General features: G+C 41.4%; 49 protein-coding genes (1 of these 49 running past the window's edge). 24 read left to right on the forward strand and 25 right to left on the reverse strand.

The window, feature by feature from the left end; all coding sequences use genetic code 11:
• Positions 1-133: 133 nt before the first annotated feature.
• The 17 genes from EXN75_RS08780 to EXN75_RS08860 all read left to right on the forward strand — a co-directional run bounded on the left by EXN75_RS08780 (position 134) and on the right by EXN75_RS08860 (position 18,302).
• Positions 134-1,126, forward strand: coding sequence for an oligosaccharide flippase family protein (locus EXN75_RS08780; RefSeq protein WP_281279465.1), 993 nt, complete (start codon positions 134-136; stop codon positions 1,124-1,126).
• 2 nt (positions 1,127-1,128) lie between these two features.
• Entirely contained in the window at positions 1,129-1,743 is a 615-nt protein-coding gene (locus tag EXN75_RS18495; protein WP_134843511.1) for an acyltransferase, read from the forward strand.
• Positions 1,743-2,648, forward strand: a complete 906-nt coding sequence (locus EXN75_RS08790) for a glycosyltransferase family 2 protein (protein ID WP_134843512.1) — start codon at positions 1,743-1,745, stop codon at positions 2,646-2,648. Before EXN75_RS18495 ends, EXN75_RS08790 begins: the two co-directional genes overlap by 1 nt.
• 5 nt (positions 2,649-2,653) lie before the next feature.
• Positions 2,654-3,685 (forward strand): glycosyltransferase family 2 protein, encoded by a 1,032-nt coding sequence (locus tag EXN75_RS08795; protein WP_134843513.1) that lies wholly within the window; start codon positions 2,654-2,656, stop codon positions 3,683-3,685.
• An 8-nt stretch (positions 3,686-3,693) separates the two neighbouring features.
• Positions 3,694-4,641 carry a glycosyltransferase family 2 protein gene (locus tag EXN75_RS08800; protein ID WP_134843514.1) on the forward strand — a complete coding sequence of 316 codons (948 nt, stop codon included), beginning with the start codon at positions 3,694-3,696 and terminating at the stop codon, positions 4,639-4,641.
• Positions 4,638-5,810 (forward strand): glycosyltransferase, encoded by a 1,173-nt coding sequence (locus EXN75_RS08805; protein ID WP_134843515.1) that lies wholly within the window; start codon positions 4,638-4,640, stop codon positions 5,808-5,810. The genes EXN75_RS08800 and EXN75_RS08805 overlap by 4 nt, the downstream gene beginning before the upstream one ends.
• Before the next feature lie 3 nt (positions 5,811-5,813).
• A complete protein-coding gene (locus EXN75_RS08810; RefSeq protein ID WP_134843516.1) occupies positions 5,814-6,914 on the forward strand; it encodes an EpsG family protein in 1,101 nt (366 codons plus the stop codon).
• On the forward strand, positions 6,915-8,003 hold the full coding sequence (locus EXN75_RS08815) for a glycosyltransferase family 4 protein (protein WP_134843517.1): 1,089 nt from the start codon (positions 6,915-6,917) through the stop codon (positions 8,001-8,003).
• A gap of 5 nt (positions 8,004-8,008) precedes the next feature.
• A complete protein-coding gene (locus EXN75_RS08820) occupies positions 8,009-8,914 on the forward strand; it encodes an ATP-grasp fold amidoligase family protein (RefSeq protein WP_134843518.1) in 906 nt (301 codons plus the stop codon).
• Positions 8,915-8,945: 31 nt separating this feature from the next.
• Complete coding sequence (locus EXN75_RS08825) at positions 8,946-10,001, forward strand: glycosyltransferase family 4 protein (RefSeq protein WP_134843519.1); 1,056 nt, start codon at positions 8,946-8,948, stop codon at positions 9,999-10,001.
• Positions 10,002-10,050: 49 nt separating this feature from the next.
• Complete coding sequence (locus EXN75_RS08830; protein WP_134843520.1) at positions 10,051-11,124, forward strand: GDP-mannose 4,6-dehydratase; 1,074 nt, start codon at positions 10,051-10,053, stop codon at positions 11,122-11,124.
• A 19-nt stretch (positions 11,125-11,143) separates the two neighbouring features.
• Positions 11,144-11,962: a glycosyltransferase gene (locus EXN75_RS08835; RefSeq protein WP_134843521.1), complete on the forward strand. Its 819-nt coding sequence runs from the start codon at positions 11,144-11,146 to the stop codon at positions 11,960-11,962.
• 105 nt (positions 11,963-12,067) lie between these two features.
• Positions 12,068-13,663: a DUF2079 domain-containing protein gene (locus tag EXN75_RS08840; protein WP_134843522.1), complete on the forward strand. Its 1,596-nt coding sequence runs from the start codon at positions 12,068-12,070 to the stop codon at positions 13,661-13,663.
• A gap of 74 nt (positions 13,664-13,737) precedes the next feature.
• A complete protein-coding gene (locus tag EXN75_RS08845; protein ID WP_246031340.1) occupies positions 13,738-14,856 on the forward strand; it encodes a nucleotidyltransferase family protein in 1,119 nt (372 codons plus the stop codon).
• 57 nt (positions 14,857-14,913) lie between these two features.
• Positions 14,914-16,134: a glycosyltransferase family 4 protein gene (locus EXN75_RS08850; RefSeq protein WP_246031341.1), complete on the forward strand. Its 1,221-nt coding sequence runs from the start codon at positions 14,914-14,916 to the stop codon at positions 16,132-16,134.
• Positions 16,135-16,166: 32 nt separating this feature from the next.
• Complete coding sequence (locus EXN75_RS08855) at positions 16,167-17,636, forward strand: right-handed parallel beta-helix repeat-containing protein (protein ID WP_134843523.1); 1,470 nt, start codon at positions 16,167-16,169, stop codon at positions 17,634-17,636.
• 42 nt (positions 17,637-17,678) lie between these two features.
• Positions 17,679-18,302: a tetratricopeptide repeat protein gene (locus EXN75_RS08860; protein WP_134843524.1), complete on the forward strand. Its 624-nt coding sequence runs from the start codon at positions 17,679-17,681 to the stop codon at positions 18,300-18,302.
• On the opposite strand, the gene cdd is transcribed toward EXN75_RS08860, so the two are convergent.
• From cdd to EXN75_RS08875, 3 genes are all read right to left on the reverse strand, one after another.
• On the reverse strand, positions 18,303-18,782 hold the full coding sequence (gene cdd, locus EXN75_RS08865) for a cytidine deaminase (RefSeq protein WP_134843525.1): 480 nt from the start codon (positions 18,780-18,782) through the stop codon (positions 18,303-18,305).
• 99 nt (positions 18,783-18,881) lie between these two features.
• The gene (locus EXN75_RS08870; RefSeq protein WP_118117140.1) at positions 18,882-20,171 is read right to left on the reverse strand and encodes a M64 family metallopeptidase; all 1,290 of its coding nucleotides are present in this window, start codon (positions 20,169-20,171) and stop codon (positions 18,882-18,884) included.
• Positions 20,172-20,189: 18 nt separating this feature from the next.
• Positions 20,190-21,119: a glucosaminidase domain-containing protein gene (locus tag EXN75_RS08875; RefSeq protein ID WP_134843526.1), complete on the reverse strand. Its 930-nt coding sequence runs from the start codon at positions 21,117-21,119 to the stop codon at positions 20,190-20,192.
• 113 nt (positions 21,120-21,232) lie between these two features.
• Between EXN75_RS08875 and EXN75_RS08880 the strand changes: the two genes are divergently transcribed.
• On the forward strand, positions 21,233-21,610 hold the full coding sequence (locus EXN75_RS08880) for a 2-amino-4-hydroxy-6-hydroxymethyldihydropteridine diphosphokinase (protein WP_134843527.1): 378 nt from the start codon (positions 21,233-21,235) through the stop codon (positions 21,608-21,610).
• Positions 21,611-21,779: 169 nt separating this feature from the next.
• On the opposite strand, the gene nrdG is transcribed toward EXN75_RS08880, so the two are convergent.
• The 4 genes from nrdG to EXN75_RS08900 all read right to left on the reverse strand — a co-directional run bounded on the left by nrdG (position 21,780) and on the right by EXN75_RS08900 (position 27,230).
• Positions 21,780-22,295 (reverse strand): anaerobic ribonucleoside-triphosphate reductase activating protein, encoded by a 516-nt coding sequence (gene nrdG, locus EXN75_RS08885; protein WP_118117143.1) that lies wholly within the window; start codon positions 22,293-22,295, stop codon positions 21,780-21,782.
• A 25-nt stretch (positions 22,296-22,320) separates the two neighbouring features.
• Entirely contained in the window at positions 22,321-24,543 is a 2,223-nt protein-coding gene (locus tag EXN75_RS08890) for an anaerobic ribonucleoside triphosphate reductase (RefSeq protein ID WP_134843528.1), read from the reverse strand.
• Positions 24,544-24,899: 356 nt separating this feature from the next.
• On the reverse strand, positions 24,900-25,733 hold the full coding sequence (gene coaW, locus EXN75_RS08895; RefSeq protein ID WP_134843529.1) for a type II pantothenate kinase: 834 nt from the start codon (positions 25,731-25,733) through the stop codon (positions 24,900-24,902).
• A 27-nt stretch (positions 25,734-25,760) separates the two neighbouring features.
• A complete protein-coding gene (locus EXN75_RS08900; protein WP_134843530.1) occupies positions 25,761-27,230 on the reverse strand; it encodes an SLC13 family permease in 1,470 nt (489 codons plus the stop codon).
• Positions 27,231-27,446: 216 nt separating this feature from the next.
• On the opposite strand from EXN75_RS08900, the gene EXN75_RS08905 reads away from it, so the two are divergent.
• The 4 genes from EXN75_RS08905 to EXN75_RS08915 all read left to right on the forward strand — a co-directional run bounded on the left by EXN75_RS08905 (position 27,447) and on the right by EXN75_RS08915 (position 29,374).
• A complete protein-coding gene (locus EXN75_RS08905) occupies positions 27,447-27,764 on the forward strand; it encodes a hypothetical protein (RefSeq protein ID WP_022110279.1) in 318 nt (105 codons plus the stop codon).
• Positions 27,765-28,430: 666 nt separating this feature from the next.
• Positions 28,431-28,571: a hypothetical protein gene (locus EXN75_RS17675; RefSeq protein WP_167639481.1), complete on the forward strand. Its 141-nt coding sequence runs from the start codon at positions 28,431-28,433 to the stop codon at positions 28,569-28,571.
• Between the two features lie 166 nt (positions 28,572-28,737).
• Positions 28,738-29,019, forward strand: a complete 282-nt coding sequence (locus EXN75_RS08910; RefSeq protein WP_134843531.1) for a hypothetical protein — start codon at positions 28,738-28,740, stop codon at positions 29,017-29,019.
• Position 29,020: 1 nt separating this feature from the next.
• The gene (locus EXN75_RS08915) at positions 29,021-29,374 is read left to right on the forward strand and encodes a type II toxin-antitoxin system RelE/ParE family toxin (protein ID WP_134843532.1); all 354 of its coding nucleotides are present in this window, start codon (positions 29,021-29,023) and stop codon (positions 29,372-29,374) included.
• Between the two features lie 164 nt (positions 29,375-29,538).
• Here EXN75_RS08915 and EXN75_RS08920 read toward each other — a convergent pair whose 3' ends face one another.
• Positions 29,539-29,727 carry a hypothetical protein gene (locus tag EXN75_RS08920; protein WP_134843533.1) on the reverse strand — a complete coding sequence of 63 codons (189 nt, stop codon included), beginning with the start codon at positions 29,725-29,727 and terminating at the stop codon, positions 29,539-29,541.
• A 63-nt stretch (positions 29,728-29,790) separates the two neighbouring features.
• The gene (locus EXN75_RS08925; protein WP_134843534.1) at positions 29,791-33,078 is read right to left on the reverse strand and encodes a metallophosphoesterase family protein; all 3,288 of its coding nucleotides are present in this window, start codon (positions 33,076-33,078) and stop codon (positions 29,791-29,793) included.
• A 434-nt stretch (positions 33,079-33,512) separates the two neighbouring features.
• Here EXN75_RS08925 and EXN75_RS08930 point away from each other — a divergent pair, with 434 nt between their 5' ends.
• Both EXN75_RS08930 and EXN75_RS17680 read left to right on the forward strand, forming a co-directional pair.
• Positions 33,513-36,464, forward strand: coding sequence for a C10 family peptidase (locus EXN75_RS08930; protein ID WP_134843535.1), 2,952 nt, complete (start codon positions 33,513-33,515; stop codon positions 36,462-36,464).
• A gap of 26 nt (positions 36,465-36,490) precedes the next feature.
• Entirely contained in the window at positions 36,491-36,664 is a 174-nt protein-coding gene (locus EXN75_RS17680) for a hypothetical protein (protein ID WP_167639482.1), read from the forward strand.
• Between the two features lie 175 nt (positions 36,665-36,839).
• On the opposite strand, the gene EXN75_RS08935 is transcribed toward EXN75_RS17680, so the two are convergent.
• The 16 genes from EXN75_RS08935 to dnaJ form a co-directional block, all read right to left on the reverse strand.
• On the reverse strand, positions 36,840-38,021 hold the full coding sequence (locus EXN75_RS08935) for an MFS transporter (protein ID WP_134843536.1): 1,182 nt from the start codon (positions 38,019-38,021) through the stop codon (positions 36,840-36,842).
• A gap of 8 nt (positions 38,022-38,029) precedes the next feature.
• A complete protein-coding gene (locus EXN75_RS08940) occupies positions 38,030-38,665 on the reverse strand; it encodes a YhcH/YjgK/YiaL family protein (protein ID WP_408005944.1) in 636 nt (211 codons plus the stop codon).
• A 230-nt stretch (positions 38,666-38,895) separates the two neighbouring features.
• On the reverse strand, positions 38,896-39,339 hold the full coding sequence (gene rpiB, locus EXN75_RS08945; RefSeq protein ID WP_118119112.1) for a ribose 5-phosphate isomerase B: 444 nt from the start codon (positions 39,337-39,339) through the stop codon (positions 38,896-38,898).
• 118 nt (positions 39,340-39,457) lie between these two features.
• Positions 39,458-41,479 (reverse strand): transketolase family protein, encoded by a 2,022-nt coding sequence (locus EXN75_RS08950; protein ID WP_134843538.1) that lies wholly within the window; start codon positions 41,477-41,479, stop codon positions 39,458-39,460.
• 105 nt (positions 41,480-41,584) lie between these two features.
• Entirely contained in the window at positions 41,585-43,156 is a 1,572-nt protein-coding gene (locus EXN75_RS08955) for an alpha-N-arabinofuranosidase (protein WP_134843539.1), read from the reverse strand.
• Positions 43,157-43,313: 157 nt separating this feature from the next.
• Positions 43,314-44,906 carry a xylulokinase gene (locus tag EXN75_RS08960; RefSeq protein ID WP_134843540.1) on the reverse strand — a complete coding sequence of 531 codons (1,593 nt, stop codon included), beginning with the start codon at positions 44,904-44,906 and terminating at the stop codon, positions 43,314-43,316.
• Between the two features lie 91 nt (positions 44,907-44,997).
• Positions 44,998-46,539, reverse strand: a complete 1,542-nt coding sequence (gene araA / locus EXN75_RS08965) for an L-arabinose isomerase (protein WP_118119105.1) — start codon at positions 46,537-46,539, stop codon at positions 44,998-45,000.
• A gap of 76 nt (positions 46,540-46,615) precedes the next feature.
• Positions 46,616-47,317, reverse strand: coding sequence for an L-ribulose-5-phosphate 4-epimerase (locus EXN75_RS08970; protein ID WP_134843541.1), 702 nt, complete (start codon positions 47,315-47,317; stop codon positions 46,616-46,618).
• A gap of 71 nt (positions 47,318-47,388) precedes the next feature.
• Entirely contained in the window at positions 47,389-48,069 is a 681-nt protein-coding gene (locus tag EXN75_RS08975; RefSeq protein WP_134843542.1) for an NUDIX hydrolase, read from the reverse strand.
• 186 nt (positions 48,070-48,255) lie between these two features.
• Complete coding sequence (locus EXN75_RS08980) at positions 48,256-49,980, reverse strand: sodium:solute symporter (RefSeq protein WP_134843543.1); 1,725 nt, start codon at positions 49,978-49,980, stop codon at positions 48,256-48,258.
• A 132-nt stretch (positions 49,981-50,112) separates the two neighbouring features.
• A complete protein-coding gene (locus tag EXN75_RS08985) occupies positions 50,113-51,288 on the reverse strand; it encodes an aldose epimerase family protein (RefSeq protein ID WP_022111247.1) in 1,176 nt (391 codons plus the stop codon).
• A gap of 311 nt (positions 51,289-51,599) precedes the next feature.
• Complete coding sequence (gene galK / locus EXN75_RS08990) at positions 51,600-52,760, reverse strand: galactokinase (RefSeq protein ID WP_134843544.1); 1,161 nt, start codon at positions 52,758-52,760, stop codon at positions 51,600-51,602.
• A gap of 119 nt (positions 52,761-52,879) precedes the next feature.
• On the reverse strand, positions 52,880-54,205 hold the full coding sequence (locus tag EXN75_RS08995; RefSeq protein ID WP_134843545.1) for an MFS transporter: 1,326 nt from the start codon (positions 54,203-54,205) through the stop codon (positions 52,880-52,882).
• 149 nt (positions 54,206-54,354) lie between these two features.
• Positions 54,355-55,440 (reverse strand): aldose epimerase family protein, encoded by a 1,086-nt coding sequence (locus tag EXN75_RS09000; protein ID WP_134843546.1) that lies wholly within the window; start codon positions 55,438-55,440, stop codon positions 54,355-54,357.
• A 120-nt stretch (positions 55,441-55,560) separates the two neighbouring features.
• Positions 55,561-56,835: a bifunctional folylpolyglutamate synthase/dihydrofolate synthase gene (locus EXN75_RS09005; protein ID WP_134843547.1), complete on the reverse strand. Its 1,275-nt coding sequence runs from the start codon at positions 56,833-56,835 to the stop codon at positions 55,561-55,563.
• 100 nt (positions 56,836-56,935) lie between these two features.
• Positions 56,936-57,671, reverse strand: partial view of a molecular chaperone DnaJ gene (gene dnaJ / locus EXN75_RS09010; RefSeq protein WP_134843548.1) — the 3' portion only. It continues 425 nt past the right edge of the window; the window shows 736 of its 1,161 coding nt (coding positions 426-1,161); its start codon lies off the right edge, out of view; its stop codon occupies positions 56,936-56,938.

A 57,671-nucleotide genomic window follows, 5' to 3' on the forward strand; every position in this document is an offset into this window, starting at 1 on the left:
TTTTGCTTGTCTTCTTTTCGCAACACTAAGGTAAGTGAAAATTCTGACATGGCAAAATCCTGGGCAACTTTTTGTTGCTCAGGCACTTATAAATAATGTTAAACTATAGTGTTGCGGAATTAAGGTTATAAACATACTTAGTAATTTTATAGCAAATATAATTGCTGTTATTCTTGCTTTCTGTGGGTGGGGAGTTTGGTCTTTAATTTTTATGTATGTTTCTGTTACTTTGATAGCTGTAATCATGTATTGGAAAAATTCTTCGTGGAGACCTTCATGGACGTTTTCAATTCAGTCCTTCAAATATATATTAAATTTCAGCTATAAGCTACTTTTTGATGGAATAGTTTCTACCACAGTTAGTAATATCAATAATCTTGTTATTGGAAAGGTTTTCTCAGCGACTTCATTGGGATATTACACTAAAGCATCAACATTATCATCTCTTCCTTCATCTATGATAGATAAGACTGTTTTAAGTGTTAGTTATCCTTTGTTAAGCAAAATGCAAGATAATAAAGTTCAGCTGATTAGGAATTATAGGCGTCTGGTAAGAATGACGGCTTTTTTGACTTTTCCTTTATTAGTAACTTTGTCTGCTGTAGCCCGCCCTTTAATTATATTGGTTTATACAGAAAAATGGGCGCTAAGTATTCCATATTTACAAATTTTGTGTTTTTCTTTTATGTTAGCGCCTATTTTGTCTTTGAATAAAAACATATTGGAAACTTTAAATAGAACAGATTTAGTATTTAAGCTAAGAATAATTAATACGATTTGTTTCCTGTGCATTTTTTTTATTTCTATTCATTTTGGTATAAGTGGGTTATGTATAGGTATAGTAATTAGTTCTTTCATTACATATTTCGTAAATACTTATTATGTAGGAAATCTTTTATGCTTAAAAGTCTTATCATTAATAAAGGATATAGTACCATTTTTGATTATTTCTGTTTTGATAGGATTTATAATGTCTCAAATGGTAAGATATATAAGCATAGATTGGATCGCTATTTTGTTGTCGATTATAGTAGGATTTACAATTTATATATTGATAGCATATATTCTCAAGATGAGTGAGTTAAACGAAGTTTACAGGATTATTGAAAACAAAATAAAAAAATAAATATGTTTAGACTATTAATAAAAATATTAGTTGTGTTATATCCATTGAAGTTACACCAAAAATTTCAATGTTTACTAAACATTTTATATTCTTCCTGGATAAAGCACAATATTCCCAATGCAGCACGAAGTTGTAATATTTGGCGAGGAGCAAATCTTATTGGTGGCAAGTATATTACAATAGGGGAACATACGATACTTCGTTCTCATGCCAATTTGATGGCAATTGATTATATGAATGGTGATAAATTTAATCCAATGGTAAAAATTGGAGATTTTTGTCATATTCATGATTATCTGAATTTAGCATGTACTAATTCGATAACTATAGGAAATCACGTTCTTATGGGAAGACGAGTTACCATTGTAGATAATTCTCATGGTAACATTTGCTTAGAGTTTTTATTGCAACATCCTTCTGAACGCAAGATAACATCTAAAGGACCTGTTGTGATAGAAGATGATGTCTGGATTGCGGATAAAGTGACAATCTGCCCTGGAGTTCATATAGGAAAAGGATCTGTACTTGGGGCTAATTCTGTTGTAACGCACGATGTGCCACCATATACGTTAGTAGCTGGTTCTCCAGCAAGAATTATTAAACAATTCAAAGTATAATGAGCAATTTAGTTTCTGTAATAGTTCCAAATTATAATCATGCTCAATACTTGGATATTCGTTTGAAAAGTATTTTAGCTCAAACATATACTGATTTTGAGATTATTATTTTGGATGATAATTCTATTGACAATAGTAAAGAAATTATTAAACGTTATGAAAAAGACGTTCATATTTCTCATATTATTTGTAATAAGACTAATAGTGGTTCGCCTTTCATACAATGGAATCGTGGTTTTCAATATGCAAAAGGTGACCTGATATGGATTGCAGAAAGTGATGATTGTTGTGAACCAACTTTTTTAGAAAATGTAGTAGCAGAATTTGAAAGAAATTCGAATTTATCATTTGCATTTTCTCGTTCCATTAAGATAGATGAAAACGGCAATAAGGGTAATATATTGCAGCCAATGTTTGCTTCTGACGTTCGATTAAATGGTAAGGAGTTTAATATGAAATTTCTGATATGGGGTAATAAAGTTTGGAATGCGAGTTCTGTTGTTTTCAGAAAGTCCAATGCATTAACAGTAAATAAGCAATATATGGATTTTAGAGGAGCTGGTGATTGGCTATTTTGGATAGAAATGGCAGAAAAAGGAGATGTTGCAGTGATCTCTGAACCTCTAAATTATTATAGGATATATTCTAAAAACACCACAAACTTCATGCGTATGAATGGAATGGAAGATGTTGAAGATAAAAAAATATATGATTTTATAATATCTAACTATCATTTATCATTGATAAATAAAGTTAGGCTTCAAAAATGTTTCATCTATAAAATCTTATATGAAAATAAATATACAACAGCCGATGTTTGTAAAGAATCTTTAAGATTGTGGAAACCATCTTTGTTCTTAAAATTATTAGCTTATGTTTCTCATTTAAAATATGATAAAAGGTAGTTTTTATGAGTTCTTGTTTAATATCGATCATAATTCCTGCTTATAATGTTGAGCAGTACATTCAACGTTGCCTTGATACTATATATTCGCAAAAAGTTAATAAAACTACGTTTGAGGTTATACTTGTTGATGATGGGTCTACTGATAGTACGTTACAAATTGTGAAAGAATATGTATTAAATTACAATAATTTGACTATTATTTCACAACAGAATTCAGGTGCAAGTGCAGCTCGTAATGCCGGGATAAGAAAAGCTAAAGGTGATTATATTTGGTTTGTTGATAGTGATGATGCAATCTCTGAGAATAGTATTGAGACAATATTGCATTATGTTCAGCAGTATTCTGATGCAGAGTTCTTGGTCTTTGATTGCAGGCAGTTAGATCTTGAAAAGAAGACTGAAAGTTATTGGAAAACATTAAATGATAGATATTGGGGTATATTCCATCGAAATTTATATCATAAGCCTTTGACTCGTGAAGAATGTGGTAGTAGAATTCGTTCGGCAGTTCTTTGGCTATTAGTTTATCGAAGAGAATATTTGCTTAATTATAATTTATTTTTAACTGAAGGAATTATCAATGAAGACAATGAGTTCTTCATGAGGTTGTTTTTTCATGCTAAGAAAATATATTATATCCCTTTTGCGCATTATTTATATACGTTGTATCGTCCAGGTAGCGTTACAACTTTAAATATGTTTGCAACAATGAAAATGGTTGATGCTGCCAAAAAAACAATTCTGGTTTGGGATGAATTCTGTAAGAAGAATGTATGTAGTGCAGACGATTGGGTATTTGTTAGTCGATACTTTATGACTATTTACGCTAGATTATTGTCCTTTCAAAAGGCTGATAAAAAATCAGAAGTATATATGGAATATTTAAAACATAAAAAGGAGTGGAAAAAAGGTTATGTTCATTTCTTTACAAAAAGTAAATTCTCGTTGATTGGTTGTCTTCGATGCTTGACAATTCTTCTTTTTCCAAAATACTATGATTATATCAGTTTTGGTTTGATAAAGAAATTTTTTTAATTCGAGTTATGAATGTTTTAATTTCGATTATAGTTCCAATATATAAGGTTGAACGATATTTAAGGCATTGTGTAGATAGTTTGTTGTCACAAGATTATCAACATATAGAAATAATATTGGTTGATGATGGGAGTCCTGATTCTTGTGGGAAAATGGTTGATGAATATGCAGCTAAAGATGAGAGAATTCTTGCTATTCATCAACAGAATGCAGGACTGTCAGCGGCACGAAATGCAGGAATAAAAGTAGCCAAAGGTGACTATTTTATGTTTGTGGATAGTGATGATTTCGTTGATACAAATTTCTGCTCTTATGCGTTACAAAAAGCAATAGATACAGATTCTGACATTGTGGTTTTCGGATATCGGGATATATATACAGATAGAGTCGAAGAGCAAAGCGTGGGTAAAGAGTATAAGTTTTCTCGCAAGGAAGCTTTATTGGAACTTCATGGAGGGAGATTGCTTAGTTTTGCTTGGAATAAAATATATAAGTCGTCATTATTTAAAACAGTGCGGTATCCAAATGGAAGGTTATATGAAGATATTGCAACGACTTATCTTTTGTTTGATAAAGCAAATACCATCTACTTAGCTAGTGGAATCACTTATAATTATTTAAAACGTTCTGATAGTATCTTAGGCAAAAAAATGAAAGCAAAGGATGCTATAGATTGGTATTTTGCAGTTCGGCAACGATATGATTTTATGAAACAAAATTATTCGGAAATAGTCCAGAAAACGATTCCCAATGTTATAGATTCTACTATGTTTTGCTTGAATAATCTTTGTAATTATTCAGGCTATCAGCAACAAAAAAAAGCAATGGTTGATTTTTTGCTGTTTTTTAAACAAAATGAGGATATTGTACAATTTAGCTTTTATCAGAGATTATTGTTTTTATCTCCTCATTTATATTTCTTTATAAGACATATTAAACGGAAATTGAAAAAATGAATATACTTTTTTGTACTACGTCTCGTGTATCAGAGCAGAAAGGTGGTACCGAAAGAATTACCGCACGGCTCAGTAATGGGTTACGGCAGAAAGGGTATAAAATATTTTCTGCTTATAAATCAGAGATTAATTCGGATTTTCCTATTAATCCATGTGACGGAGAGATTAATGTTACTGAAGCATCTTTGTTTGATTATATAAAAATGAATCATATCGATGTCATTATTATGCAAAAAATGACGCGTGATATTGTAAAAATAAGAAGTTTTATCACAGAAAATCATTTAAGCTGTAAAATTTTGTCAGTATTACATTTTAATCCTGGTTATGAGGAAAAAGCCTTAAAGTTTAAAAACTTCTATAATGAACTGAAAAAAGGTCAATCTCAAAAAGAAAATATTAAAAATATTTTAAGGATAGTAGGGTATCCTCTGTATAAAATCTTATACCCTTTAAGAAATAAGCAATTATATAGGACGGTTTACCAATATTCAGATAAAACAATATTATTGTCAAAAAGTTTTTTAACTGAATATAAGAGTTATGCAAGTTTAAAAGACATTGATCGGTTGACAATTATTCCAAATGCTTTGTCTTACGATCAATTTTTGTCTTTGGATGATATTAGTATTAAGAAAAAACAAGTATTAATAGTTGCAAGACTTAATGAAACTCAAAAACGATTATCAATTGCTCTCAAAGTTTGGAGGATTATTGAGAACCATACTCAATTTAAAGATTGGAATTTGAAAATTGTGGGACATGGTAATGATACAGGTTTTTATAAAAAACTTGTATCCCAATTGAATTTGGAAAGAGTTGAATTTTGTGGTCGACAAAATCCATTAACATATTATAAGCAGAGTCGCATTTTTATAATGACTTCTGCTTATGAGGGTTGGGGACTAACATTGACGGAGGCGCAGCAATTTGGTTGTGTACCTATTGCGATAAGAAGTTTTTCATCTTTGTCTGATATTATTTCTAATGGTATTAATGGAATTATATTAGAATCTACTAGTATCACTAAATATGCAGATGCTTTAATGCATTTGATGAATGATGACAAGTTGCAATCTTCGATGGCACAAAATGCAATATTACAAAGCAAAAAGTTTGAGTTAAATTCTATTGTAGATTTGTGGGAAAAAATAATTTTAGAGAAATAAAGTATGCTTTATTTTACATTATTTATATTTTATATTATATTTGCAATCTTTGTCGAGCGTGCAAATATTAAATCTGATAATAAAAAGAAATATATCTTATTATCATTTATTGTAGTAACTTTTATGGTAGGTTTACGTAATTATTCTGATTGGGCAGATTCTGGTGTATATGCCTTTTCTTTTCAAAATGCTCCTTTATTAAAAGATTTTTCCTTTGAAGAATCCCCTGTGGGTTATCGTGAAAAGGGATTTTATCTTTTAACTTCTTGTATTAAGACCATAAAAGATAATACCCATTTTTTCTTTTTGACAGTATCAGGTTTGTCATTTTTCTTCTTGTACAAATTCAATAGGGCTTATTGCCTGTTTCCGATATTGGCTTTTGCTGTATATATGGCCCGTTTTTTAGCAGGTAGAAATAATATGCAAATACGTGCAGGATTAGCCATTCCTTTAGTTTTGTTCTTGGGTACAAAATATGTGCAAGAAAAAAAAATACTTAAGTTTTTAATAACTATTTTCTTAGGATATTGTTTGCATCATAGTATGATAATTGCTTTGCCTTTATATTTGGCTAATTATTTTAAACTACAAAAAGCACATGTTATTATAGGACTTTTATTAGCTTTTATTGTAGCTATTTGGGGTGGAAATACTATTAAGCACTTTATGTCTTCTTCAAGTTTTATTCAAGACTTAGCAAGCAGTTATATAAATGATGATAGCATAAAAAAATATTCTGCCACTCTTGCAAATCCTATGATTTATTATCAATGTTGCTTTTTGTTGCTATTTACTATTTATGAAAAAAAGCTTAGAAATTATGTTAAGTGTTATGATTTGATTAGGTTTGGATATTTTTATTCTACGGTATTATTAATAGTATTGTATGACTATGCTATTGTTGCAGGTCGAACATCTACAATCTTTGCTACTTATGAGATGGTAATAGTTCCCTCCTTAATTTTAGCTTTTAGAGGAATTTTTCAAAAAATATATCTTTGTGTACTAGTTGTTTTATATTCGTTTTTTTTTATACAGAATTGGAAACCGATTCAGTTGTCAGATATGGAAGTTCAACAGGCAATTCAAATAGATAGGTAAATGAAAATATTTATTGTGACTTCGTGTTTAAGAAATGGAGGAGCAGAGAGGGTTGCTGCTACTTTAGCCAATGGTTTTTCGGAAAGGGGGCATTCTGTATTTGTTTTGACGAATACTCATGAAAAGGCAATGTATTCTTTAGATTCTAAAATAAAGCTTCAAAATTTTGTAGGGAAGTATAATAATAGAATTCTAAAATGGGGATATGCGATTTATGCTTTAAGAAAATATATAAAAGAATATAATCCTGACGTTATTATAGGTATCATGGAATTATGCTCTTTTATGGCAAGAGTTGCAACAATTGGATTAAAGGTTCCAGTCATAGCTACTGAGCATAATAGTTTTGAACGTCCTAATGGTGCTTCGTTTTCATGGATGGAGAAATTTTCAAAATTTTCTTTGAATAAAATTTATAAGCATGTTACCGTTTTGACAAAGGCTGATATTGATTGTATCGGAAACCGTTTAAAGAATGTTACAGTTATGCCCAATCCGCTATATTTACCTTTAGAAGAAAAAAATACAATAAAAAAGGAAAAAATAATATTAGCAGCTGGACGTATTGATGCTTGGTATTGTAAAGGATTTGATTTGCTTTTAAGAGCTTGGGGTAATTTAGCTAAAGAATATCCAACTTGGAAACTACAGATAGCTGGTGATTTTAATAATAAGGATTCTATGGCTGTTTTAAATAAGATAGTCAGTGAGAATGAAATCTCTTCACAAGTTGAGTTTCTGGGATTTCGGGAAAACCTACTTGAAAATTATAAAAAGTCTTCAATATTTGTCTTAAGTTCAAGATATGAAGGTTTTGGGTTGGTATTGATAGAGGCAATGAGTCAAGGTTGTGCTTGTATAGCTTGTGACTATAAAGGTCGTCAGCGGGAAATTATTCGTAATGAAATGGAAGGAATGTTGTGTTCTACGAATAATGTAGAAGAAATTACTTTAGCTTTGAAACAATTACTTGATGACGATGAATATCGTATATCACTTCAACAAAATGCCATTAAACGTGCAAAATTTTATTCTGTTTCTAATATTATTCTCCTTTGGGAAAAATATATTGAATCAATAATTTTATAATAAAGATGGATAAGAGAATTATTAAGGCTTTAGTAAATCCACAATACGCTTGTTTGGCAATTGTGCATAAACTTTCACGCTTTATAAAAAGTGATGAATTGTATTTGAAAATAGTATATTTGTTGTCTATAGGAAAGAGGTTGAATTTAAAAAATCCTAAGACTTTTAATGAAAAATTGCAATGGCTGAAATTGTATAATCGAAAGCCTGAATATACAATTATGGTAGATAAGGTGAAAGCCAAAGAATATGTTGCAAAAATCATAGGGGATGAACATATTATTCCAACTTTGAAAATATGGAATAATCCAGAAGAAATAGATTTTGATAAATTGCCTCAAAGTTTTGTCTTAAAATGTAATCACAACTCAGGTTTGGGAATGTGTATTTGTAAAGACAAAGGAAAACTGAATATAAGTAAAGTTACGAATAACTTGAAGAAGGGGATTAATCAGGATTATTATATGACTAATCGTGAATGGCCTTATAAAAATGTTCCAAGAAAGATAATGGCAGAAAAATTCATGCAGGATGAAAGTGGAGAGAATCTTACGGATTACAAATTTTTCTGTTTTAATGGGGAACCATTTATGATGTATGTTTCCCACGATAATGCAGAGCAAGCAACTACTGATTTCTTTGATATGGATTATAAACGTTTGCCAATACGAATGAAGGATCCAAATTCCAAAGAATTACCTGTGAAACCTAAGGAATTCGAGGAAATGAGAGAGTATGCGAGAAAGCTATGTACAGGAATACCTTTTTTACGTGTAGATTTTTATATCATTAATCACGTTGTTTATTTTGGCGAATTGACGTTTTTCCATAATAGTGGACTCACTCCAATACATCCTGAAAAATGGGACAGCAAACTTGGTGATTTGCTGAAACTTCCTCCTATTGATTAATAGATTCTCTATTTTTTCTCAATTATAAACGATGAAACTGATTTTTGTAACTTCGACTTTGACTTCGGGAGGTGCAGAGCGTGTCATTTCTCTTCTTGCCAATGAATTCTATCGTAAAGGTAATGAAGTGGAGATGATTTGTCTTACAAACCTGAAAGAAGATTATTATAAAGTGGATGAGGGAGTAAAACTTATCCATGCAGAAGATGTTGCAGGCCATAGCTTGTTTAAACGTTTGATGTGGTTCAGAAAGTATATAAAGAAAGAACAACCCGATTGCGTCATAGCTTTCATGGAAGCGGTCTATGAATTTGTGTTGATTGCATTGCTGGGGTTAAGTATTCCTGTGATTTCTTCAGAAAGAAAGGATCCCACAACGTTGGGACCACTGCGTAAGTTCTTGAGATGGATTTTCCTGCCAACAGCCACAGCTCATGTTGTACAAACACAGAAGATTAAAGACTTCTATAATGCTATCGTTCGCAAGAAAACGCATATTATCTATAATCCAGTAAATGAGAAGGTATTTGATATGCCAAATGTTGAGCGTGATGATAGAATTATTTCTGTAGGAAGACTTTATCCTCAAAAAAATCAGCAGATGCTTATCCGTGCTTTTGCAAAAGTAAAGGATACATTTCCTTCTTATAAATTGGTGATTTATGGGGAAGGATATCTTCGTTCTGAATTGGAGAAGTTGATTGCGGATTTGGGACTTGTTGGCAGAGTAGATCTTCCTGGTACTACTACTAAGATTTTAGAGGAGGTAAAACGTTCGAAAGTATTTTGTCTGTCTAGTGACTACGAAGGCATGAGTAATGCTATGATTGAGGCAATGTGTTTGGGAACTCCTGTAATTTCTACCAAGGTTTCAGGTACGGATGAATTGATAAATGATGGTGAAAATGGTCTTTTAGTGGACTTGGGAGATATAGATGGTCTTGCACAAGCTTTTAATCGCCTTTTGGGAGATGAAAATTTGCAAAAGCAATTTGCGGACAAATGCTTGGCGATGTCTCCTATTTTTAAAATTGATTCTATCGTCAAAAAATGGGAGAAACTGATTCTTTTGTCTGTTAAAAGATAGTGTACTCTTACTAAGACTAACATAATGATTAATTATAATTTTGGGAAAGATGAAGATATTAGTAACTGGTGCTGCTGGATTTATTGGCAGCAAAACAGCAATGATGCTGGCAGAACGAGGTGATGAGGTAATTGGCGTTGATAATATCAACGAGTATTACGATGTTCGGCTGAAATATGGACGACTTTGTGAGTTGCTGGGTGTTGGTCATTCTGTACAAATAAATGGAAATGATAGTTTGACTCCATATTCCGACTTGCCGTTTGGAGTTTATTATCATAGTAAAAAACTTCCTAATTTCAAATTTATGCGCATGGCTATTGATGACCGTGTTGCAATGGAAAACCTATTCAATGAGGAAAAGTTTGATAAAGTAATGAATCTGGCAGCACAGGCTGGTGTGAGATATTCTATTCAGAATCCGTATAGTTATATGAATTCTAACATGGTTGGTTTCATGAATATTCTGGAATGTTGTCGTAATTATCATGTGAAATACTTGATCTTTGCATCATCTTCCAGTGTTTATGGAATGAACGAGAAAGTTCCTTTTTCTGAGGATGATCATGTGGGTACTCCTGTCAGTCTTTATGCAGCAAGTAAGCGAGCTAATGAACTGATGGCTCATGCCTATTGTAAACTTTACGGTCTGAAAGCTACTGGATTGAGATATTTTACGGTTTATGGACCTTGGGGAAGACCTGATATGGCTCCTTTTAAGTTTACCAAATTGATTATGAATGATGAACCAATCAATGTATTCAATAATGGTAATTTGAGTCGAGACTTTACATATATAGATGATATTGTTAATGGTACATTACAGGTGATAGATAAAGAACCAGATCCGGAGAATTGTCCTAATAAAGTACCTTTTACCATATATAATATTGGATGTAGTGATCCTGTGAAATTAATGGATTTTATTAATGAAGTAGAGTTAGCTGTAGGCAAAGAGGCTAAGAAAAACTTTATGCCAATGCAGCCAGGTGATGTTTATAAAACGTATGCTGATACAACTAAACTCGAGAAAGAGGTTGGTTACAAGCCACATATCTCTTTACATGAGGGAATAGGGAAACTCGTGGAGTGGTATAAGAGCGAGCATAACCCGTTGAAATAAAATCTATATATTACTCGTCATGAACAATTATTCTGTCCTCATTTCGTTATATTTCAAGGAGAGTCCTCTGCATCTGCGAGAAGCGCTGGATTCCATATTCTCACAAACCTGTAGGAGCAATGACGTCGTCCTTGTGGAAGATGGAACGCTGGGCGAAGAACTAGAACTGGTGGTGAGGGAATATGAAAATAAATATCCAGAGTTGCATGTCGTTCGGTTTGAAAAGAATAGGGGGTTAGGATTTGCACTCAATGACGGCATACTGGAGTGTAAAAACGAAATTGTGGCTCGTATGGATACGGATGATATCGCCAAACCGGAACGTATGGAAAAACAAGTGCAGGTGATGGAGGCTCATCCGGAATATGGAATGATTAGTTCGTGGATAGATGAGTTTATCACCACAAAAGAGCATGTTACCTCGGTCAGGAAATTGCCGGAGATGCCTAAAGAGGTTCGTGAATATGCAAAGAAGCGATGCCCTGTCAACCATCCTACCGTTATGTTCCGAAAGAGCGAAGTGCTCAAGGTTGGCGGATATCAGACTAAGTATTTTCCGGAAGATTATTTCCTGTGGATTAAAATGCTGATGAATGGTTGCCAGGTGTATAACATCCAAGAGAGTTTGCTCTGGTTCCGTTATGATCCGCAGACTTTTATGCGACGTGGAGGATGGAAATATGCTTGTGATGAGGCTATCACCCAATGGAATATCTTCTGTTTGGGTTTTATTTCTTTGCCTCGTATGATGATGAATGTTGCTATCCGTTTTACCGTTCGTGTTATGCCAAATTGGGTGCGCGGATTGATATATAAGAAAATGTTGAGAAAATATTGAATGCAATGACTGATATTCAGAAGGTTTTATTGTTTAATTAGTTTTAGACTTGTTTTTAAGAGATTAAATCTTGATTATATTTTTTTATTTTACGTGATAATTGTTATGAGTTTTTTTAAAAAATATCGATTTCAGATTATCTGCTCATTATTTCTTATATGGGCAGCAGTGGGTGTTTGGCCTTTGTCATGCTATGAAAGTGATAGCATGCACATTATTGCAGGATGTAACAATTATATTGCAGGTGGCGGTGATTTGTTACCCCCTAATTATTCATATGAATACAATATGCAACCACTTGTAACGGTGTTAGTTGTTGGTTTAAAATATTTGTTTTCTTTTTTAAGTTGTGAACAAATTTACTGTCTATTGACAGCTATTGCTGCTTTATTTTTTGCTGGAGGATGTTTCTTCTTTGGTAATAAAGTGATAGGATTGAATAAAGAGTATATGCTTTTGTCTCTAATTCTTATACCAGAAACATATGCCTGCGCTTATTATCCTAATTCTACAACTCTGGCTGCTTCTTTATTTATTTGGGGGTTGCTTTTCTTGAAAGAAACAAGATGGTTGTTAGCAGGTCTGTTGTTTTGTATAGCTCCTTTGTTTAGGGTGGATGTTGTAATTGTATATCCAACGATTTTCGCTTTATTTATTTATCAAGGATATAATTGGAAAAAGGCTATGACTATAAGTGTAATTTATGCATTAGCTGTTATTACCTTTGTATGTTTAGGATGTTGGTTGATGAAAGCTAATCCAATAGAATCATTAGCTTCTTATAATTCAATGAATAATAATCTTGTTTTCACGCCAGAAGTTAAATTTGCTGTATTTACGTTTTATACCGCTTTGGGAGTCTTGTTACTTCCTTTAGGGGTAGTTAATATTGTGAAGACGAAACATTATAAACTGTTGTTCCTCTGTTTGCTGCCAATCCTTTTGCTACATTATATGTTTCGTAATACAGGATGTGCAACTAAACATTATCTTTATTTATTACCATTTGTCGCTGTAATTTATTCCATAGGACTTCGAGTAATATTGAATCTAAAGAGTAATTTTCTAAAATATGGAATATATTGTGGTATATTATTTTTCTTAATATTTTCTATACGTATTGATTTCCCAGATAGGCCATGGAGAAATGAGAAAAAATCAGAAGCACATATTGGTCCTTTTGTATTGTTAGCAGAAAACAGAAATAGTGTTTATCGTCCTCAATTTGGCATAGGTGCAGGTCAATTGATTCCTACAGAAGACGAATTTATGTTGGCTTCAGGTAATCTTTTTTATCCATTTTATATTTATAGCCATAAGCAAAGGAAAGAGTCATATAGGCGAGAAGCTTATGAGTTATTGAAAGGTAAATCTTATAATCTTTTATTATTATCTTGGTCTGAATGTAGCTGGTTTGTTAATCTCTTAATGGAAGATGGATGGATAATGAGAAGAAATAAACACCAACATGGTGATAGTTTTGGTAAGTTGATAAAAGATCATCGAAATATAGATTGCTATTTTACATTAGAAATAGAAAAAAAAGATTCTGCAGGATTGCTGCGTGTTCTTTCTCGTCATCGAAATGATGGTACGATATGTATAGTTGCAGAGGTAGAGAATATAAATTATCTTCTTGAAAAGGCGGCTCGACAGGGTAAAATCAAAAGATTAGGTGAAAGATGTTATGAACTGAATTAATATGGGGTATATACCGTTCGTGTTATGCCAAACTGGGTGCGCGGATTGATATATAAGAAAATGTTGAGAAAATAATGAATGCAATGACTGATATTCAGAAGGTTTTTCTTTTACTCATTAGATTGGGATTGTGGGAGAAGAAGCAGGGTGGATTGTCGCAGGATGATATCCGACTGCTGGAAAAAATGAAGGATGAGGAATGGGATGCGGTCATGGATTTGGCTAACTTGCAGACTTCTATGGGTGTCGTCACGGACGCTCTGACTTTCTTGCCGGCAGAACTGAGACCTTCCAAGAAAATATACCTCAATGCAATCTCGCAAACATCTGATATTGAGGATGCAAACAAGCGAATGAATGATTTCGCACTTGTGCTTATGGAAAAGCTGAAACAGAAAGATGTGAATTCGAGATTGCTGAAAGGACAGGGAGTGGCAATGTGCTATCTCCGTCCGTTTCACCGACAAAGTGGAGATATCGACTTGCTGATTCTCGACGACCAGCAATTCTTGAAAGGATGTCGCCTGATGGAGATTATCTCTAACTCTTGTAAATGGGATGAAAAGAGTCCGCATGCAGAATTTCAGGCTATGGGATTTGTCGTGGAATTGCATGGTAAGTACAGTTTTATCATCAATCGGAAGGTTACTGACAGATTGATTGAGTGGAATGCCAAGCGCAATCAGGAGGTGAGAGTGGAACAGGGACTTATTCTGCCTTCCTTGCAGTTTGATGCCGTATTCATCTTTACCCACATGCTCAATCATTTCATGACCGGTGGAGTGGGACTTCGACAGATTTCTGACTGGATGATGTTTGTCAATGCTTATTTCGATAAGTTAGATATGAAAGTTCTTGAGGATGATTTGAATTTCTTGGGAATCATGAAGTTCTGGCAGGCTTTTGCCTCCCTGGCAGTGATGCAACTCGGTTTCCCTGAGAAGAAAATGCCTTTTTATGATGCTCGATGGAACCGGAAAGCAGATACCTTGATGGATGCCATCTTCAAAACGGGAAATTTCGGCGCCTTGCAGAAAGCTAAGCAGTTGTCGAAGGATACGAATAAGTGGGTGAAGAAACTACATACAGCCTTCGGACAGTTCCCTGTATATTGGCGAGTAGGAAAGATATTCCCTGCTGAAGCTGTCTATTGTTTCTTGAAATACTCTAAATGGCAGATTTTCGGAAGATAAATAACCACTCATATATGCACAGATTGTGTGCTAAAAATAGTTGAACATTTTAGTAAAATGAACATTTTAGAAAATTTGAAAACTTCCACGGACGGCATGTTCGCGTACATGACTCCTAAGTTGTGGCTCTTTGGTATCATCTTGCCATTCGTCTTAGCTTTGGCTATTACTGCCTTTATCCATCCTTTCATCGTCAGGATGGCAAAGAGCAGAAACATGGTTGATGAACCTGACGGACGCAAACTGCAGCGTACACCGATTCCTGTCATGGGAGGTATGGCGGTATTCTTCGGTATCGTGATGGGAGCAGGTGCCACTTCCACCTTTTTTAATACGTATGCCCTGTTCACCTGCATCATTACTCTGACGATGATGATGTATATTGGTATGCTGGATGATATGATAGGACTGAGTCCCGTGCTGAGGTTAGTTCTGCAGTTGGCGATGGTGGCTTTTATCATCAAGATGGACCGGACGAGTATCAATGATCTACATGGAGTGTTCGGAATCTGGCAGTTGCCCGTCTATGTTTCCTTACCTTTGTCCTTTATCGCTTGTTGCGGAATCATCAATTCCATCAATCTGATAGATGGTGTGGATGGTCTCAGCAGCGGATATTGTATCTTCGCCTGTCTGTGCTTCGGACTGGTGTTCTGTTCTTCCTTCGAAGGCACAATGTCTACCATGGCTTCCCTCTCGGCAGGTGCGCTTATCCCTTTCTTCCTTCACAATGTGTTCGGACTTAAAAGCAAGATGTTTATCGGAGATGCCGGTACGCTGATGATGGGTATGCTGATGAGTATCTTCTGTATGCGACTGATAGACAATGCCTCTTTGGTTCAGTGGCATCATCCGAGAATAGGTGTGGTAGCCTTCTGCCTGAGTGTACTGAGTGTGCCGGTTTTCGACACGTTGAGGGTGATGATAGGCAGAATCTTTAAGGGTGTATCGCCTTTCCGTCCCGACAAGAGTCATCTGCACCATCTTTTTGTCGAGATAGGTTTTTCTCATATCGGCACCACTGTATCTATCATTTTCATCAATGTACTGGTGGTTGCCTGCTGGTTTGTGGTTTACCTGTTTGGTATGGGACCTACAGGACAGTTCCTCGTTGTGTTCGGCATCGGACTCCTCAATACTGTTGGCTTCTATTATACGGTCAGAAAGATGAATCACCATCGTCTGCCTTACCGTTGTCTCAAGTGGCTTGCCATCAAGAGTCATCAGGAAACTGGGCGAACTTTTCATTTTATCAGAAAGATGGTTGATAAAATATAGAATAATTTGCAAGTTCTTGCGTTATTATAAGTATGAGTAAGAATTCGGTTATATTATATTTTATAGGTTTATTAGGAATCGTAAGTTTGTCTTCCTGTATGGATGATGAGGATTTTTCTTCATCCCGGGCAGACTTGCTGACTTTTTCTACTGATACGGTAAGGTTGGATACTACCTTCTCGAATGTGCCGACACCAACTAAAACGATGTGGGTTTACAACCGTTCTGGAAAAGGTATCAGATGTAGCAATATCCGTCTGGAAGGTGGTAATCAGGAAGGTTTCAGAGTGAATGTGGATGGTACGTTTCTCGGACAGGCTGCTGGTTTTCAGACAAGTGATGTCGAGATCCGTAAGGGAGACAGCATCCGTGTATTCGTGGAATTGACTTCTGCTCTGCAGGAGAAAAATGAACCGCAGTTGGTGGAGGACGACCTTGTCTTTACCTTAGAAAGTGGGGTGCGGCAGAAGATTAATCTGCGTGCCTTTTCATGGGATGCAGAGATGCACAACGGTCTGGAAGTGAAGAAAGGTGAGGAAACTGTTCTGGGTGAACCGGATGAAAGCGGCTACCAGAAACCAATCGTTATCTATGGCGGAATCAAGGTAGATAGCTTAGGCACACTCACTATCAGAGAGGGTGCTACGCTTTATTTCCATGAGAATGCTGGTATTGATGTATATGGTAAACTGAAGGCTGCAGGTACTGCCGAAAAACCGGTTACGATGAGGGGCGACCGTATCGACCGGATGTTTGACTATCTGCCATACGACCGTACTCCCGGACAATGGCAGGGCATCCGATTGAGAGAGGCTTCTGCTGATAATGAACTGAAATATACTGATCTCCATAGTGCTTATCATGGTATTGTAGTGGATTCCTGCGATCTTGCTACCCAGAAATTGCTGGTAGAAAATTCTACTATCCATAACTGCCAAGGCTATGGCTTAGCGATTTCTTATGCCAAGGTACAGGTTTATAATACGCAGATTTCAAATACGCTCAATCATTGTCTCTATGTAGAGGGTGGTCATGTGGATGTCAACAATAGTACAATTGCACAGTTCTATCCGTTTAATGGCAATCGACGTTCTGCAATCGGTTTCAAGGCTCCTATAGATACATTGGACGTCAGAAATTCTCTCGTTACGGGATATGGTAATGATGAGGTACTGTGGACGCCAGTAGAGGAAGAACCGCTCAAGTTCAGTTTCGACCATTGTGTGTTGCGTACCGAGAAGATGATGACGGAGGACAGTCTCCGTTTTACCCATGTTGTCTATGAAGATGTGAAGGATACCACCATGTATGGCGAGAAGCATTTCTCAGTTTTCGATACTGAAAATCTGATTTATGATTTCCACTTGTCTGCCAAGTCTGCTGCCATTGGTGCAGCCGATCCAAAGACCGCTTTGCCTTATGATCGCAATGGTCTCAAGCGCGAAGAAGACAAGGCTGATGCAGGATGTTTCCTGTATCGGGAGGAGAAAAAAGAAGAGTAGTTTTTCTTTTATGACTTATCAGGAGAAATGTAGCTTATGAAGATGAGTACATATAGAAAATGGGTCTTGTGCTTTTTGGGGATGAACTTGATGTTTGTCCCTTCTTTGGTTTTTGCCCAGCGCAATGATGAGGCTACCGAGCGGTTGGGCAAAGCTTTGGAGTATTTTACTTCTCAAAAATATCATGAGTGCCTGATGATTATGCAGGACTTGGAGAAGCAATATCGGCTCAATCCCAGATACAAGGCCTATTTAGGTGTCTGCTATTATTATGAATGGGATTATGAACATGCTAATAAGTATCTGACGGAGGCGATACCCCAGTTGGCTCTGTTTTCCCCTCATGAACGGTCGTTCTATTATTGGGCAAATGCAGAAAGTCTTTTCTATCTGCAGAAGTACAAGGAGGCCATCCCTATGTATGAGGCAATGTTGCCGTTGTGCTATGAGAATGAAAAGCCGGATGCCTATTACCGCTTAGGTTTCTGTCATCTGTTTATGGAAAACTGGGTGGGTGCATGGAATGAATTTCTTAAGGCTCAGGATGCTTATCAGAAATATAGGGACACACCCGACATGCAGGCCCGTATCATACAGGTCAGCCACATGTTGGATGGATTGAAGCCTAAGGTGATAGGCATTGTAATCAGCGATCTGCTGAAGTAGTTATCTCATATTGGCATCTACGAAAGAGAAAGGAAGCAGGTCCTTGATGCTTCTGAAGCAATAGATGCCCTCTGTGCCATAGAGAAGAATGCGTACTGGTTGCTTGTAGCGGTCTTCTATTTCGAGGATGACCTGACGGCAAGCTCCACATGGGGAAATCGGATCCTTGAGAAATCCGTTGGCATTTCTTGCAGCGATGGCAATGGTCTTGATGGACAATTCCGGATGGTTTGCCTGTGCTGCAAAGACTGCCGTTCTTTCAGCACAGAGTCCTGATGGGAAGGCTGCATTTTCCTGGTTGGCACCGATGACGATGCTACCGTCTTCCAGAAGACAGGAGGCTCCTACATAGAAGTGACTGTAGTTGGCGTATGAATTCTGGGTAGCAGCAATAGCTTTTTTCACCAGGTTTTGTTCTTCCTGGCTCAATTCTTCCAATTGTGCAAACTGGTATTCAATTTCAATTTTTCTTTCTTTCATAGTTCTAAGGAGTTTTGGTTTTGTAACAGATAACTGAAACCTATTTCTACTGAAAATAGGTTTCAGTTATTTTTTTATTCTTGAAGTTTATATAGAAGACTATTTGGTATAGAAATCTATTAGGTTTGTGATAGCTCTCTTGCAGACAGGGCAGAATTCTGGCGTGTCATTGATGCGCATGCGGCAATCCTGAACGCCACGATATACTCCCTTGGTGCTGTAGCCGGCACCTTCAAAGACTCCCACCTTGCTTTCTGCCACCTTGGTATTCTCTGAGAGAGGGGTAGGGATAGGTGTTCCCTTCTTAACCATGTCTTTCCACTTACTGGAGAAGTTGACCAGCGTGGTGATGTTCGGCTCCCAAGGTTCTACGTCGTGTGGATACATCGGAATCTCTTCGAAATCGTAGGCGTATTCGTCTGCGAGACCAGCAAAGGAATGCCCGAACTCATGTACTACTACTGGCTTGTACCACTTGTGGTGGGTAGAGGTCAGGTTGTATGAATTGAGGATTCCGCCTCCACCATATTTCTTGGAATTTACCAGTACAATGATATGCTCGTATGGGGTACCAGCCAACCAGTTGTGCAGGTCCTTCAGATGGAGTGTGGTCAGGTATCTGTCGCTATAGAATGTATCAAAATGAGAGTGGAGTGCAGTATTCTTCCAGATTCCTTTGGCTGGTTCGCTCGTTCCGCTTTCTTCAGATGGTGATTTTACGGCGATGACATTGAATCTGTCACGCATTTTCTTGAATGGCTCATGATTGAAGAGCGCTTCGTTGGCATCCTTTACGTCTTTGATGAAAGTGTCCATCTCTGCATCTGTGTATCCCTCTGCTACGTAAGCAATATGGATGCAGCGAGTTGTATCGGCTGCCTGCTGGATGGTTTCGTATGCTGTCGGCTTCTCTCCCTTGTGGTGGATGAGGATGTCGGTAGGCACTACCTGATGGGTGAGTGATGCAGTAACCTCACGGCGGTTGTTGAAGAGCGACAGGGTGATGTCCACCGTGTCTTTTGGCATCGGTACGAGGAATACATTCTCAAAACTCTGTGTATTCTTCTTAGCCTCCGGGTAGGAAAGCCATTCCTGGAAGAGGGTAGAGAAAGAGTTGCGATAGATGACCTCACCTGTCTTGTGGGCACGAACTGTGATTTGTCCGTTTCCTTCTACAGGCACTTCGCCCAGTCGCTGCTTTTTACCATACCAGCGGGGCATGACGTTCAGTTCATCTACTGCAATCATCTGTTGCTTTGCATTTCCTACGAAGGTATAATCTACTCGCAGGGTTTTGTCAACGAAATAGTCGTTGAAGTTTTGTGCCAGGAGTTTGCCTGGCATCATGAGCATAGCAAGAGCTGCAATGATCAGTGTTTTCTTCTTCATTTTCTTTTCTTTATTTCTTTATCTTACTTTCAGTCTGGCTCCAGGGTATATCTTGAAGTCTGGATCAAGGTGATTCTTGGAATAGAGACTCTTCAGTCTGATGCCATATTTCTGTGAAATGCTGTACATGCTCTCGCCCGGTTGTACGATATGAGGGCGTTTCTTGAACTGCTTAGGCGCTTTCTTGCGCTTTTTCTTCAGATAGATGACATCTCCCTTGTGCAGGATATCGTGTTTGTCTCTTTCATTGTACTTAGCCAATTTTCTCCAACTGATACCCACTTCCTTTCCGATGCTCTTGAAGGTTTCTCCCTCTCTGGCATACAGATAATAGTTGTCGTTGAAGATGTGGATAGGGTGCAGAAGTCCTTGTGCGTTGACCGGCTGATCTGTGCCACTATGTTCTGCCATGAATTTGTCGTAGCGTTTTGCCTTGTCATAATCATGGAGCTTGTACAGTTCGATAATCTGTATCAGTTTGTTGGCATACTGCGGATTGGTAGCATAGCCACATTGTTTCAGTCCTCTTGCCCATCCTTTGTAGTCGTTGCTGTTCAGTGAGAAAAGCCGGGCATATCGCTGTTGCCGTGCCAGAAAGCGGCTATGGTCTTCGTAGCTTTCCCTGGCATCGCTATATACACGGAAACATTCACCACGGGCGTCATCGTCGTGGTATTGCGTAGGGCCAGTCCATGAAGTGTGGCATTTGATGCCGAAATGATTATTGCCCTGTCTTACCAGACTGCTTCTGCCTGCAGCGCTCTCGAAGAGACCTTGTGCCAGCGTGATACTGGCTGGTATCCGATATTTGAGCATCTGCTCGATAGCAAGATCCTTGTACTGGTTGATATATGTCTGATAAGTCTGGTTCCACTTCATCTGTGCGCCCGAAGGAAGGGTGCAGAGCAGAAGAGCCAGACCTATGATATTTGCTTTGATTCTATTCATACTGCAAAAATATAAAAAATAGTTCATTTTCGCTTGTTTTCTCTTATTTATTTTTTATTTTTCACTTTTTGTATGCTTTTTCGATATTATTTGATTATTTTTGCAGGAAAAAAATGAGCGTTAGGATATTGATAGCTTTAGGCTCTAATCATGAGCAAGAGAAGAATGTGGCTTTCGCAATGGAGCGTCTGCACAGCTTTTTCCCCAGCATCTCCTTTTCGAGAATGTTATGGACCGAACCGATAGGCATCGCGTCTGACCGATTCGTAAATGCCCTTGCCTTAGCCGATACGGATAAGGAGCAGGAGGAAGTGGAACGGATATTGAAACAGGTAGAGAAAGAATGTGGAAGAACTCGGGAGGAAAAAATGAGGAATATCATCAGATTGGATCTCGATCTTTTGCAGTGGGGTACAGTCCGGTTGCGTGAACAGGACTGGGAAAGGGATTATATCCGCCTGTTGCTGCAGGAGATGCAATGGGCATTCTGATAATTTCACAGACTTATAGGGAGTTATAGAATACGGAATGGACGATACAATAAAAATCCTCTTGATCAGGCTGATAAAGCTGAATCAAGAGGATTTTTATATTTCACCAGCATCAGGATTTCTCCCGATGCTGGTGAGTAAAGTTATGATGTCTTATCGTTTTAATGCCTTATAAAACCGGTGTAGGGTTGTCTTTGGTGAGGTGCAGTTCTACCACCTCTCCTGTGGCAAGCGACTTCTTTACATTGATGAGTCGCTGGTTGCTGCTTCCCCTGAAAAACAGGTCCTTATCGGCGAGTGCCTTTATGAACGGACCATCTACCAGGACATCTATCTGTTCAAGCAGTGCTCTCTGTGCCGGGTTCTTCAGGAGATTCTCATATTTATAACCCGTAAAGCACCAGATATCCTTGCTGCTTTCCTTGCGGATGGCACGAGCTAACTCGGCAAATCCCTCAGCCTGAAACATCGGATCACCTCCTGAGAAGGTAACGTTGGCGAACGGATCGCTCATGATTTCCTTCAGCAGGTCTTCGGTTGATGTCATCGTACCATTGTTGATGTCCCACGACTGCGGATTATGGCATTCAGGACAATGATTGGGGCAACCTGCACAATAGATAGAGGTCCTGAAACCAGGACCATCCACCATCGTGTCGTGGATTACGCTAAGAACGCTTATCATGATTTCTTCCCAGCTTATCCTTATCTTACTTTTGTGGAGTGTCGATATGAGTTACACGGTCGTGAAGCTCAGCCAACTTGCCACTGTTCCAGCGGTCGGTAGTACCTACGAGGTAACCAGTGATGCGCTGCAACTTGTCGATGTGATGACTTCCGCACTTAGGACAAACTTCCAGATTGGCCTCTGCATTCTCGTAGCCACAGTCCAGACAGCGGTTGCGGTTGTGGTTTACAGAACCGTATCCCATATTGTACTTATCCATCATGTCAACCACACTGGCAATGACAGAAGGGTTGTGGGTAGCATCGCCGTCAATCTCAACATAGAAGATGTGTCCACCACGAGTCAGATCGTGATAAGGAGCCTCCACCTGTGCCTTCTTCATGGCAGTACACTTGTAATATACAGGTACGTGGTTTGAGTTGGTATAGTAATCTCGGTCAGTAACGCCCGGGATGATACCAAACTGCTTGCGGTCTTTCTTGGTGAACTTACCGCTCAAGCCCTCTGCTGGAGTAGCGAGGATGGAGTAGTTGTGGTGATACTGCTCGCTGTATTCGTCAGCATGTTCCTTCATGAAGGTAACAATCTTCAGACCCAATTCCTGTGCCTCTTCGCTCTCGCCGTGGTGATGACCGATGAGGGCAACCAGACATTCTGCGAGTCCGATGAAACCGATACCCAACGTTCCGTGATTGATTACGCTCTCGATGGTCTCCTCTGGCTTCAGGTTCTCGGCGCCTACCCAGAGATATTTCATCAGCAATGGGAACTGTTTAGCCATAGCGGTCTTCTGGAACTGGAAGCGCTCGTCGAGCTGCTTGGCTGTGATATCGAGGATATTGTCAAGCTTCTCGAAGAAAGTCTTGATTCGCAATTCCTTGTTCTCGATACCCATGCACTCGATGGCCAACTTTACGATATTAATCGTAGTGAAACTCAAGTTACCGCGTGCGATACTGGTCTTCTCTCCCCAACGGTCTTCGAATACACGTGTACGGCAACCCATAGTGGCGATTTCCCATTTGTAGCGCTCAGGATCGTCAGCACGCCACTTCTCGTTCTGATTGAATGTGGCATCGAGGTTGAGGAAGTTAGGGAAGAAACGGCGGGCTGTTACCTTGCAAGCCAACTGGTAGAGGTCGTAGTTGCGGTCCTCTGGCAAGAAGTTGACGCCACGTTTCTTTTTCCAGATCTGGATAGGGAAGATGGCAGTTTCGCCATTTCCTACGCCATCGTAAGTACTCTTCAGAATCTCGCGCATGATGCAACGGCCTTCAGCACTGGTATCTGTACCATAATTGATAGAAGAGAAAACCACCTGGTTACCGCCACGGGAGTGGATGGTGTTCATATTGTGGATGAAAGCCTCCATTGCCTGATGTACACGGTTTACGGTCTTGTTGATGGCGTGCTGCTCCAGGCGTGCTCTTCCCTGAAGATTGTCGAGTGGCTTCTCGATATAGTCATCGATAGGCGCCTCATAAAGATCCTTGAGATCTTCTCCAGAGAGCTTCTCCAAGTTTTTCACTTCCTCCTGGTAAGACATTCTTACGTATGGAGCCAGGTAGAAGTCGAAAGCAGGAATAGCCTGACCACCATGCATCTCGTTCTGACAGGTTTCCAGAGAGATGCAAGCCAGTACGGCTGCTGTCTCAATACGCTTGGCTGGACGGCTGGAACCATGGCCAGCTGTGAAACCATGCTTCAGGATGACGTCGAGCGGATGCTGTACGCAAGTCAGACTCTTGGTAGGATAATAATCTTTGTCGTGTATATGAATGTAGTTGTGCAGGACGGCGTCACGAACTTCCTCGCTGAGGAGGTAGTCGTCAACGAATGGTTTTGTAGTTTCAGAAGCAAATTTCATCATCATGCCGGCAGGAGTGTCGGCATTCATGTTGGCGTTTTCACGGGTGATGTCATTGTTCTTGGCATTCACGATGCTCATGAACACATCGCGTGTCTTTGCCTTGCGGGCAATGTTACGCTGGTTGCGGTATGCGATGTACTTCTGTGCCACGTCCTTGCGGGCACTCTTCATGAGCTCCATCTCGATGGCATCCTGAATGGCTTCTACGCTCATCTGGTTTTTGCCACGATAGCTTACATGATCAGTGATTTTCTCAATAAGAGTTTCATCTTCACCCTTGTCTGTGTGCAACATGGCTTTACGTATGGCAGCCATGATTTTCTGTTGATTGAAACCAACAATGCGTCCGTCACGCTTTACTACAGTTTGTATCATTTCTAGCTTTACTTTAAGATTGATATTTAATTAGCTTATTATTAACATTTTACGCAAAAAAGAGGCAGTAGGAACCTCGATTTTGACATTGCAAAGATACAAAAAATATTTGAAAGTTTTCTCTTTTGGACAACTTTTCTTTGGTTAAAAAATATTAAGTAGCTGATAATCAGGCAATTAAAAAATCGTTTTGGAAAACTTTTGTATTTTGTTGTTTTCCAAAACGATTAATTGCTTATGCATCAAAGAGTTATGCGATTTTTGCCCCGAAATGTTAATTATTGCTTATTCGGATACTTTAGTCGATAATCCCTTTATATATGGGCTTTCTGCACCTCACTTGCAGAAATCTGAGCTTATTTCTGATTCCTTTTATAGTCAAGCGCTGCACCTATTGCCGTGCAGAATTCTGAATATTTAGGTATGCGGAACCTGACATTGTAGAGTTTCTCCATGGCAGGGAATACTTCCCGGCACTGAGGCATGAGGGTCAGGTTTCCGATGAGTACGAAATCCTTGATTCCCGACTCTAAGGAGGAAAGGATTGTGGCAGAACCGATACATTGCAGTACCATCCAGATGAGGCCTTTGGCAATATCTTCGCGAGATGCGTTTGCCTTGGCGTTGCTGAACAGAGATGCCACGGCATTCATTGGCAGTCCTGGCAATGGTTTGGCACTGATATCGCCTATGAGCAGGTTGATCTTGGAAACATCACCATCTTTTGCCAGATAGGCTATCTGCTTCACGTCGTCGGTCTTGAGCATGATGCGGCTCAGTCCGGCTAAGGTGCCGCCTCCGATGCCGATACCTCCGATGTGGCGTATGTTGTCGCCTTCGCATTTTACGAGTGATGTACCCGTTCCCATGCTTACTACAATCATCCTGTCGAGCTTGCTTTCATATTTGGCACCAAGTCCGTCGGCTACGAATTCCTCGCTCTTGGAGGTAGGAAGTCCATAGATTGGCTCGTCTATATAAGCAGAGCCTACGCCGGTAAGCATCACATGTTCCACCTCAGAGAGGCTGATCTGGTTGTCGTGCAGGTATTTTCCGAATGCTCCATACAGAGATGTGATCGGGTCTGTAGCCTTGATACGGATGGGACTTACTACGATTCCGTCTTCGTCAATGCCCACAATCTTGGTGGTGGAGATACCTACGTCGATACCAATTACTATTTTTTTCATTTTAGAGATATATTGTTTTTGAGTTTTTTAGAGTACACCCATCTTACAGAAAGTGATGAGCACACCATATCCGAGAATCATACTGATGAGACCGATGGTCAGGCCAGCCTTCACCATATCGGTCTGTTGGATGAGTCCGGTAGAGTAGGCGATGGCATTTGGAGGGGTGGAAATAGGAAGCGACATGGCGCAGGAAGCAGCCACGGCTACACCTATAATAATAGTAGAGGTTCCACCGATGCTTTCGAGTGAATTGCCCATACCGGCACATACAACGGTCAGGATAGGAATCAGGAGGGCTGCAGTAGCGGTGTTGGAGATGAAGTTACTCAATGCAAAGCAGACGAGTCCTGAAACGATCATGATGACTATCGGGTTGAACGTGTCGAATGGAATACTCTTCACGGCATTCTCTGCTAACCCCGTACCATTCATGGCAAGACCCAAGGCAAAACCACCGGCTACCATCCAGATGACAGCCCAGTCGATTTCCTTCAGGTCGTCGGCTGTGAGCACACCGGTAAATGCAAATACGGCGATAGGTAACATGGCTACGGTATTGGCATTGATACCGAAATATTTCTTACCGAATACCCAGAGTACGATGGTCAGGATGAAGGTGGCTGCCACTACGATGGTACGCCAGTTGAACTGGATGTCTCCCTTGATCTGCAGTTCGATAGTCTTCTGTGAGAAAGGGAACATCTTGCGGATAATGAACCATGCCAATACCAGCATAACGAGTACCATCGGGCACATAATCATCATCCAGTCACCGAAACCGATGTCGAGATTGAGTCCGTCTGGTGCTGTAAGAACCTTGTATGCGAAAGCATTAGGAGGTGTTCCGATAGGCGTTCCCATACCGCCGAGGTTGGCTCCGATAGGGATGGCCATGGTGAGTGCTATTCTTCCCTTTCCGTTGGCAGGAAGTGCCTTGAACACAGGAGTCAGGAAGGTAAGCATCATGGCTGCGGTGGCAGTATTGGAGATAAACATGGAGAAGATGCCGGTGATGAGCATGAAGCCCAATAGTACATTTTCTGATTTCTTGCCGAAAGGAGCGATGAGGGTCTTAGCCATCAGTACATCGAGTCCACTCTTGGTGGCAGCGATGGCCATCACGAAACCACCGAGGAAGAGGATGATGGTAGGGTCGGCAAAGCAGGCCATAATACCCTGATACTCCAGGAGGTTGCCGTATTCGCCTTCGGAACCTTGCATGATATTGAAGGCCGAGTCGGATACACCGAACAGCAATACGAAGATGATGACTACTGATGTTGCCCAGGCAGGAATGGCTTCGGTGAGCCATAGCATGACCGCCATGACGAAGATGGCGATGACGCGTTGCTGAACGACTGTCAGCCCCTCGATGCCAAAGCTGTCGATGGGCAGATTCCAAACTAGTGCGGTGAGCAGGGCGGTGATGGCAAACATCAGAGCCTTCTTGCGATTGAAGTCGCTGCTCAAAACTTTTTTGACGGTTTCTTGCATTTTCTCTATGTTTTTTATGGATTTTGTTGGCAAATGTACGCAATATTTCCGACATAACAAAATATTAGATAGAAATATTCATCAAATACTGAGAAAAATTACAAAAAGTATCTTTATCTGAAAAAAAATGATGCAAAAGGTTGGTCTTTTAAAAATAAAGTATTATATTTGCGAAATCTTATAGTGAAAGATTATCTAACATAAATATTTTATACCATGACTCAAGTTACATTTGTTTTGGTTTTCTTTGTAGTGGTCATGCTGCTGGCATTTTCATTATACCACCACAAGAAGCACATAGAGTTTAAGATGTCGGACATCGAGAAGGCTGTCCGTAGTGCTTATCCTGAGGGTGTCACTTCTGTAAAGAAGGGAGACCTGGTAGTTGCTGTGAAGAAGTATTTCCATTGCAGTGCTAAGGATGCCCATTATATAATAGGTGTAGCTCGTAGAAAGAAGATCGTGGATATTGCTGCCGAGCAGGTATCATTGCATACGGAAAATTGCTCCTTAGAGGGCACAAAAATGCCATAGTCAGGGCGCAAAGTTGCCGTGCCTAAGCTATTTTCTCACCCTTCATTATCCATCATAGTCTAATGATGCGTTTTATTGAGGTCTAATGATGCGCTTTATTAGGTGCTAACGAAGCGCTTTATTAGGTGTTAATGATGCGCATCGTTAGGTGTTAATGATGCGCATCGTTAGGTCATGTAGATTTTCAACAAGTTATGTTCTTGAAAATCAGCAGATTACAGATGAAGTGTGATGGCAATATAAAGAATGAATCTTCTTTACATTAGCTTGGCTGAGGTTCTCGTATTTTCAGACGCTTCTGTTTTCTTTGAGAATATCGTAAATATGAAGAAGATGGAAAAATGTACTGGTAATCAGATAATTGTGTGTATTTTGACAGGATGATGGCGTGGAGGAAAATCTATAGTCGTACAACTATAGGTCTTGTTCCTAATAGAGAGCAGAAAATAGGGTGTTTCAGTCTCTCAATCCCCCTTGTTTTTGTCGTTAGATTCAAAACTTGTAGGTGTATGAAATATGGTTATATATTTTGACGGAAAGTTGTAGGATTTGAAGGATACTTTACCTCTGTAATAGGAAAAATCAATATGAATTATGCAATTTGCATAATTCGAAATAAATAATTATCTTTGCAGTCGAAAGTAACATTCTAAAATGGTGTGCAATATGGAGAATCCTTTTATCATAACGGGGTATATCAAGCCCGAATATTTCTGCGATAGAGAAAAGGAAGCAGAAAGAATCATCAGTAAGATAACGAGTGGCGAGAATATGGTGGTAATTATGAACTTATGGTTGAAGGAATAAATTGAATGTTTTTGAAGTGAAATCGAGATAGGACAATAGAGCCTTTTGGTATTTTTGATACTGAAAGGCTTTTTTGTATCTTAAAATGAAGAAAGTCGCTCTTTTCTTTGGCATTTCTAATTCTTTTCGTTATTTTTGTGGCGTTAATTTAAAAGAAAGGAATAAGATGGAAACGATTAATATTCAGTTTCAAGTACCTTCTACAGGTCAATATACGCTTGACGAATTTGTCGCTAAGCTCAAAGACTATGCTGAAAAATTAGCCAGTTCTATCTCCAAATCAGAAAATAGTTACCAGGAAAGATTCATGAGCCAGGCAGAGCAGGAAGCCTATGTGGCAGAAAGTCTCAACCGTGCTCTTGATGAAATGGAAGCTCATAAGAAGAATGGGACTAAGCCGATGGATGCTCGTGATTTGTTGAGAAGACTTCGGGAAGAGGAGGCGTAGTATGAAGGTTAAGATTTATACGGAAAAAGAATTTGAGCGACAACTTAGAAAGCTTTCCAAGAAATATCGTTCAATGCTTGATGACTATGATGCTTTTCTTACAGGCTTAGAACAGGATCCTTACCAAGGTACTAGTCTTGGCAAAGGTGTCAGAAAGGTAAGAATGGCAATAGCTAGTAAGGGTAAAGGTAAGAGTGGTGGTGCAAGGGTCATCACTTATAATCTTTATCAGGAAGAAGATTCCATCATCATTGATTTGTTGACAATCTATGATAAAGGAGAAATCTCTAATATCTCTGATGAGTTTATCAGTTTTTTGCTTGATAAACGTGAAAATGGACCATACGCAGAATAAGTATCATTGTCTTTCAGTATTATCTGATGCTGAAAGGCTTATAAGAAAATAAAGGTGACGCATCTCATTTGATGTGTCACCTTATTAAATTTTACTGGGGGAAAATATGATTTGCGAATTCAACAAGCAAGTGAATTATATCATATCATCAGCAGAGGAACTTTCTAAATATCTCCCCACTCTTCATCCGGCCATTCTTCTTCCCCGAAAGTGTGTTCTTTGGACCCCCAGTTATTATTTCCAGTACCGTTACCAGGATCTTTATTAGTATCGATGGAAAGACTGGCCAGAATATAAGTATCTTCTGCCAGACTCATACTCTTTACAGTTGGCTCTATATATTTTTTTTTCATGATTGATTTGATTGGTATATTTTTTCTTGTTATGATTTTATCTTCGGTTTTCTGAACTCATGATTACTTCTTGACTTTAAAACACTGATTTCCGTCCCTTAAAAGATAGATGCCTGGCTCCAGAACATCAAGAGCCTCCTGACGCTTTACCTGCTTTTTGAGCAAGATACCATTAAGATTGAGAACATCCACTAACATTGCACCGTCAGAAACAATACCCTCAATACCTGTCATTTCTCCATCAAAAGAAGCTTTCCATACTTTGGCTCCTGATACATCCACTGGTGACTGGATGAAGGAACGGAAAGGATTCATCGTGGCATAACTTGCCTTGAGTAACTCTCCATCCACACTGAATCCATAGATATTGTTCACTTCTGTGGTTTGATATACACCCACCAGATGAAAACCGCTTTCAGTAGATGTACTATTCATGGTTTCAGGAGTAGCCTTGACATTTGCCTGAGATGCATGAAGCGTACCCTCTTCAGATGCCACATAAATATATGGTGTATTACCCTCTGGAGAAGAAACCTCATCAAAAATCAGGATGCTGCCACTTTCCTTGGACAAACGATAGAACTTGCCTTTCTCTGTGGAAGGTCCGAATGGCAGACAGACGGTGGATTTCTGACCCACTTTGAATACTCTGTCAAAAACTGCCTCCTCTGCCACGAAATCCTTGCTTGAGACGAACTTCTCCTGATCAGTTATCTCCAATTTCTTACAAATACCATTCACAATCTTGTTAGAGGTATTGCTGAACTGGTCTATGGAAGCAGCACTAATGAGCTGATTCTTTACCTGCGGATAAACTACCACATTCCTTGCCTTAGCATATTTTTCGCCAGTGGCATCAAACTCCTGCGCGTTTCTTCCTTTCCAGTAATAGTCTTGTCTGAGATAAGAGTTAGCTGTCTGCTCATCTGCACTTTCTCCCACATAAGTAAGCTTGATATTCTTAATCTGATAATAAGCCTTGTCTGAGCGGATACCGATGGTGGCTGTGTTGTCTGTAACATCAAAATAGCAGGAATAGCTATTGAAACCACCATTACCTTTGCCCACTTCTTCAGATCTGCCCACATTACCATTTCCACCTACACCATAAAGAGCGATGGTAGATGCATTCGGGTTCATGTCCGTCTTTACATCTGCAGTAAGAAGATAAGCACCATTTGGCAGATTGACTTTCTGGGAAAGTTCTGCCCGCTTGATAGTACTGGCCCAGGCATTGAATGAACCATCTAAAAGTTTGGTATCGTTCCATCCATCATAAGTGTACTGGAAATCCCAATGATTAGGAATTTGCACCACTCCGCCACTTCCCTGTACTGGACGTGAGGTTGTGCCTTCGGTAAATCCCACATTTTGAATCAGTGAAGTCATGTCCGTATTTGGTGCTATTTTGCTTCCCTGATAAGTAAGGGTAATATCATCGATTCTTACGTCATTTTCCGTACCACCCTTTCCACCTGTAAATCCAAAACTGAGGTTGATGACGGATGGATGATCCAATGTAAACGTAGTTTCCTGCAACTCAGGAGCTGATGCTGCAGGTACAGTAAGCATCTGTTTCTTTCCATCCAAAACCATGTAATTCAGATTCTGTGTAGGATTGCCAACACAAGATGCATAATATTTGAGTTTGTAAATACCAGCAGGCAATGCACACTGCTTCATAATCTGAACCTTTCCTGTCCGATCCTGCCATTTTGCTCTGAGATACAGGCTCTTGCTGCTCTGAGATGAACCCTTGACATCAGACTGCTGTAATTTGATATAAAGTTTGTTACCCGCATTAGAAAACGATTCTACGTAACTGTTCCAACCTGCCTGAGGATAGATTCCGGTATATTCGCTATTGGCATTATCCTGTTGGGTTTCAAAGTCCGTGTTTTCTCCAAGTAACTTAGTCACATCCACATCCTTGCCACCTTGCTGCTGGATATAGGAATCAAAAGCTTTTTCCATGGATTGAACGGCACCCGTAACATCAGCCTCATTGCCAGCAGATTCCAATGCTTTTGATTGAGCCGTAACATCAGTACCAAGATGAGAAAGGGATTCCTGCAACTTCACCGCTACAGCGTTTGCGTCATCAGGCAACAAGTCCATCTTTCTGTCAGTGACTCCCGACATGAAATCCGATAAAAACAAGACCTGTTTCACTTCCACCACGCCCTTATTGCCTTTCATCAATACAATGTAGGCAGCACCTTTAGAAGCTGCATAACCAGAGGCTGCAGTGGTGTAGTCCTTGATACCGTTATAGGTATTTACTGAGAACTGGTGCGTATGACCAGAAAAATGAACAGGATTTCGGGTCTTACCTATGATTTCTGCGAGTTTGTCCTTCTTCTTTTTTGCCACGGCTTTTGCACTGGCTTCGGTATAAACTGCCACATCATCATGGGTTCCATAGTCTGACGCATTTGATGTCTTGATATATTTGCCCACATCATTCTGGTCAAGCCACCAGCGATCACAGTCACTACCTGCCAGGAACGGATAATGCTGCATCCATACAGATGGTTCTGTGGAATGATTGCTTACAAAATTCTCCAAGGCAGAAATCACGCCATCAGGAGCATAATATGTTGCAGAAGAAAAAAGCGAAGGGTCCTTATAAGGCTTTTGAAACCAATAGGTCTGTCCTACATAAAAGCGTACTCCGTTGAAAGTAAATGAATAAGGATTAAATTGAGTGTGCTTGGTTCCATCAGTAATCAGGCTAACATCAGTGATACCATATTTGCTTAAGTTATTTCGGTATTCAGTAATCAAATTAATGGATAGCTTATTTGAATTCATGCCACCTTCATTCCCTATACCATAGGTCAAACCCTTTTTTGGGTTTTCTCCTGTCCAATAATCAGGAACCAAATCATGATTTCCGCACATGGATATAAAAGGAATACCTGCTTCATCAAACCCTGCATGAGCAGACTTAAAGTCATTATGACTTTTGGAATTATCAGCATCCATATCTCCTGTAGAGAAAGCAATGTCACAGGTAGGAACATAACCCGGCAGAGCATCAAATCCAAAGATGGCCCCCGATTCCTTACCCATATTCACGATTTTTTCTACGTATTTCTGCATATCAGCCACCGATGTTCCGTCATGGTCATTTTGCCCAATATGCGGATCGGACAAGAATACAGCTGTAAAATACTTTCCTTCAGAGAACTTGAAACCATAAGCCTTTCCTTTGTAGAGAAAAGTTACGGACTGGTCATCCTGCAGGGAAAGTGTAGCAGGATTCGGAATAATACTGGAAGCATCCACTGGGCTGCCATCTACAGTAAAGGATGCCTTGGACATAATGGTCTTTAAGTCCGTTCCCACAGGAAACTCTACAAGCGTGCAGCCTGTACTAAGTGTTTTTGTTGATACCCCCCCCCACTAATGCTAGGGAACGACATAGTCATCTGGGCATAAGCCTGAGATACCATGGCCGTCAGCATCATGGCGATACAGAATAGTTTTCTTCTCATTTTTTTAGGTTTACAATTTAATATTTATAAGTTATTTTTATCTTGAAAAATTGAAGCGATGTCTATTTTTTTAGACTTGATAAATTATCTTCCGTTTAGTGTAGAAATACAATTATCTGCTGCAAAGGTAGAATAAAAAGATGAAACTTACAAACAAAATATAGCAAAAAAATGTAAAAACCATAGAATTTTGTGCAAAAATGCATATCTTTGTGATAAAAATGAATACAATGAATAAAGTAAAACTACCATTGCTAACTATCTTAGCAATTCCATTAACCCTTTTTGCAGGTCCACGCAGTTTTCAACAAGCCAAAAAAAATAGCAGAAAGACATGCTACAGAACATGGCATCATCAAAGATAATTCTGAGGTAACGTTAGCAAAATCTGCTAACGTTAAAGTTGGCTCACAAGTAAAATCAGTGAGCAGAGAAATTCCTGCTGATCAAACTCCTGCCTATTATGTTTTCTCCAATGGGGAAGATAGGGGATTTACCATTGTTTCGGGAGATGACTGTTTGCCGGAAATCATAGGCTATTCGGATCAAGGAACCTACAACGAAACTTCCTTGCCGAAAAATTATGTCAATTTCATGAAGGCCTATCAGAAATTGGCAGAAAAGATAACCCAAGGTGACAAACAGGCCCAGCAGGATCTTGCTGAAATCAACAGCTATCGCTCCAGCCAAACCGCTAAAGTTGCAGTAACCCCTCTACTTGGTGATATCGAGTGGAGCCAGTTTGCACCATTCAATAATATGTGTCCTCTTTACGATGGCATAAACCATGCTGCTACAGGATGCGTAGCAACTGCAATGGCACAGGTAATGGCTCACTATAAACATCCTAAGCAACTCATAGAAGATATACCAGGATATTCTAAGTCATGGAACGGATATGAGACTACAATTCCTGCTATCAGCAAAGTAGAAGGAACGTATGATTGGGACAATATTTTGCCCAAATATACCAATGGACAGTTTGATCAGACACAAGCCGATGCCGTAGCTAAATTGGTTTATCACTGCGGTGCAGCCCTGCAGATGGGCTATGGAAGCGTATCGGGTTCTTTTGCTTCACCTATTCCTTTTGCTAAATATTTTGGCTACGATGCAGATCTGATGCAGAAAGTTTTCCGCTACTCATTTACGTTAACTGAATGGATTCAAATGATAGACAATGAACTCTCTGCCGGGCGACCGATTCTTTATTCCGGAACATCTTCCCAAGAAGGCGGCCATGAGTTTGTATGCGATGGATCAGATGGCAATGGACTCTATCATATCAACTGGGGATGGGGCGGACAGCAGAATGGATATTTTGACCTGACGATTCTCAATCCTTACCAGGAAGGAGAAAACTCAAGTAATGCTGCTGACGACTACAATGTAGGATGCGGTATGCTGATTGGTATTACACCAGACAATGGCCAGAAAGATAATGCACTGGTAAATGTTCCTTCCGTCGTAATGACCTACGATCAGAATAACAGCAAATTAGAACTTGCCAAGGCAAGTCGCACGAGTGCATCAGAAACTTTCAGCTTAAAAATCTCCAACGATTTTACAAACCAATCCCTAAATGATGTCTATGGCATCAGACTGAAATTTGGTATCAAAAAAGCTGATGGCACTTATCAGCCTATCGGTAAATATTCATCAAGATTAAATATGGCAGCACTTGGCTCTGATGGCTCTTTCTCTATAGGACAAGTTAGAGATTTAGCCGTGGATTATGCATTTCCAATAGGACAAACTACCATTTATGCCATTTATAGTACCAATGGATACACATGGCTTCCATGTGCCTATAAGGGAATGCAACCTTACGTAGTGGAAGCTATGGAAACGACTCTTTCTATCGTACAAACCCAACTGAATTCGGAAGTTTCAGCAGAAGGCAATCTGACAAGTGGCGTAAAGAGTATATTTGATGTGTCTGTAACCAATGAAGGTGACCAGGAATACCTTGGTTATCTGGACATATATTCCAGCATGACTTCCAATAAACCAGAAAACGCAGATGAGAAACTGTATGTTGCAGTACCAGCTCATTCCACGATTTCAAGAAAGATAGAACTGACACCTTCAGGAAAGAATTTCTATCTGTGGATTACTGATTATAAGGGAAATATACTGGTAGATGGCAAGCAGTTTACACTGAACACCTCTTCCGAGCCTGTACTTTCCATCGTTAAAACCTGGAACAATGCTACTCCCGATGCATACGAAACAGAAAATGCCTACTATGGAAAAGACAGGGTAAAAGCGCCGAGAGTGGATGACGACAAGGTAATATTCTCTTATGAAATACAAAACGACGGCGGATCAACAACCTTGCAATGCGGCATAGGTGTAAATAATATGTATCCTTCTGAAATGCAAACCATCCATATTCCAGGAGAAGGTCAGGTTACCACTATTACCAGAGCCATTTCACCAAACGAAGCGGGAAGTAAAAACATTATATCTGAACTTTGGACATACGATGAAACCGGCATGAATACCATTACTATTCCTACATCATTGCCAAGCTATAAACTTTGGTGTGTGGATGAAGCAAGCAGCTATACGCTCAGCGCACTCAAGATGGTAGTATATGTGGCAGGTAAACCTGCTGGGACAGTCCTACATCTGCCTGCTATAAGCAATGGAAAATTCTATGCCACCTACAGTAACCTGAAGCAGGACATCCAAATCATAGCTGCCAGTGGTGAAGAAGTTAAGGTCTATACACTTGGAGTAGAGAATGGAAAGATTCTGAAAAGAACAGAACGTATAGATGGTAAGATTTCCAAGGGCGAAGGTGTACTCATCGAATCTACTTCATCTGAAGTCACAGCTACGGTTCTTTCCACCGAAGTGGAGAAAGCGGCAGGTAATTGTCTGGTTGCCTCAGAAAATATCAGCTGGGATGCTGGATACAAATATTATCGCATGACCTATTCAGATGCAGCAACCCAAAAGGGACTTGGCTTTTATTGGGGATCCAACGATGGAGGAAAATTTGGTTTTACTGTAAAACCTGGCATTGCCATCCTGAAAGTTTCAGATCAAATAGCATCTGCCAAAGGATTCTCATTGGACTTTACCGAAACCACAGGTCTGATGGGTATTTCGAACAAAGATAAGAATCTGCAAGAGAAAGGTATCATCTACAACCTGAACGGACAGCGGGTAAGCAGTCCATTCAAGGGAATATATATCAGAAATGGCAAAAAGTTCATTATTAAATAAGCAAAATCATCAAATAAAAAATTGAAATGAAAAAAGCATATAAAACTCCATCCATCAAAAAGCAGATGGTGAATATAGATTCCCTGTTGTCTGGAAGTGGTGGCGGTGTAGGAAATGGCGATGAAATAAATCACTTTAATCCTGACAACACAGAAGCCTTCTCTAAACGGCATCATAGTCTTTGGGAAGAAGAGGATTAAATATTAAAAAGCCCTCGATGCCAAAGCACCGAAGGCAAGCCTATCTGTCACGTCCAGCCTCTGTGAAGAGACAAAAACTAACTGAATAGCACATAATAACAATGCCATATTCTCGTGTATATAGATTTTCTTGATGTTAAAGCAATAATTGTCGGCAAAGATACAAAGAATACCTTTAACAGCTAATCTTTTTATTGCAAATAGTGATGCTGAGCGATATGGCTGCCAAGACTGCTCCTACTGCACATACACCCATCCAGCCTTCATGTGTCCAGGCTAATCCGGCACAATATGTGCCAAAGGAGCCACCAATAAAATAGGTGGTCATGAAAATGGTGTTGGCCCTGTTTGATGCTTCAGGCATTTCCTGAATGCAACCACTCTGATTACTTAGTTGCAGACATTGTAAACCGATGTCAACCAGAATAATAGCCACAATAAGTCCCATATAGGTATCGCCAAAGAGATAAGCTGTGGTCCATGCTACAAGTTGCAGGCAGGCACCATAAAGGCTTAACTTTCTAATGCCCCATTGGTTCACAAGTTTACCCAATCCGCTTGCTGCTAATGCTCCAGCTATACCGCACATACCTAAGGTGCCCACCATCTCGCTACCCGAAAAGAATGGGGTTTGTGCCAAGCGAAAGGCGAGACAAGACCAGATAGCCATCATACTACCAAAACTGAAAGCTGCACGGATGGCATAGAGACGTATGCGAGCATTGCTTGCTACAATGTGGAAGACACTTTTCATCAGCCCCCTATATGTTCCTACATAGTTGCTGTCTATCTGCGGCATAATCTTGAGCGTGAGAATCAGGCAGACTATCATGATGAGGGCTGCTATGATAAACATCTCGCGCCAGCCCAACCATTCGCCCACGTAACCGCTGACCACTCTGGAGGCAAGAATGCCCGTAAGCAGTCCCGACAGGACAATGCCCATGTTTCTGCCTTTATTTTTCTTTTCGGAATATTGTCCTGCTATAGGAATGAAGAATTGTGGAATGACTGAGCAGGCTCCCAGCAGGAGAGAGGCACCCCAAACAATCCATACCCTTTGGGAAAAAGCTATGAAAACGGCCATGACGGCTGCTACGGACATATTGATGACGATGATGCGGCGACGCGAGTAGAGGTCACCCATAGGAATCAGGAAACATAAGCCCAGCGCATAGCCTATCTGTGTGACAACGGTTATGAGATTAGCATCATGCTGACTCACGCCCATGTCATGGCGAATCATCTCTAAGAGCGGTTGATTATAGTAGCAGTTTGCTACTGTGAGGCCCGCTATAACAGCCATCGTCAGCAACAAACTGCGCTCTATTCCTTTGTTTTCTTTCAATTGTTTCATTCTGCTAATCAATCTTTATAATCCACTTTGATGACAAGTACTCTGATGTCTTGATTGTCGGTATCATTGGCTACTTTGGCGATGTGCCAGTCGCGAGGGAAAAAGATGAAGAATTCATCTGGAGTGCTGTCGTAGAACTTGGTACGGCACTTCTTGTAGTCGTAATGAATGACATCAGGACGGTACTTGCAGTTGGGCGTACTGGTATAGTGGTCGATGATGCCGAAACGCTCCACGCCCTTGACGACATACTGGAAATCAATGTGATGGTTGTGGCTTTCAGAACCGCGCTTTTCCAACGGATCGTTCTTGCTGTCCTCTACGCTGATGGTGAGTGATGAACCAGGAATCTTGTGCTTGCCGCCAGGAATACTGAGCAAATCGGTCTTGGCAAGGTAGTCGAAGAGAGCTTTCCACTGTTCTGGATTCTTCTGATACTGGAGATAGAAATCCACGAGATTGACGCTGTGATGAGGGCGGGCTTTGGTAAAGCCATTTTGCCAGGTACCAGATGCAGCCCATGCCTCTGCCTCCTTGATGAGTTGAGGGTTGTTGCCGTAATACTGGGTATAATAACCTTTTGCATTCTTGCTGCATGAAGACTGGGGCTTACAGCAGGCTTTCTTGTTTTCCTGTGCTACCATTGCCAATGAAGAAGAGAGCAATAGAGCAATTCCAAAAATGATTTTTTTCATTGTCGTTTTGTTGATTATGTTGATTTGTCTTAATCGTTGCAAAGGTACATCAAAATCATGAGATGACCAAGCAAAAATTGCAAAAAAAAATGTGCTTATTCCCAATAGGTGAGATAAGCACATTTTCTATAGGTTTACTGGTTCTTTCTGTTCATTTTCTAAAGAATCAGTTGCAAGACTTACTTCTGAAGAGGAATCTTCTTGACACGACGCTCGTGGCGGCCACCTTCAAAGGAAGCAGAGAAGAACTCGTCCATGATAGCCTCTGCAGTCTTGTTGTCGATGAAACGGCCTGGAAGTACCAAGACATTAGCATCATTATGCTGACGGATGAGATGAGCAATCTCCTTGTTCCATGCCAAACCAGCACGTACACCCTGATGCTTGTTCAAGGTCATGGAGATACCCTCGCCACTACCGCAGATACCGATACCAGGATAAACCTCGCCACTCTCGATACCCTCACCAAGTGCATGACCGAAGTCTGGGTAGTCAACGCTTTCGTCGCTATATGTACCATAATCCTTTACAGGATAACCTTTCTTCTCCAAATACTGCAATACAAATTGTTTCATTGGGAAACCTGCGTGATCGCATGCAACTCCTACTGTCTTTACTTCCATAATCGTTAAAATTTAAAGGTTAGAACTTATTTATATGAAAAAAAGGAGTCAGGTGAAGGAGAAAAAGGGTAGTCTGAAACCCTCCAACTCCTTCACTTCTTACTCCTTTTTGTATTCTTTATGCCTCAGCCAAGAATGCCTTTACCTGCTTGTAAACATTCTCGCCTGTGTAACCGAGTTTCTCATCGAGTACCTTGTAAGGAGCAGAGAAACCGAAGCTCTCCATACCCCAAACCTTACCGTTGGCGCCTACGAGACCCTCGAGAGTTACAGGAAGACCGGCAGTCATACCGAAGATCTTAGCGTTCTTTGGCAATACGCTCTCCTGATACTCCTTGCTCTGACCACGGAACAAACCCTCAGATGGAGCACTTACCACGCGAACCTTGATGCCGTCGGCACGCAAAGCCTCGCAACCAGCCTCCAATGTAGAAACCTCAGAACCGCTTGCTACGAGGATAACGTCTGGATTCTCGTCGCTGCCTGCTACGATGTAAGCACCCTTAGCAGCCTGCTCGTAATCTGTTCCCTCTGGCAACTTAGCGATGCCCTGGCGAGAGAAGATCAAAGCTGTAGGAGTCTCAACATTCTCCATAGCGAGCTTCCAGCAAACGGTAGTCTCGTCAGCATCAGCAGGACGGAATACGCGAACGCTATCCTTGCCAGCGTGGTTCTTCAACTTCTCCATCAAGCGGATCTGTGCCTCCTGCTCAACTGGCTCGTGAGTAGGTCCATCCTCACCAACGCGGAATGCATCGTGAGTCCAGATAAACTTAACAGGAACCTGCATCAGGGCAGCGATACGAACAGCTGGCTTCATATAATCAGAGAATACGAAGAATGTACCCATTGCTGCAACCACACCACCGTGGAGCATCATACCGATACACATATCAGCCATTGTCAACTCAGCAACACCTGCCTGGAAGAAAGCACCTGAGAAATCACCACGAACGATGCTCTTGGTCTTCTTCAAGAAACCATCTGTCTTATCTGAGTTAGAAAGGTCAGCAGATGCACAGATCATGTTAGGAACCTGCTCTGCCAAAACACCGAGACAAGCAGCAGATGCAGCACGTGTAGCTGAACCAGCCTTCTGCTCAACCTTGCTCCAATCTACCTTAGGAGCCTTGCCGCTGAACCACTCATCCATCTGAGCAGCCTTCTCTGGGTTAGCCTTGCGCCACTCAGCCTCTGCAGCCTTGCGCTCAGCAACGATCTTCTTCAACTCCTCAGCACGCTTAGCGTAGATTTCCTTCACATCGTCGAAGATAACGAATGCATTTTCTGGATCACCACCGAGGTGCTTGATAGTATTTACGTAAGCATCGCCACCGAGAGGAGCACCGTGAGTATTGATGCAAGCCTCGTAGCTTGTGCCATCAGCACGGAGGGCACCCTTGCCCATTACGGTCTTACCGATGATGAGGGTAGGGCGATCCTGCTCCTTCTGGGCAGCATCGAGCGCCTCACGGATCTGAGCCACGTCGTTACCATTGATCTTGATGACATTCCAGCCCCAAGCCTTGTACTTCATCTCTGTATCCTCGTTCATGACAACACCACACTCTGTAGAGAGCTGGATGTCGTTAGAATCGTAGAACATGATAAGGTTGTTCAAACCGAGGTTACCAGCGATACGACCAACACCCTGAGAGATTTCCTCCTCTACAGCACCATCAGAAATGTATGCATAAATCTTGTGCTGCATCATAGTAGAACCCAGACGAGCCTCGAGGAACTTCTCTGCAACAGCTGCACCAGCTGCGAGGGCGTGACCCTGACCGAGAGGACCTGATGAGTTCTCAATACCACGCTCAAGGTCGAGCTCTGGGTGACCTGGAGTTACTGAACCCCACTGGCGGAACTGCTTGAGGTCTTCCATTGAGAAGAAACCACGCAAAGCCAAACCAGCATAGAGCATTGGGCTCATGTGACCTGGGTCGAGGAAGAAGCGGTCACGACCAGTCCATGTTGGATCTGCTGGATCATATACCAAGTACTCTGAGAAGAGCACGTTGATGAAGTCAGAACCACCCATAGCACCACCTGGGTGACCTGAGTTTGCCTTTTCTACCATTGAAGCAGCCAAGATGCGGATATTATCTGCTGCATGATTCATTACTTTAATGTCGTTCATAATAGAATTATAATTTTTATGTGTTAAAACTTCTGCTGAAACTATAGGTTCCAGAGCCTTTTAATGAAAAAACAGGCTCTGGCCTTTTTATACCCTACAAAAATACTATTTTATTTTTAAAACAACAATAGATTTTGCAGGAATCTTTACTTTTAGGGCGTTTTTCTTCAATTTCGCGTCCTTAAATGTGGTTGGCTTCACTACTTCTGGATGTTCGAAGTCATTGAAGTCGCTTACTTTCTTGCAAGTGAGAATTTTACCTGCCACGGTTTTTGCCTGTACTCCGTCGAGGGCAAATTCTATCTCCTGAGCCTTGTCCAGGCTTACGTTGGCAAGTGAAACGACGATGGTTCCGTCTGTCTTCTTGGCTGCTGAAGTGGAAACTACAGGAATCTTGCGACCATTCTTGGCATGGCTGTCACCACGAACGTCCATAGAATCACATTTCACATCCATCGGAAGGTAGGTTGCTTCCTGGAAATCCTTATACATATTGAATACGTGGTAGGTCGGAGTGAGTACCATGTGACCTGTACCCTTCGTATCTGTCAGGATCATTGATTGGAGAACGTTGACTACCTGGGCGATATTGGTCATGCGGATTCGGTCGCAATGACGATGAAAAACATTCAGAGAGAGCGCTGCTACAAAGGCATCGCGCATACTGTTCTGCTGATAGAGATGGCCCTTGATTGTGCCCGGTTCCTCATCCCACCAGGTTCCCCACTCATCGACCAGAAGACCAATTTGCTTTTTAGGGTCAGCCTTGTCCATGATGGCCTCGTGCTTTTTGATGACATCCTCGATGCCAAGACACTTGCCCATGGTCCAATAGAAATCATCGTTATTAAATTTGGTAGCAGAGCCTTTGCTGCCACTCCAACCTGTGACGGTATAATAATGAAGTGAGATTCCGTTGGCACGATGACCAACACGGTCCATCAAGACTTTGGTCCAGTTGTAATCGTAGTCGCTGGCACCTGATGCAATCTTGTAGAGTTCGTTGCCATCATAATTGCGGCAATATACAGAGTAGCGGCGGTAGAGGTCTGAGTAGTACTCTGGGCGCATGTTTCCACCGCATCCCCAACTCTCGTTGCCCACTCCGAGGTATTTTACTTTCCAGGCTTTATCGCGACCGTTCTGGCGGCGGAGTTTTGCCATTGGAGTATCACCATCGCTGGTCATGTATTCTACCCACTTTGCTAATTCCTCGACCGTACCCGAACCAACGTTTCCGCTGATATAAGGTTCGCAGCCGATCATCTCGCAGAGATTCAGAAACTCGTGTGTACCGAAAGAATTGTCCTCGATGGTTCCACCCCAGTTGTTGTTTTGCATCTTAGGGCGTTTCTCACGTGGACCGATACCATCCATCCAGTGATATTCATCAGCGAAGCATCCTCCTGGCCATCTCAATACAGGAACCTTCAGGTCCTTCAAGGCTTGGAGTACGTCGTTACGATAACCCTGAGTGTTGGGAATCTTAGAATCAGGACCCACCCAAAGTCCACCATAGATACAGCTACCGAGATGCTCGGCAAACTGACCGTAGATTTCCTTGTAAATCTTCTGGGTGCCCTGATTGGCATGTATGGTACCTGTCACATCCTGAGCCTGGGCAGAGAACGCAACGGCTGTTGATAATAACGTGGTTGCAATAAGTCTGTTCATCATCGTTTTTTTGTTTTAATTTTTTAGGTTTCCATATATGATATTATCTCCTATATATAATAAGGTATATTTCCTTATCTTATTAAAAAGAATCTCATCTTGCGATAAGATGCTTTTAAAAAAATACGTTTGTGAGGGAAAAATCCCCCACAAACTCATTTTATTTCTTATTGGCTACAGCTGCCTGTTCGATGGCAAGCCCTGCCTTATAGGTCTCAATATATGCATCGAAACCAGCTACGTCTTCTGCTGTAGGTGCAATTTCTACACCAGTATTTCCTGCGAATACCTTCTTGTCGAGGTAGTCTGCAAGGCTCAATTTCTCCTCATTATTAACCAGGTAACCTGCGAGCAGGGCGATACCCCATGCACCACCTTCACCAGCAGTCTCCATCACAGAGATAGGGGAGTTGATAGCTGCTGCGAGGATGCGCTGACCTACACCCTTAGTCTTGAACAAACCGCCGTGACCTGTGATGCGATCTACCTGTACCTTCTCATCCTTGAACAATACGTCGTTACCAATCTTCAATACTGCTACAGAAGCGTAAAGGTTGGCACGCATGAAGTTGGCAAGGTTGAATTTGTCGTTGGCAGAGCGAACGAACATAGGGCGACCTTCTGCCAAACCTGTTACAGGCTCACCTGAGATATAGTTGTATGCAATCAGGCCTCCACAATCAGCATCGCCCTCGAGAGCGTGGTTGTAGAGTTTGCCGAATACCTCGTTCATATCTACCGGAACACCGAGCAACTCCTGGTACTGCTTGAACAGTCCTACCCATGCATTGAGGTCGGAAGTACAGTTGTTGCAGTGAACCATGGCTACAGGACTGCCGTCAGGTGTTGTCACCATGTCGATGACCTCGTATGGTTGGCTCAATGCTTTCTCCAATACAATCATAGAGAAAGAAGATGTACCAGCACTGACATTACCTGTGCGCTGACGAACTGCATTGGTAGCTACCATACCCGTACCTGCATCACCCTCTGGAGGACAGAGAGGAGTACCAGCCTTCAAAGTGCCAGATGGATCGAGCTTCTTTGCACCTTCTTCTGTAAGAACACCAGCGTCTTCGCCTGCATTCAATACCTCTGGGAGAATGTCAAGAATCTTCCAGCCCAAGTTCTTTGGCTCGATGAGCTTATCGAACTTAGCCACCATCTCTGCATCGTAGTTGTTGGTGTTGGAATCGATAGGGAGCATACCTGAAGCATCGCCTACGCCAAGCACCTTCTTGCCTGTCAACTGCCAGTGGATATAACCGGCGAGAGTGGTCATGAAGTCAATCTTATCGATGTGCTCCTCACCATTCAGGATAGCCTGATATACGTGAGAGATGCTCCAACGCAATGGAATATTGAAGTGGAAGAGCTCTGAAAGCTCGGCTGCAGCCTTGGCAGTGTTGGTATTGCGCCAGGTGCGGAAAGGAACGAGGATGTTCTCATCCTTGCCGAAAGCCATGTAGCCGTGCATCATCGCAGAGATACCGATGGCAGCCAACTGCTCGATTTCGCAGTCGTACTCAGCCTTTACGTTCTTGCGGAGGTCAGCATAGCAATCCTGCAAGCCTTTCCAGATGGTATCGATGCTGTAAGTCCAGAGACCATCAACCAACTGGTTTTCCCACTCAAAGCTACCCTGTGCGATAGGGTTGTTGTCGGTGTCGATCAAGACAGCCTTGATTCGGGTAGAGCCAAACTCGATACCGAGAATGGCTTTACCTGATTCTATAATAGTTTTTGCGCTCATTGTTCTTTCATTCTTTAATGTAAAGAACAAAGGGTAAAGCCTTGAAAATCATTTGAATTCTTCACTCTTCGTTCTTCACTATTCACTTAAATTATCTCAATGCTTTGTTGAGCATGTAGTAAATCTCGTTGTTGCGGAGCTGCTGCTTGAAGCTGCTGATTGTTGTGTTCTTATCGATGTTGACGAACTCAATACCTAAGATCTCGCAGAAATCTTCCCAGTACTCAGCAGTAATATCGTAAGAGAATGCACTGTGGTGTGTACCACCAGCGAGAATCCAAGCACCTGCACCAATCTCGAAGGTTGGCTGTGGAACCCAGAGAGCAGAAGCTACAGGGAGCTTAGGCATAGCCTTTGGTTCGATGCACTCTACCTCACTTGCGATGAGACGGAAACGGTTGCCGAGGTCAACTACAGTTGCCTTTACACCCTTACCGGTCTTAGATGTGAATACGAGACGAGCGGTCTGCTGCTTGCGGATACCGATGCCGAGGAAGTGAACCTCGAGCTTTGGCTTGTCTGTAGCGATCAATGGGCAAACCTCGAGCATGTGGCTCTGGAGGCTTGATGTGCGGTCTTCAGCAAAGTTGAGTGTATAGTCCTCAAGGAATGAACAGCCCTTCTCTAAGCCCTGATTCATTACCCAGAGTGTGCGGTAGAGGCAAGCTGTCTTCCAGTCACCCTCTGCACCGAAACCATAACCCTCTGCCATCAGGCGCTGTGAAGCCAAACCTGGAATCTGGTCGAAACCGCAGAAGTTAGGATCGTTTACATCTGCATCGCCGAGGTCATCGAAGTTGGTGGTGAATGCTACTGCGTTCTCATCCTTCAATACGCGGCGGAGAGCGATTTCTGCCTTAGCAGCGTTCTTCACCTTCTCCCAATATACTTCCTCGCCAGACTCATCGATCTTGATGGTGTATTCCTTCTTGTACTCCTCAACGAGAGCATCAGCCTCTGCATCAGTTACCTTCTTGTAGTACTCCATGAGTGAAGATACAGGGTAGTAATCTACGTGGTAACCCATGCGCTGCTCGAACTCTACGCGGTCGCCATCTGTTACGGCTACGTTGTTCATATTCATACCGAACATCAAGCAGCGTACGTTGTGAGCATCAGCAACACCTGCTGCTACGCGAGCCCATGTAGCAATCTGCTTCTGAGCCTCTTCGCTCTTCCAGTAACCTACTACTACCTTTCTTGGAATGCGCATACGAGTGCAGATATGGCCGAACTCGATATCGCCGTGAGCAGACTGGTTGAGGTTCATGAAGTCCATATCGATAGAATCCCAAGGGAGTTCTGCGTTATATTGTGTATGGAAGTGGAGGAGTGGCTTCTCGAGAGCCTGCAAGCCCTTGATCCACATCTTGGCAGGAGAGAAGGTATGCATCCATGTGATGATACCTACACACTTGTTGTCGTTGTTGGCAGCCTTCATCACAGCCTCTACCTCTGCAGAAGAGTTTGCTGTGCCTTTGTAAACTACCTTGATTGGGATGATGCCACTGTTGTTGAGACCATCTACCATGTCCTTTGAGTGACCATCTACTATCTTAACTGTCTCACCTCCGTAAAGAAGTTGTGCACCAGTTACAAACCAAACCTCTAAATTTTCAAATGCTTTAATCATGATTGTTGTTGTTTTTATATTGTTAGTTTATTATTATTATCTTTCTTCTTTCTTTGGAATTTTTCTTTCTTCGGAATTACTTTTTCTTTTTCTGACCGTAGTAGGCGTTAGGACCATGCTTGCGGCTGAAGTGCTTCTCTACGAGCAGCGGATTCATGGTTGTATTTGGGTTCACGCTGAAAGAGATGAACGCCATCTTGGCTACCTGCTCTGCTACTACTGCGTGGTAAACTGCTTCGTCTGCATCTTTACCCCATGTGAATGGACCGTGGTTCTTCACCAGTACACCTGGAGTATGAACCGGGTTGATATTGTCCTTCTTGAAACGGTCAACGATCACTACGCCTGTATTATGCTCATACTCAGCCATCATGTCTTCGGTCATGGCCTCAGTGCAAGGGATGCAGTCGTGGAAATAGTCTGCGTGGGTAGTACCGATGTTAGGAATATCCATGCCAGCCTGAGCCCAAGCTGTAGCATAAGTTGAATGTGTATGTACCACACCGCCCAACTTAGGGAAAGCACGGTAGAGAACCAAATGGGTAGGGGTATCAGATGAAGGATTCAGATCGCCTTCTACTACTTTGCCTGTTTCCAAGTCAACTACTACCATGTCGCTGGCTTTCATATTGTCATAACTTACACCTGATGGCTTGATGACAACCAGACCCTTCTCACGGTCGATTCCGCTCACATTTCCCCATGTAAAGAGCACGAGGTTGTGCTTTACAAGGTCAAGATTAGCCTTGAACACTTTTTCTTTCAATTCTTCTAACATAGTTTTATGTCCTTTTTATTAATTGTTGTTATATTTAGTTGCAAATAATTTTCTATCTTAATGGCTTTCTATTACTTCAGGTTGAAATACGGATCTTGTTCGTATGCTTTCTTGTTGAAGCGATAGAGAGCAGCTCCTCTTTTAGAGGATATCTTGTCGATAAGTTCGGTCTTCTCTATGAAGTCGATATCCTTGATACGCTTACGGAAGTTGCGCTTATCGATTTCTTCACCCATCACGGTCTCAAAAACATGCTGCAACTGTGTAAGGGTGAACAGTTCTGGAAGCAATTTAAAACTCAATGGCTCATTGTTGATGCGGCGGCGAATTTGTGATATGGCATTTTGAATCATCTGGTTGTGGTCGGAATACAACTTAGGGAGTTCATTCAGATTTACCCATTCCAAACCATATCTTATTCTGAGAGAATCATCATAATCTTTTACGTTGATGAGAGTGCAATAGGCGATAGAAATGACACGCTCGCCCGGGTCACGGTCAATACGACCGAATGCACCTACTTGGCGGATGTATAATCCCTTCATACCTGTCAAATCCAGAATGACACGATTGGCTGCATCTTCCAGATTTTCGTTCTGACCTACGAAGCCTCCATAGAGAGACCATTCCCCACGACCTGGATCCATCTGGCGTTTGCCGATGAGCAATTGTAACTGGCTTCCGTTGAAACCGAAAATGATACAGTCAACAGAAACGAGAACTTTGGAATGTTCGTTATAAAATTGTGTCATGATGTTTTGATTTTTGATGATTATTATCGTTTGGCTTTTTACAGCCTTTATTTCTTTGAATGTCTTTTTGAAGAGTAAAAAGTGGTTGCTTTTTTTGTTCAAGTCTGCCTCCTTCAGAACTTGCCTATAAGGAGACAGACTTGTGTGATATTTGTATTATTCGCCAGTGTAAGCCTGACGATTTTTTTACCAGAAATATGCGTAGAATGCTGCACAGAGACCGATAACTACGAGTGTACCGATGATATCGAACGCACCCCAGCTTTCACGAATAGACTTCTTGAAGTCGGATGTGAAGGTGATTGCCTCTACCTGTTCCTTGCTTGGAGCTGGTGTGAAGCAGCTCACTACTACCATGAAGATGATGAGGAAGACGAGCAACCAGCACTCGAATACGAGCCAGTTGGTCTGCCAGAACCATGCGGTATAATCCCAGAACGCACCATCCATTGTTGCCTTACCAGTATCGGTAATGACGTTGGTAACGAGGCGGAGCATACCGATGAGGAAACCGGTAATCATGGTGTATTCGCCTGCCTTTGGAGTAATCTTCTTGAAGAAAATACCCATCGCAAATACGGCTACCATAGCTGGAGCCAGAAGTGACTGGATACCCTGGAGATAATTGTACAATGTATCCATCTTCATCATGATTGGCAACCATGCGAAACCGAGAACTACAACTACTACGGTAGCGATACGGCCAACGAGTACGTAGTGAGCCTCAGACATTCCCTTCTTCAATGGCTTGTAGAAGTCCTCGGTGAAGAGGGTAGCACAACTATTGAAGAATGCTGCCAATGAAGCAACCAATGCACAAATGAAACCGATAGTTACGATTCCCTTGATACCTGCAGGAAGTACGGTTTTTACCATGATGGCGAAGGCTGCATCAGTCTCGTTCATCTGGATTGCGCCCTTCTGAGCCAAGGCTGCTGCAATCATACCTGGAATGAGGAACATGAAGCAAGGGAGAACCTTGAAGAAACCGGCTGCGATAGTACCGCGGCGGGCACGCTTCATTACCTCTACGTTGCTTTCGCCAGGAACCTGACCGAGTACACGCTGAACGATATGCTGGTCAGTACACCAGTACCAGAAACCAATGATGGTTGCACCGATAAATACTACGAAACCTGGATACTCCTGATACATTGAGTCACCTGCCTCCCAGTGGAACATGTGGGTTGTTCCGTAGCCGTTGTTCAACTTGCCGCAGTAGTCCATCATATCTGCCCAACCTGCAGAGACGCTTCCACCGCCAAGGGTAGAGAGACCGAGGAAGAGCACGAGGAATGAACCGATGACGAGGATAGGAGTCTGGATGGTTGACAGAGTCATTACACCCTTCATTCCGCCGAATACGGTGAAGATGGTGGTGAGGATGATCAAACCGATAGCACCAACCCAGAAGTTCAAGCCCCAGAGATACTCGAAGAAAATACCGCCTGTAAGTGCGGTAACGCTCACCTTGGTGAGAATGTAAGCAACGAGTGTGATGATAGAGAGCCATGAACCTGTACGCTGAGTATAGCGGAACTTCAGAAAGTCAGGCATGGTGATGATCTTACCCATCTTGTTGATGAGCAACTGATAGAAAGGTACGAATAACCAACCGAGGATGAGGATCATCCAACCCTGCATCTCCCAGTGAGCCATACCTACACCGCTCTTGGCGCCAGTACCAGCAAGACCCACGAGGTGCTCTGAACCGATATTGGCAGCGAAGATAGCCATACCGATAACATACCATGGCTCGCCCTTACCGAAGAGGTAAGCAGAAGAGTCTTCGCCCTTCTGAGCCTTTCTGTCTTTCACAATCGCATGCCATACTGCCCAAATAACGCCAACTACACCAATGGCGAGTACTGTCCAATCCAGCCATACGAATTCTGTTGAATTCCAATTCATAATTTTACTATAAGATTGTTGTGTTTATTATTAATAGTTTTATCTTTCCCTTTTATAGAGTTTTCTTCTCTTTGTTGAGTTTTCAGAGCCTTTCCTTAAATGAATAAGGAAAAGGCTTTGATAAGAGGAGTCTTATTTCTTTACGCTAAATTTATAAGCAAGGTGAGAGTAGTATTTCTCGCCTGGTTTTAAGGTTGCGTCAGTCCAATCCTTCACTCCCTGTGAAATCTTGGTAGGAGAGTCTGGATATTTCTGGCTCTCGAAGCATACACTTACATGCTTAGGATACTTGATGCCATGCTTGCAAGAGATGCCTGTGCCCTGGAAGTTACCGGTATAGACTTGAATACCTGGTTCATTGGTGAATACTTCAAGCAGGATTCCACTCTTAGGAGAGTAGAGGCTGGCGCAAACAGTCTTGTCATCGCCCTTGCCATTCTTGTATGTGTTCAGGCACCAGTTGTGGTCATAACCTGTAGCATTTTTAATCTGCTCAAAGTTGTAATCCACCTTCTTACCAATTTCTGTAGGAGTGCGGAAGTCCATAGGAGTACCTGTCACATCCTTGATTTCTCCTGTAGGAATATAGAGTTTGTCTGAAGGAGTGAACTTGTCGGCATTCACATACATAATCTGGTCGAAACCTTCCTTGGAAGGATCGCCGTTGAGATTGAAGTAGGAATGGTTGGTCATATTGATGACAGTCTCCTTATCTGTTGTTGCTCCAAATACGATATCAAGGGTGTTGTCGCTCTTGACAGTATAGGTGGCTGTTGCTGTTACATTACCAGGGAAACCATTCTCGCCATCCTTAGCATGGATAGTGAATGTAACGGATGAATCGTTTTTGGCTGTTACGTCGTAAACCTGGTTCAACCAGCCTGTGGCACCGCCACCATGCAGACAGTTGCCATTGTCGTTTGCCTTCAACTGATAGGTCTGACCATTCAACTGTAATTTGGAGTCCTTGATGCGGTTGGCATAACGACCTACAGAAGAACCATAGTCTGATGGTGAGTTGAGGGTGTCGGCATACTGGTGAATATTGTCATAACCCAATACAACGTCTGTAGGCTTACCATCCTTGTTTGGCACAGAAATGGAAACTACGCGTCCACCATAATTGGTAAGACAAACTTCCATACCCTGATTGTTCTTGAGGGTAATCAACTCCGTTTTCTTGCCGAGGACAGTTGAGTCGAAATCAGCAGGATTTAAACCAGACTGTGTGAGGTTTGAATTCTCACATGCAGAAAGCATGACTGTTACTAAGCCAGCTCCCAAAATTAGATTTTTGATATCTTTCATTTTTTAGGTTGATTATTAGAAACTTTATTATTTGGGTGTAAAATTAATACTTTATCTCGAAAGTACAATACTTTTTCCTCATTATTTTTGTTCTAAAGTGTGTTTTTAACACTATTTGTATTATCGTGGGCGGTAACAGGGATAAAATAGCTTAAAATAGTCTGTTTGTGTGTGACATGCTGGAAATAAGAAAAGCCCACGAAAAACTAACCTTTTATTAGTTTTCGTGGACTTGTTTTTCTGATACATTATATATTATACTTGATATAGCATATCATGTGTATTAGTTATATAATATATTATAATGTATATTAGCAAACCTTGTGAGAACCCTCTGAGATAACTACAGGGTAAATCTCTGGAGCATGACCATACTTAGCTGTGAACTTAGCGGTAACATCTTCTACGAACTTGTCATAGATGTCATCCTTTACCAAGTTGATGGTGCAGCCACCGAAGCCGCCACCCATGATACGGCTACCAGTAACACCATTCTCCTTAGCTAAGTCGTTCAAGAAGTCGAGCTCCTCGCAACTTACCTCATATTCCTTGCTCAAACCATAGTGAGTCTCATACATCTTCTGACCTACAGTCTCGTAGTCACCCTTTTCGAGCGCATCGCAGACTGCCAATACACGGTCTTTCTCGCCCAATACAAAGTGAGCGCGGCTGTAATCCTCTTCGCCAACTTCTGCACGAACCTCTTCCAACTGCTCCCATGTGCAATCACGGAGGGTTTCGAACTTAGCCTCTGGATGTTTAGCGGCGATGTGTTTAACCACATTCTCACAAGAGTTGCGACGGTCGTTGTATGGAGAACCAGCCAACTCATGCTTTACCTTAGAGTTTACCAAGCAGAGCTTGTAGCCCTGAGGGTTGAATGGGAAGTACTCAAACTCGCGGCTGTTGCAATCGAGGCGCATCAATTTACCTTCCTTGCCGAATACAGAAGCAAACTGGTCCATGATACCGCAGTTTACACCGATATACTTGTGCTCAGTAGCCTGACCGGCCAATACGAGATCCCACTTAGAAACCTTGTTGTCACCGAAGAGATCGTTCAAAGCAAATGCGAAGCAGCTCTCAAGAGCAGCAGAAGAAGACATACCAGCACCGAGAGGTACATCACCATAGAATGCTGCATTGAAACCTTTAACTTCAACACCCAATGCCTTCATTTCCTGGCAGATACCATAGATGTAGCGTGCCCAAGAAGCACGAGGACCTTCAGGATCATTCACCTTGAATTCTACACGGTCTTTCAAGTCGATAGAGTAGAGCATTACTGTATCTGTGCCGTTAGGACGAATCTCTGCCATAATACCCTTATCTACTGCACCTGGGAATACGAATCCACCATTGTAGTCGGTGTGCTCACCGATAAGGTTGATGCGGCCTGGAGACATATAAATATTACCTGTTTTACCATCAAAGTGCTTGATGAAGCGGCTTCTTACTTTTTCGATATCCATAATTCTTATAGTTTAGATTGTTAATATTTAAATATTTAAAAGATTTGCTTTATTTAGTAAATGGCTTTCCGTGAGTTGTACTCATGGAAAGCCAACCATTATAGAGGGTATTCCTAAGATTATTCTACAGGAATGTCCTTGTTGATGTTCTTGCAACCAGCGATTGCATAGAAGAACATGTAACCCATAGAAATGAGAGGTACGATGTAGCTCAACATGTAACCTGCATTATCGGCGATGAAGTTCTGTACCAATGGCATCAAACCACCACCTACTACCATCATCATGAAGATGCCTGAAGCCTGGGCTGTATATTTGCCAAGACCCTCTGTAGCAAGGTTGAAGATACTTGGCCACATGATAGAGGTGCAAAGACCGCAGAGTACCAAGAACATGGCTGAGATAGGAACTGTTACCAACTGGAATGAAGAACCTGTAAATACAGGCATATCTACAGTTGTTGATTTGCCAAGAAGTACTGCCAAAAGAATGAACAGCATACCTGCACCATTAGCGACAATCATCATAGAACGGCTTGAAACCTTGTTGGCAATGAAGCTGGAGCACAAACGGCCCACCAACATGAGCAACCAGTATGTTCCTGCTACGAAACCACCGATAGCTGCTGCGTTTGCCAAGGCTGCGCCGTTGATGAAGCCACCACCATTGGCTGTTGTGTCTGAAATGTAGAAATTCAAAGTTCCTGGGATACCTACCTCAACACCTACATATACGAAGATGGCGATAACGCCGAGGTTGAAATGGCGGAATGCCCATGGTGAATGCTCGAATACAGTCTTGTCAGTTGTCTTACCCATCTCAGGATCCTTGATAGGGATGAAGAGCAAGCATACAAAGGCAGCTGCAAATACTGCGAGAGCGATGTAAAGTACCAAGTTGACATCTACCATCTGGGTATTGGCTGTTACTGTACCGATAAGGGCACCTACGAGCATTGGAGTTAAAGTACCAGATAAAGAATTCAGTGTACCCCCAATGAGGTTCAACTGGTTACCGCGGTTACCACCGCCACCGAGAAGATTCAACATAGGGTTTACTACAGTATTCAGAATACATACAGCAAAACCTGAGATGAATGCACCGAAGAGATAAATAGAGAAGCCTGATACATCGACACCAAACTTACCTGAGAGGAACTGGATGAATACACCGACAAAACCAGTAGCAATACCAGTAAGAGCTGTTTTCTTGTAACCAATTTTAGTCAACAATTTACCAGCAGGGATACCCATGAAGAGGTAAGCCAAGAAGTTCATGGCATTACCGAGCATACCAATCATGTTGGCGCTACCGCTATCGGCAAATACGTTTTTCCAGATGACTCCGATAGGAGCAGCTAAGTTTGTGACGAATGAAATCATCGCGTAGAGGAACATCATCGTGATAATGGCAATGATGTTACCATTTTGTTTTTGGTTTTCCATTTTTTCTTTAATAGTTGATATTTAAATGTTTTGTTTATAAACTTGGAAAGGAGTGGCAGTTTTTGAGCTGCCACTCCTATGTTTAAATGTATGGTCTATCTTATAAATAAGGTTATCTTAAGGATAAGACTGAACCATACAAGTTTCTTTTATTTGTCAACACCAAACTTATAGATAGTTTTCTGTGTGTATGTTTCGCCTGGTTTCAAGCGTACACTTGGGAAATATGAGCGGTTTGGTGAGTCTGGGAAGTGTTGAGCCTCAAAGCAGACTGCACTTCTGCGTGGGAATGTTGCACCATGCTGACCCTTGATACCCTCCAAGAAGTTGCCTGTATACATCTGCAAACCTGGTTCGGTAGTATAAACTTCCATTGTACGACAGCTAACAGGATCCTTGATTCTTGCAGCAAAACTCAACTCGCCTTCTTCCTTCTTGTTGAGTACGTAGTTGTGATCATATCCTGAACCATTCTTGATTTGCTCATTGTCTGCATTGATATCCTGACCAATCGGTTTCGGTGTGCGGAAATCAAATGGAGTGCCTTCCACCTTCAAGATCTCACCTGTAGGAATAGAAGTCTCATCGATAGGCAAATAGAAATCAGCATTCACCTCACAAATGATATTGTCAATGGTTGGTGTAGGGTTGCCGATACCTTGGATTGAGAAGAAACCGTGGTTTGTCAGGTTCACGATAGTCAACTTGTTGGTTGTAGCCTGATACTTGATAACCAACTCGTTATCGTCAGTCAAGGTGTAAGCCACCCAAACATCCATTTCTCCAGTAAAACCTTCTTCTCCGTAAGGGCTGGTATATTTTAATACGACAGCATTCTCGCTCATGCGGGTTGCATCCCAAACATGTGTGTGGAAACCGGTAGGACCGCCATGCAAGTGATTCTTGCCATTGTTGCGAGCCAACTGGTATTCTTTGCCGTGTAATGTGAACTTACCGTCACAAATACGGTTTCCATAGCGACCGATGAGTACGCTTAGGAAAGGCTCTGGTGAATTGATAACATCCTGGATGTTGTCATGACCCTGGATGAGGTTAGCATAATTGCCATCTTTGTCTGGCATCATGATAGCCACAATTGCACCGCCGTAGTTTGTTACTGCAACTTCATTGCCCTGACTATTCTTCAAGATGAAGAGGTCGGTCTGCTTTCCATTTACAGTGGTCTGAAAATCTTCTCTTTTCAGACCACAGAGGTTTTCTACTTTTGCGCTCATAATATCCTAATTTTTTAGTTACTTTATCGTTTAAGTTATTATCTACTGCAAAGTAACTAAAAAAAAATGATTATTACAAATATTTTAGCAATTTATTGATTTAAAAAAACAAAAAATAACTTATGAAAGGAAATCGGCTACAATGTAACTTGACCCTCCAACGAAGATAAAATCATCTTCAGCAGCGTCTGCCTGTGCTGCTTTAAATGCTTTATTAACAGAAGAATACACGTTTCCGTTGAGTCCTAACGAAGTGCCTAATTCCGCGATTTTTTCCACTTTTATGGCTCTTTTTGTAGTTGCTTGTGTCCAATAGTAAATTGCGTTCTTTGGAAGCATTTTCATCACAGTTGTGACATCTTTGTCATCTACCATGCCAAAAACGATGCGAAGCTGTCTGCATGCTTGTGCCTTGATCTGAGGAGCCAGATATTGCCATCCGCCTACATTATGACCTGTATCGCAGATTACCAAAGGCTTGTCTTGTATCTTCTGCCATCTACCCATCAATCCTGTCAGTTCTGTTACATGGGAAATTCCATATTTGATGGATGTTCCTTTGTTCTTGACAAGTGTAAGATACTTGACGGCATTAAGGATGGTGTTCATATTCTTGGCCTGATAATCGCCACAGAGTTCTCCTGTCAGCTTACCCCATGTACGGGTAGTGTATTCCATTTTTCCATTAATATGTTCTGCTTTCTGGACTTCCTGCTGGTTTTCATCTTGGGCGAAAATGATAGGAGAGTTTTCTTTCTGTGCCTTTTGCAGGAAAACAGGACGTGTTTCTGGCAGATCTTCTCCGATAATGACTGGTACTCCTGGCTTGATGATGCCTGCTTTTTCGCCTGCGATGTCAGCCAAAGTGTTGCCTAAGAACTGGGTATGATCCTTACTGATATTAGTGATGATAGATAGGATAGGGGTGATAATGTTGGTGCAGTCCAAGCGACCACCGAGTCCTACTTCGATAATGGCGATATCAACCTTTTGTTCGGCAAAGTACTTGAATGCCAGAGCGGTGGTCAATTCAAAGAATGATGGATGTAGAGGTTCGAAGAATCTGCGTTCTTTTTCTACGAAATCGATAATGTATTGTTCGCTGATGCATTCTCCGTTTACTCGGATACGTTCACGAAAATCTACCAGATGTGGAGATGTAAAGAGTCCAACTTTGTATCCTTCTGATTGAAGAATGGCAGCAAGGGTATGAGAGCAGGAACCTTTTCCGTTGGTACCTGCGACATGAATGCTTTTGAACTGGCGATGAGGATGTCCGAAATGCTTGTCAAGCGTTTCGGTGGTTTGCAAACCTGGTTTGTAAGCCTTGGCACCTACCTTTTCAAAAACAGGAGTGCTGTTGAACAGATATTCTATGGTTTCTTGATAATTCATTGCTTTTCTGCGTTTATTACACCTTATTATATATATAAAGGAGCAACCCTGCCTTTGCCAGACAGGATTGCTCCTTTCATTTTTATCAATATATTCTCGTTTATTTAAAGAGGTTTTTGAAACTTTCAAAGAGAGACTTCTCGGTGGCACTATCAGCCTTGAAGTTCTCGCATTCTTTAAATTTCAAGACAAGTGCTTTTTCCTCCTTGGTAAGGGTCTTTGGTACAAATACGGTGATGTTGACGATGATGTCACCCTTTCCGTAGCCATAACCCTGTACGGCAGGAAGTCCTTTTCCTCTGAGGCGCATCTGCTTGCCTGGCTGGGTTCCTGGTTCAATCTTGAGAGTAGTCTTACCATCAATAGTTGGTACTTCTACCTCTCCGCCAAGAGTTGCAGTAGTGAAATCAAGAGCAAGATTGTAATACAGGTCCTGACCGTTACGCTCAAAGATGTCGCTCTTTTCTTCCTGGATAAGAACCTGAATGTCACCATTGATGCCATTATGCTTGCCTGCATTTCCTTTGCCGCGAACACTGACACACATGCCGTCTTCAACACCAGCAGGAATGTTGATTTCTACGACTTCATCACCTTTTACGATACCATCACCGCCACAGTGCTTACACTTGTTCTTGATGATGGTACCTTCTCCATGACAGTCTGGGCATGGAACCTGAGTCTGCATCATGCCGAACATAGAGCGAACGGTCTTGATAGTATATCCTGTACCATTACATGTATGGCATGTTTCTGGTTGTGCACCGCCTTCGCATCCTGTACCATGACATTCCTCACAAGTAACATCCTTGCGAATTTTGAATTTCTTGGTAACA

Origin of the sequence: Segatella hominis (assembly GCF_004535825.1) — a bacterium.
Taxonomy (GTDB): Bacteria; Bacteroidota; Bacteroidia; order Bacteroidales; family Bacteroidaceae; genus Prevotella; species Prevotella hominis.

Bases quoted from the DNA above. Each gene is read 5' to 3' on its own strand.
- EXN75_RS18495 (WP_134843511.1), top strand. From the start codon at position 1,129: ATGTTTAGACTATTAATAAAAATATTAGTTGTGTTATATCCATTGAAG.
- EXN75_RS08790 (WP_134843512.1), top strand. From the start codon at position 1,743: ATGAGCAATTTAGTTTCTGTAATAGTTCCAAATTATAATCATGCTCAA.
- EXN75_RS08795 (WP_134843513.1), top strand. From the start codon at position 2,654: ATGAGTTCTTGTTTAATATCGATCATAATTCCTGCTTATAATGTTGAG.
- EXN75_RS08800 (WP_134843514.1), top strand. From the start codon at position 3,694: ATGAATGTTTTAATTTCGATTATAGTTCCAATATATAAGGTTGAACGA.
- EXN75_RS08805 (WP_134843515.1), top strand. From the start codon at position 4,638: ATGAATATACTTTTTTGTACTACGTCTCGTGTATCAGAGCAGAAAGGT.
- EXN75_RS08810 (WP_134843516.1), top strand. From the start codon at position 5,814: ATGCTTTATTTTACATTATTTATATTTTATATTATATTTGCAATCTTT.
- EXN75_RS08815 (WP_134843517.1), top strand. From the start codon at position 6,915: ATGAAAATATTTATTGTGACTTCGTGTTTAAGAAATGGAGGAGCAGAG.
- EXN75_RS08820 (WP_134843518.1), top strand. From the start codon at position 8,009: ATGGATAAGAGAATTATTAAGGCTTTAGTAAATCCACAATACGCTTGT.
- EXN75_RS08825 (WP_134843519.1), top strand. From the start codon at position 8,946: ATGAAACTGATTTTTGTAACTTCGACTTTGACTTCGGGAGGTGCAGAG.
- EXN75_RS08830 (WP_134843520.1), top strand. From the start codon at position 10,051: ATGAAGATATTAGTAACTGGTGCTGCTGGATTTATTGGCAGCAAAACA.
- EXN75_RS08835 (WP_134843521.1), top strand. From the start codon at position 11,144: ATGAACAATTATTCTGTCCTCATTTCGTTATATTTCAAGGAGAGTCCT.
- EXN75_RS08840 (WP_134843522.1), top strand. From the start codon at position 12,068: ATGAGTTTTTTTAAAAAATATCGATTTCAGATTATCTGCTCATTATTT.
- EXN75_RS08845 (WP_246031340.1), top strand. From the start codon at position 13,738: ATGAATGCAATGACTGATATTCAGAAGGTTTTTCTTTTACTCATTAGA.
- EXN75_RS08850 (WP_246031341.1), top strand. From the start codon at position 14,914: ATGAACATTTTAGAAAATTTGAAAACTTCCACGGACGGCATGTTCGCG.
- EXN75_RS08855 (WP_134843523.1), top strand. From the start codon at position 16,167: ATGAGTAAGAATTCGGTTATATTATATTTTATAGGTTTATTAGGAATC.
- EXN75_RS08860 (WP_134843524.1), top strand. From the start codon at position 17,679: ATGAGTACATATAGAAAATGGGTCTTGTGCTTTTTGGGGATGAACTTG.
- cdd (WP_134843525.1), bottom strand. From the start codon at position 18,782: ATGAAAGAAAGAAAAATTGAAATTGAATACCAGTTTGCACAATTGGAA.
- EXN75_RS08870 (WP_118117140.1), bottom strand. From the start codon at position 20,171: ATGAAGAAGAAAACACTGATCATTGCAGCTCTTGCTATGCTCATGATG.
- EXN75_RS08875 (WP_134843526.1), bottom strand. From the start codon at position 21,119: ATGAATAGAATCAAAGCAAATATCATAGGTCTGGCTCTTCTGCTCTGC.
- EXN75_RS08880 (WP_134843527.1), top strand. From the start codon at position 21,233: ATGAGCGTTAGGATATTGATAGCTTTAGGCTCTAATCATGAGCAAGAG.
- nrdG (WP_118117143.1), bottom strand. From the start codon at position 22,295: ATGATAAGCGTTCTTAGCGTAATCCACGACACGATGGTGGATGGTCCT.
- EXN75_RS08890 (WP_134843528.1), bottom strand. From the start codon at position 24,543: ATGATACAAACTGTAGTAAAGCGTGACGGACGCATTGTTGGTTTCAAT.
- coaW (WP_134843529.1), bottom strand. From the start codon at position 25,733: ATGAAAAAAATAGTAATTGGTATCGACGTAGGTATCTCCACCACCAAG.
- EXN75_RS08900 (WP_134843530.1), bottom strand. From the start codon at position 27,230: ATGCAAGAAACCGTCAAAAAAGTTTTGAGCAGCGACTTCAATCGCAAG.
- EXN75_RS08905 (WP_022110279.1), top strand. From the start codon at position 27,447: ATGACTCAAGTTACATTTGTTTTGGTTTTCTTTGTAGTGGTCATGCTG.
- EXN75_RS17675 (WP_167639481.1), top strand. From the start codon at position 28,431: ATGGAGAATCCTTTTATCATAACGGGGTATATCAAGCCCGAATATTTC.
- EXN75_RS08910 (WP_134843531.1), top strand. From the start codon at position 28,738: ATGGAAACGATTAATATTCAGTTTCAAGTACCTTCTACAGGTCAATAT.
- EXN75_RS08915 (WP_134843532.1), top strand. From the start codon at position 29,021: ATGAAGGTTAAGATTTATACGGAAAAAGAATTTGAGCGACAACTTAGA.
- EXN75_RS08920 (WP_134843533.1), bottom strand. From the start codon at position 29,727: ATGAAAAAAAAATATATAGAGCCAACTGTAAAGAGTATGAGTCTGGCA.
- EXN75_RS17680 (WP_167639482.1), top strand. From the start codon at position 36,491: ATGAAAAAAGCATATAAAACTCCATCCATCAAAAAGCAGATGGTGAAT.
- EXN75_RS08935 (WP_134843536.1), bottom strand. From the start codon at position 38,021: ATGAAACAATTGAAAGAAAACAAAGGAATAGAGCGCAGTTTGTTGCTG.
- EXN75_RS08940 (WP_408005944.1), bottom strand. From the start codon at position 38,665: ATGGTAGCACAGGAAAACAAGAAAGCCTGCTGTAAGCCCCAGTCTTCA.
- rpiB (WP_118119112.1), bottom strand. From the start codon at position 39,339: ATGGAAGTAAAGACAGTAGGAGTTGCATGCGATCACGCAGGTTTCCCA.
- EXN75_RS08950 (WP_134843538.1), bottom strand. From the start codon at position 41,479: ATGAACGACATTAAAGTAATGAATCATGCAGCAGATAATATCCGCATC.
- EXN75_RS08955 (WP_134843539.1), bottom strand. From the start codon at position 43,156: ATGATGAACAGACTTATTGCAACCACGTTATTATCAACAGCCGTTGCG.
- EXN75_RS08960 (WP_134843540.1), bottom strand. From the start codon at position 44,906: ATGAGCGCAAAAACTATTATAGAATCAGGTAAAGCCATTCTCGGTATC.
- araA (WP_118119105.1), bottom strand. From the start codon at position 46,539: ATGATTAAAGCATTTGAAAATTTAGAGGTTTGGTTTGTAACTGGTGCA.
- EXN75_RS08970 (WP_134843541.1), bottom strand. From the start codon at position 47,317: ATGTTAGAAGAATTGAAAGAAAAAGTGTTCAAGGCTAATCTTGACCTT.
- EXN75_RS08975 (WP_134843542.1), bottom strand. From the start codon at position 48,069: ATGACACAATTTTATAACGAACATTCCAAAGTTCTCGTTTCTGTTGAC.
- EXN75_RS08980 (WP_134843543.1), bottom strand. From the start codon at position 49,980: ATGAATTGGAATTCAACAGAATTCGTATGGCTGGATTGGACAGTACTC.
- EXN75_RS08985 (WP_022111247.1), bottom strand. From the start codon at position 51,288: ATGAAAGATATCAAAAATCTAATTTTGGGAGCTGGCTTAGTAACAGTC.
- galK (WP_134843544.1), bottom strand. From the start codon at position 52,760: ATGGATATCGAAAAAGTAAGAAGCCGCTTCATCAAGCACTTTGATGGT.
- EXN75_RS08995 (WP_134843545.1), bottom strand. From the start codon at position 54,205: ATGGAAAACCAAAAACAAAATGGTAACATCATTGCCATTATCACGATG.
- EXN75_RS09000 (WP_134843546.1), bottom strand. From the start codon at position 55,440: ATGAGCGCAAAAGTAGAAAACCTCTGTGGTCTGAAAAGAGAAGATTTT.
- EXN75_RS09005 (WP_134843547.1), bottom strand. From the start codon at position 56,835: ATGAATTATCAAGAAACCATAGAATATCTGTTCAACAGCACTCCTGTT.